This window comes from Pelagirhabdus alkalitolerans, from assembly GCF_900096905.1.
In the GTDB taxonomy this organism is placed as follows: Bacteria; Bacillota; Bacilli; order Bacillales; family Amphibacillaceae; genus Pelagirhabdus; species Pelagirhabdus alkalitolerans.
The window spans coordinates 173,014-230,684 of sequence record NZ_FMYI01000001.1; the positions used below are offsets into that span (position 1 = coordinate 173,014).

Annotated in this window: 53 protein-coding genes, 2 riboswitches and 2 other annotated features (1 of these 57 running past the window's edge); of the genes, 17 read left to right on the forward strand and 36 right to left on the reverse strand. The window is 37.6% G+C overall.

The genetic code is table 11. From position 1 onward, the window contains the following. On the reverse strand, positions 1-1,019 hold the 5' portion of the coding sequence (locus BLR62_RS00760; RefSeq protein WP_090791849.1) for a helix-turn-helix domain-containing protein. The gene continues 262 nt to the left of window position 1, outside the view; the window shows 1,019 of its 1,281 coding nt (coding positions 1-1,019); it begins with the start codon at positions 1,017-1,019; its stop codon lies off the left edge, out of view. A gap of 188 nt (positions 1,020-1,207) precedes the next feature. Between BLR62_RS00760 and BLR62_RS00765 the strand changes: the two genes are divergently transcribed. Beyond that, a complete protein-coding gene (locus tag BLR62_RS00765) occupies positions 1,208-2,014 on the forward strand; it encodes a MurR/RpiR family transcriptional regulator (RefSeq protein WP_090791851.1) in 807 nt (268 codons plus the stop codon). Positions 2,015-2,145: 131 nt separating this feature from the next. Here BLR62_RS00765 and BLR62_RS00770 read toward each other — a convergent pair whose 3' ends face one another. Both BLR62_RS00770 and BLR62_RS00775 read right to left on the reverse strand, forming a co-directional pair. Then, the gene (locus tag BLR62_RS00770) at positions 2,146-2,832 is read right to left on the reverse strand and encodes an N-acetylmannosamine-6-phosphate 2-epimerase (protein ID WP_090791855.1); all 687 of its coding nucleotides are present in this window, start codon (positions 2,830-2,832) and stop codon (positions 2,146-2,148) included. 1 nt (position 2,833) lies between these two features. Next, positions 2,834-4,375, reverse strand: coding sequence for a PTS transporter subunit EIIC (locus tag BLR62_RS00775; RefSeq protein WP_090791858.1), 1,542 nt, complete (start codon positions 4,373-4,375; stop codon positions 2,834-2,836). Between the two features lie 272 nt (positions 4,376-4,647). Here BLR62_RS00775 and BLR62_RS00780 point away from each other — a divergent pair, with 272 nt between their 5' ends. Then, positions 4,648-6,267, forward strand: coding sequence for an ABC-F family ATP-binding cassette domain-containing protein (locus tag BLR62_RS00780; protein WP_090791861.1), 1,620 nt, complete (start codon positions 4,648-4,650; stop codon positions 6,265-6,267). 231 nt (positions 6,268-6,498) lie between these two features. Here the strand turns inward: BLR62_RS00780 and trpA are convergent, their stop codons facing one another. The 8 genes from trpA to BLR62_RS00820 all read right to left on the reverse strand — a co-directional run bounded on the left by trpA (position 6,499) and on the right by BLR62_RS00820 (position 14,045). Next, positions 6,499-7,275 (reverse strand): tryptophan synthase subunit alpha, encoded by a 777-nt coding sequence (trpA, locus tag BLR62_RS00785; RefSeq protein WP_090791863.1) that lies wholly within the window; start codon positions 7,273-7,275, stop codon positions 6,499-6,501. Then, positions 7,268-8,473 (reverse strand): tryptophan synthase subunit beta, encoded by a 1,206-nt coding sequence (trpB, locus tag BLR62_RS00790; RefSeq protein ID WP_090792577.1) that lies wholly within the window; start codon positions 8,471-8,473, stop codon positions 7,268-7,270. The genes trpA and trpB overlap by 8 nt, the downstream gene beginning before the upstream one ends. A gap of 2 nt (positions 8,474-8,475) precedes the next feature. Continuing rightward, the gene (locus BLR62_RS00795) at positions 8,476-9,081 is read right to left on the reverse strand and encodes a phosphoribosylanthranilate isomerase (protein ID WP_090791865.1); all 606 of its coding nucleotides are present in this window, start codon (positions 9,079-9,081) and stop codon (positions 8,476-8,478) included. Further along, positions 9,078-9,857, reverse strand: coding sequence for an indole-3-glycerol phosphate synthase TrpC (gene trpC / locus BLR62_RS00800; RefSeq protein ID WP_090791868.1), 780 nt, complete (start codon positions 9,855-9,857; stop codon positions 9,078-9,080). The genes BLR62_RS00795 and trpC overlap by 4 nt, the downstream gene beginning before the upstream one ends. A 3-nt stretch (positions 9,858-9,860) precedes the next feature. Then, positions 9,861-10,886: an anthranilate phosphoribosyltransferase gene (trpD, locus tag BLR62_RS00805; protein ID WP_090791871.1), complete on the reverse strand. Its 1,026-nt coding sequence runs from the start codon at positions 10,884-10,886 to the stop codon at positions 9,861-9,863. Further along, on the reverse strand, positions 10,883-11,467 hold the full coding sequence (locus tag BLR62_RS00810; RefSeq protein WP_090791873.1) for an anthranilate synthase component II: 585 nt from the start codon (positions 11,465-11,467) through the stop codon (positions 10,883-10,885). The genes trpD and BLR62_RS00810 overlap by 4 nt, the downstream gene beginning before the upstream one ends. After that, positions 11,464-12,834, reverse strand: a complete 1,371-nt coding sequence (gene trpE, locus BLR62_RS00815) for an anthranilate synthase component I (protein WP_090791876.1) — start codon at positions 12,832-12,834, stop codon at positions 11,464-11,466. Before trpE ends, BLR62_RS00810 begins: the two co-directional genes overlap by 4 nt. 69 nt (positions 12,835-12,903) lie before the next feature. Then, positions 12,904-13,131, reverse strand: a binding site (T-box leader). A 38-nt stretch (positions 13,132-13,169) separates the two neighbouring features. Beyond that, positions 13,170-13,420, reverse strand: a binding site (T-box leader). 76 nt (positions 13,421-13,496) lie between these two features. Continuing rightward, positions 13,497-14,045, reverse strand: coding sequence for a 3-dehydroquinate synthase II domain-containing protein (locus tag BLR62_RS00820; protein ID WP_090791879.1), 549 nt, complete (start codon positions 14,043-14,045; stop codon positions 13,497-13,499). A 106-nt stretch (positions 14,046-14,151) separates the two neighbouring features. On the opposite strand from BLR62_RS00820, the gene BLR62_RS12635 reads away from it, so the two are divergent. Continuing rightward, entirely contained in the window at positions 14,152-14,283 is a 132-nt protein-coding gene (locus tag BLR62_RS12635; RefSeq protein ID WP_281241141.1) for a hypothetical protein, read from the forward strand. A 48-nt stretch (positions 14,284-14,331) separates the two neighbouring features. Here the strand turns inward: BLR62_RS12635 and BLR62_RS00825 are convergent, their stop codons facing one another. Beyond that, a complete protein-coding gene (locus tag BLR62_RS00825; RefSeq protein ID WP_245719363.1) occupies positions 14,332-15,084 on the reverse strand; it encodes a 3D domain-containing protein in 753 nt (250 codons plus the stop codon). Between the two features lie 238 nt (positions 15,085-15,322). Here BLR62_RS00825 and BLR62_RS00830 point away from each other — a divergent pair, with 238 nt between their 5' ends. Continuing rightward, positions 15,323-16,054 carry a MurR/RpiR family transcriptional regulator gene (locus BLR62_RS00830; protein ID WP_090791884.1) on the forward strand — a complete coding sequence of 244 codons (732 nt, stop codon included), beginning with the start codon at positions 15,323-15,325 and terminating at the stop codon, positions 16,052-16,054. A 46-nt stretch (positions 16,055-16,100) separates the two neighbouring features. On the opposite strand, the gene BLR62_RS00835 is transcribed toward BLR62_RS00830, so the two are convergent. The 3 genes from BLR62_RS00835 to BLR62_RS00845 form a co-directional block, all read right to left on the reverse strand. Continuing rightward, positions 16,101-17,534 carry a glycoside hydrolase family 1 protein gene (locus BLR62_RS00835; protein WP_090791886.1) on the reverse strand — a complete coding sequence of 478 codons (1,434 nt, stop codon included), beginning with the start codon at positions 17,532-17,534 and terminating at the stop codon, positions 16,101-16,103. 102 nt (positions 17,535-17,636) lie between these two features. Then, a complete protein-coding gene (locus BLR62_RS00840; protein ID WP_090791888.1) occupies positions 17,637-18,194 on the reverse strand; it encodes a nitroreductase family protein in 558 nt (185 codons plus the stop codon). 79 nt (positions 18,195-18,273) lie between these two features. Further along, positions 18,274-18,456 carry a hypothetical protein gene (locus BLR62_RS00845; RefSeq protein WP_090791890.1) on the reverse strand — a complete coding sequence of 61 codons (183 nt, stop codon included), beginning with the start codon at positions 18,454-18,456 and terminating at the stop codon, positions 18,274-18,276. A 212-nt stretch (positions 18,457-18,668) separates the two neighbouring features. Between BLR62_RS00845 and BLR62_RS00850 the strand changes: the two genes are divergently transcribed. The 6 genes from BLR62_RS00850 (at position 18,669) to BLR62_RS00875 (ending at position 24,401) form a co-directional block, all read left to right on the forward strand. Next, entirely contained in the window at positions 18,669-19,835 is a 1,167-nt protein-coding gene (locus BLR62_RS00850) for a galactokinase (RefSeq protein ID WP_090791893.1), read from the forward strand. Between the two features lie 14 nt (positions 19,836-19,849). After that, the gene (gene galE, locus BLR62_RS00855) at positions 19,850-20,842 is read left to right on the forward strand and encodes a UDP-glucose 4-epimerase GalE (RefSeq protein ID WP_090791896.1); all 993 of its coding nucleotides are present in this window, start codon (positions 19,850-19,852) and stop codon (positions 20,840-20,842) included. A 1-nt stretch (position 20,843) separates the two neighbouring features. Further along, complete coding sequence (gene galT / locus BLR62_RS00860) at positions 20,844-22,325, forward strand: UDP-glucose--hexose-1-phosphate uridylyltransferase (protein WP_090791899.1); 1,482 nt, start codon at positions 20,844-20,846, stop codon at positions 22,323-22,325. A gap of 28 nt (positions 22,326-22,353) precedes the next feature. Further along, positions 22,354-23,403 carry an aldose epimerase family protein gene (locus tag BLR62_RS00865; RefSeq protein WP_342706528.1) on the forward strand — a complete coding sequence of 350 codons (1,050 nt, stop codon included), beginning with the start codon at positions 22,354-22,356 and terminating at the stop codon, positions 23,401-23,403. Positions 23,404-23,739: 336 nt separating this feature from the next. After that, positions 23,740-24,111, forward strand: a complete 372-nt coding sequence (locus BLR62_RS00870; RefSeq protein ID WP_090791902.1) for an AbrB/MazE/SpoVT family DNA-binding domain-containing protein — start codon at positions 23,740-23,742, stop codon at positions 24,109-24,111. After that, positions 24,111-24,401, forward strand: a complete 291-nt coding sequence (locus tag BLR62_RS00875) for a type II toxin-antitoxin system RelE/ParE family toxin (RefSeq protein ID WP_090791906.1) — start codon at positions 24,111-24,113, stop codon at positions 24,399-24,401. Before BLR62_RS00870 ends, BLR62_RS00875 begins: the two co-directional genes overlap by 1 nt. A 93-nt stretch (positions 24,402-24,494) precedes the next feature. Here BLR62_RS00875 and BLR62_RS00880 read toward each other — a convergent pair whose 3' ends face one another. The 3 genes from BLR62_RS00880 to BLR62_RS00890 form a co-directional block, all read right to left on the reverse strand. Continuing rightward, positions 24,495-25,700 carry an ROK family transcriptional regulator gene (locus BLR62_RS00880; RefSeq protein ID WP_090791909.1) on the reverse strand — a complete coding sequence of 402 codons (1,206 nt, stop codon included), beginning with the start codon at positions 25,698-25,700 and terminating at the stop codon, positions 24,495-24,497. A gap of 362 nt (positions 25,701-26,062) precedes the next feature. Further along, entirely contained in the window at positions 26,063-26,917 is an 855-nt protein-coding gene (locus BLR62_RS00885) for an HAD family hydrolase (RefSeq protein ID WP_090791912.1), read from the reverse strand. Between the two features lie 91 nt (positions 26,918-27,008). Continuing rightward, complete coding sequence (locus tag BLR62_RS00890) at positions 27,009-27,980, reverse strand: ring-cleaving dioxygenase (protein WP_090791914.1); 972 nt, start codon at positions 27,978-27,980, stop codon at positions 27,009-27,011. Between the two features lie 120 nt (positions 27,981-28,100). Continuing rightward, a riboswitch (TPP riboswitch) is annotated at positions 28,101-28,217 on the forward strand. 66 nt (positions 28,218-28,283) lie between these two features. Between BLR62_RS00890 and thiW the strand changes: the two genes are divergently transcribed. The 4 genes from thiW to nagB all read left to right on the forward strand — a co-directional run bounded on the left by thiW (position 28,284) and on the right by nagB (position 31,650). Then, a complete protein-coding gene (gene thiW, locus BLR62_RS00895) occupies positions 28,284-28,778 on the forward strand; it encodes an energy coupling factor transporter S component ThiW (RefSeq protein WP_090791917.1) in 495 nt (164 codons plus the stop codon). A 145-nt stretch (positions 28,779-28,923) separates the two neighbouring features. Continuing rightward, the gene (locus BLR62_RS00900) at positions 28,924-29,766 is read left to right on the forward strand and encodes a MurR/RpiR family transcriptional regulator (protein WP_090791920.1); all 843 of its coding nucleotides are present in this window, start codon (positions 28,924-28,926) and stop codon (positions 29,764-29,766) included. 10 nt (positions 29,767-29,776) lie between these two features. Continuing rightward, positions 29,777-30,922 carry an N-acetylglucosamine-6-phosphate deacetylase gene (nagA, locus tag BLR62_RS00905; RefSeq protein ID WP_090791923.1) on the forward strand — a complete coding sequence of 382 codons (1,146 nt, stop codon included), beginning with the start codon at positions 29,777-29,779 and terminating at the stop codon, positions 30,920-30,922. Next, positions 30,922-31,650, forward strand: a complete 729-nt coding sequence (gene nagB, locus BLR62_RS00910; protein WP_090791925.1) for a glucosamine-6-phosphate deaminase — start codon at positions 30,922-30,924, stop codon at positions 31,648-31,650. The genes nagA and nagB overlap by 1 nt, the downstream gene beginning before the upstream one ends. 48 nt (positions 31,651-31,698) lie before the next feature. On the opposite strand, the gene BLR62_RS00915 is transcribed toward nagB, so the two are convergent. Continuing rightward, positions 31,699-32,538 (reverse strand): aldo/keto reductase, encoded by an 840-nt coding sequence (locus tag BLR62_RS00915; protein ID WP_090791928.1) that lies wholly within the window; start codon positions 32,536-32,538, stop codon positions 31,699-31,701. 142 nt (positions 32,539-32,680) lie between these two features. Here BLR62_RS00915 and zupT point away from each other — a divergent pair, with 142 nt between their 5' ends. Next, positions 32,681-33,490: a zinc transporter ZupT gene (zupT, locus tag BLR62_RS00920; RefSeq protein ID WP_090791931.1), complete on the forward strand. Its 810-nt coding sequence runs from the start codon at positions 32,681-32,683 to the stop codon at positions 33,488-33,490. A gap of 58 nt (positions 33,491-33,548) precedes the next feature. On the opposite strand, the gene helD is transcribed toward zupT, so the two are convergent. Next, positions 33,549-35,882 (reverse strand): RNA polymerase recycling motor HelD, encoded by a 2,334-nt coding sequence (gene helD / locus BLR62_RS00925; protein WP_090791933.1) that lies wholly within the window; start codon positions 35,880-35,882, stop codon positions 33,549-33,551. A gap of 220 nt (positions 35,883-36,102) precedes the next feature. On the opposite strand from helD, the gene BLR62_RS00930 reads away from it, so the two are divergent. Beyond that, the gene (locus BLR62_RS00930; RefSeq protein ID WP_090791936.1) at positions 36,103-37,281 is read left to right on the forward strand and encodes an MFS transporter; all 1,179 of its coding nucleotides are present in this window, start codon (positions 36,103-36,105) and stop codon (positions 37,279-37,281) included. A gap of 51 nt (positions 37,282-37,332) precedes the next feature. Here BLR62_RS00930 and BLR62_RS00935 read toward each other — a convergent pair whose 3' ends face one another. Continuing rightward, on the reverse strand, positions 37,333-37,719 hold the full coding sequence (locus BLR62_RS00935; RefSeq protein WP_090791938.1) for a RidA family protein: 387 nt from the start codon (positions 37,717-37,719) through the stop codon (positions 37,333-37,335). A gap of 99 nt (positions 37,720-37,818) precedes the next feature. On the opposite strand from BLR62_RS00935, the gene BLR62_RS00940 reads away from it, so the two are divergent. Beyond that, complete coding sequence (locus BLR62_RS00940; RefSeq protein WP_090791941.1) at positions 37,819-38,220, forward strand: secondary thiamine-phosphate synthase enzyme YjbQ; 402 nt, start codon at positions 37,819-37,821, stop codon at positions 38,218-38,220. Positions 38,221-38,263: 43 nt separating this feature from the next. Here BLR62_RS00940 and BLR62_RS00945 read toward each other — a convergent pair whose 3' ends face one another. The 15 genes from BLR62_RS00945 to BLR62_RS01015 form a co-directional block, all read right to left on the reverse strand. Beyond that, entirely contained in the window at positions 38,264-39,742 is a 1,479-nt protein-coding gene (locus tag BLR62_RS00945) for an alpha-N-arabinofuranosidase (RefSeq protein WP_090791944.1), read from the reverse strand. Between the two features lie 62 nt (positions 39,743-39,804). Continuing rightward, the gene (locus tag BLR62_RS00950) at positions 39,805-40,437 is read right to left on the reverse strand and encodes a YesL family protein (RefSeq protein ID WP_090791947.1); all 633 of its coding nucleotides are present in this window, start codon (positions 40,435-40,437) and stop codon (positions 39,805-39,807) included. Between the two features lie 147 nt (positions 40,438-40,584). Beyond that, positions 40,585-41,424: a carbohydrate ABC transporter permease gene (locus tag BLR62_RS00955; RefSeq protein WP_090791949.1), complete on the reverse strand. Its 840-nt coding sequence runs from the start codon at positions 41,422-41,424 to the stop codon at positions 40,585-40,587. Continuing rightward, on the reverse strand, positions 41,424-42,305 hold the full coding sequence (locus tag BLR62_RS00960; RefSeq protein ID WP_090792582.1) for a carbohydrate ABC transporter permease: 882 nt from the start codon (positions 42,303-42,305) through the stop codon (positions 41,424-41,426). The genes BLR62_RS00955 and BLR62_RS00960 overlap by 1 nt, the downstream gene beginning before the upstream one ends. 96 nt (positions 42,306-42,401) lie before the next feature. After that, entirely contained in the window at positions 42,402-43,748 is a 1,347-nt protein-coding gene (locus BLR62_RS00965; protein WP_090791952.1) for an ABC transporter substrate-binding protein, read from the reverse strand. 690 nt (positions 43,749-44,438) lie between these two features. Next, positions 44,439-45,560: a GntR family transcriptional regulator gene (locus tag BLR62_RS00970; RefSeq protein ID WP_090791955.1), complete on the reverse strand. Its 1,122-nt coding sequence runs from the start codon at positions 45,558-45,560 to the stop codon at positions 44,439-44,441. A gap of 142 nt (positions 45,561-45,702) precedes the next feature. Continuing rightward, entirely contained in the window at positions 45,703-47,193 is a 1,491-nt protein-coding gene (araA, locus tag BLR62_RS00975) for an L-arabinose isomerase (RefSeq protein WP_090791957.1), read from the reverse strand. Positions 47,194-47,207: 14 nt separating this feature from the next. Beyond that, a complete protein-coding gene (araD, locus tag BLR62_RS00980; protein WP_090791961.1) occupies positions 47,208-47,894 on the reverse strand; it encodes an L-ribulose-5-phosphate 4-epimerase in 687 nt (228 codons plus the stop codon). A 290-nt stretch (positions 47,895-48,184) separates the two neighbouring features. Beyond that, complete coding sequence (locus BLR62_RS00985) at positions 48,185-49,195, reverse strand: oxidoreductase (protein WP_090791964.1); 1,011 nt, start codon at positions 49,193-49,195, stop codon at positions 48,185-48,187. A gap of 270 nt (positions 49,196-49,465) precedes the next feature. Next, positions 49,466-50,629 (reverse strand): multiple monosaccharide ABC transporter permease, encoded by a 1,164-nt coding sequence (gene mmsB, locus BLR62_RS00990; protein ID WP_090791967.1) that lies wholly within the window; start codon positions 50,627-50,629, stop codon positions 49,466-49,468. A 1-nt stretch (position 50,630) separates the two neighbouring features. Continuing rightward, positions 50,631-52,157: a multiple monosaccharide ABC transporter ATP-binding protein gene (mmsA, locus tag BLR62_RS00995; RefSeq protein ID WP_090791969.1), complete on the reverse strand. Its 1,527-nt coding sequence runs from the start codon at positions 52,155-52,157 to the stop codon at positions 50,631-50,633. Positions 52,158-52,176: 19 nt separating this feature from the next. Beyond that, entirely contained in the window at positions 52,177-53,247 is a 1,071-nt protein-coding gene (chvE, locus tag BLR62_RS01000) for a multiple monosaccharide ABC transporter substrate-binding protein (RefSeq protein ID WP_090791972.1), read from the reverse strand. Positions 53,248-53,698: 451 nt separating this feature from the next. Beyond that, entirely contained in the window at positions 53,699-54,337 is a 639-nt protein-coding gene (locus BLR62_RS01005; protein ID WP_090791975.1) for a queuosine precursor transporter, read from the reverse strand. 49 nt (positions 54,338-54,386) lie between these two features. Then, the gene (queF, locus tag BLR62_RS01010; protein ID WP_090791977.1) at positions 54,387-54,881 is read right to left on the reverse strand and encodes a preQ(1) synthase; all 495 of its coding nucleotides are present in this window, start codon (positions 54,879-54,881) and stop codon (positions 54,387-54,389) included. A gap of 70 nt (positions 54,882-54,951) precedes the next feature. After that, positions 54,952-54,998, reverse strand: a riboswitch (PreQ1 riboswitch). A gap of 463 nt (positions 54,999-55,461) precedes the next feature. Further along, the gene (locus BLR62_RS01015) at positions 55,462-57,231 is read right to left on the reverse strand and encodes a flavocytochrome c (protein WP_218119739.1); all 1,770 of its coding nucleotides are present in this window, start codon (positions 57,229-57,231) and stop codon (positions 55,462-55,464) included. Positions 57,232-57,671 lie beyond the last annotated feature (440 nt).

Genomic DNA, 57,671 nt, shown 5'->3' on the forward strand with positions numbered 1-57,671 from the left:
CCGGTTTGAATTAATTGCTGAGCGACCTCACACCAATAGGCGGCCGAATCATTATCTCCTTTTTGAGCATATGAACGACAAAGTCCCATAATCGCTTGTAATTCTCGCTCTGAATAATGATGCTTCGTTAATTCGTAAGTTCGTTTATAGTATTCGATCGCTTCATCATTCAACTGCATGTCTCTATACACATCACCCATCGCACGGTGATAATCAATTAAAAGATGGTCATCTTTAATCGTTTCGGATAATTTTTTTGCCAGACGAAAATGCTCTATTGCTTCATTTATTTCGTTCATCCGTTTTGCCGTGATGCCTACAATTAAGTGCGATTCCCCACATCGTCTCAATCGGTACGTATTTTTATAAAACGTTAGAGCACGATTAATATAGACACGTGCATGATACGTATAATAAAGATTTGTTGAGACTTTTGCAATTTGAAAATATAAGTCATGGATTTCTAATTCATCTTGAAAATGCTCTTTAGGATACATTTTCTCAGCACGCATTAAGGATTGAAACGCATCATAATACTCGTAGCGATCAGCGAAATAAAGACCTGAAAATTTTAACCAGTAATAATGTTCAATCTCATTAAATTTATCGATATCTTGTTGTAAAAATATATATTTTCGCTCGGCCAATTCCTCACGATCTGTTAACACGAAATAGTAAAGTGTATGTAATTCAACTAACCAATATAGACCTGCATCAATAATGGATTCAATTTCAGCTTCTATCATTTGATACGATTCATATGCTCGAATCAACTCACCATTTAATAGTTGATTGAACCATTGATGAACTTCTTTTTGAATGTGATTATCTTGAGTGCGTTCGGGCTTTATGCCTAAACGTTCACAGATTTGCTTTACAACTTGTGGATTTGCATCCGCTGCATTCCGTTCTATTTTTGACAAATATGAAACCGACACAATATCTTTTGCAAGTTCTTCTTGAGTCATATCGGATTTAATTCTGAAATACTTTATTTTGCGACCGATCCCCTTGTTCATACGATCACCCCTTTCTTCCTATTCTACACAAACTATCCTACTTTTTCATCAGTTGGATACTAATGTATCCTTAATTAAGTTTAGATTTACAAATTATCTCTTTCTTTATCTATTTAATGATTCACGATATAATACCTATATATATAGTCTTTCGTTGATATATAAAGGAAATACTAAAGGAGGAGCGAATGTCTTCTATACTAAATCAAATTCAACTATATTACCAAACACTCAGTAAGCTTGAAAAAAAAGTTGCAGATTATGTTTTGAAAAACCATACAAAAATTGCAAATATGCATATAAAAGACTTAGCTTATGAATCCGGGGTCTCTGTAGCAACTATAACTCGTTTTAGTCGTAAAATTGGTGCTGATAGTTTTGTGGAGTTTAAAATTTCATTAAGGGATGCTATTGATATAGAAACTGAGTCTAATGATGTGATTCAAACTGTTAATAATATGTATAAATCTGTTGTTGAAGCCACTTCATCACTTTCCACACTTGATATTTATTTTGAAGCTATTCAACATCTAAAGGCTGCAAAACGAATTCACATTTTTGGATTAGGAAGTTCCGGGTTATCCGGAGAAGAATTAAAACTACGTCTCCAACGTATGGGATATATGGTTAATACGTATCATGATTCTCATAGTATGATTTTATCTAGTTCAATTATGGACCATGATGACTGTATCCTAGCTATCTCTTCTTCAGGTGAAACAAAAGAAATCATAGATAGTCTTAAGTTAGCGAAAAGTAATAATGCATCAATTCTTATAATGACAAACTATGTTCATACTCAAATGACAAAGTATGCAGATACAACTTTATTCACATATAGCATGCAAAACTATAAGACTAAAAACTTATTGAATAGCCAACTCTCAATACTTTATGTAATTGATGTGCTCACAATGTTATTAATGCAAGACGGTGACAATCGTAAAAACTATGATAAAACACTTAATGCTCTAAAATCTTACAAACATAAATAAATCGTTTGCTTTATAAAACTTTTTCGATAAATTATTTTAACGTTACAAATTAGGTTAAAAAAGCATCCAAGTGATGAAAATCACCTAGATGCTTTTTCTATAATATATTTTTTCAATAACTTTACCATATTTTATTCAGAAATCGATTTTTTAAATCTAGCAGTTATTAACTGCGGCCTAGTAATAGCGCTCCCTACAACAACATAATCGGCTCCATAATTCAAAGCACTTTTTGCAAGTTCAGGACTATTTAATTTACCCTCCGCAACAATTGGAACAGACAATTTTTCTTTCATTTTCTTCAAAATGTCGAATTCATCGTCAAAAACGGCTTTACCTACAGTCTCGTCAGTATAACCAATAAGTGTTGTTGATACACAATCAAAACCTATTTGCTCTGCTCGAACTCCCTCCTCTATTGTTGATATATCTGCCATCAATTCAATTTCAGGTTTATGTTTCTTAACATACTCAACCATTTCCTCTAAAGATTCTCCTCTAGGCCTTTTTCTCATAGTTGCATCTAAGGCAATCATATCTACAGGAGCCGAGAAAAGTTCATCTAATTCCCTCTTTGTTGCTGTTATAAAAATATTTGAGTCACTATAATCTCTTTTTATAATCCCAATTATAGGCAAGTCTATCTCTTGCTTTATTGCTTTGATATCTTTTACTGAATTTGCTCTTATAGCATCAGCTCCACCCTCTTGTGCTGCCTTTGCCATTTTGGACATAATTTCAGATGAATGAAGAGGTTCATTTTCTAACGCTTGACACGAAACGATAAAAGTTCCTCTGATTTTATTAAAAAAACTCATTTCACTTTTCCTCCATTGCTTCTTCTACTTCACTTTTAATATTCGTAACATGAGGACCATAGATTACTTGGACACCACTTCCCTTTACAACAACGCCATGTGCCCCAGTCTTTTTAAGGTCTTCTTTATCTACTTTCTCACCGTTATTCACACTAACTCGTAATCTTGTTGCACAGTTGTCAACATCTTTAATATTTGATTGACCACCTAGACCCTGAATGATCTTAATTGCACGTTCTGTTTTCGTATATTCAACTGTTTCTTCTGACTCATCTTCACGTCCAGGAGTTTTGAAATTGAATTTTCGAATTAAAACTTTGAAGGTAAAGTAATATAAAAAGAACCAAGGAACCCCAACAATCGGTACATATATCCAATTTGTTTTCTCAGCTCCCTGCAACACACCAAATAACATAAAATCAATGAAACCGCCAGAAAAAGTTTGTCCAATTGTAACTTCAAATATGTGAGCCATCATAAATGCTAAACCATCATAAAATGCATGTACTACATAAAGAACGGGTGCAACGAATAAAAATGAAAATTCAATTGGCTCAGTAATACCTGTTAAAAATGATGTTAATCCAGCAGAGAGTACTAAGCCTAACACTTTCTTTTTATTTTGGGGTTTTGCAGTATGATAAAGTGCCAAACAAGCTCCCAACAAACCAAACATCATTGTGATGTGACGACCTGACATAAACCGAGCTGTTCCCATGAAAAATTGTTCAACACTATCGGCATTTGCTAGTTGTGCAAAAAAGATATTCTGTGTACCTTCTATTAATGAACCATCAATAACCATTGACCCACCTAAAGATGTTTGCCAAAAAGGTAGATAGAAAATATGATGCAATCCAAAAGGTCCTAAAAGTCTTAAAATAAAACCATAAATCAACGTACCGATATAACCTGTCGCTTCAACAATAGATCCAAGCTCAAAAATACCTGATTGTACTATGGGCCAAACGTAGAATAAAATAACACCTAAAATTATAGCTGTAAATGAAGTAATAATAGGAATAAATCTTGATCCACCAAAGAATCCTAAAAATCTAGGTAATTCAATTTTATTAAACTTCTGATGCAAAAGATATGTCATGATACCTACAAGAACTCCGCCAAACACACCTGTTTCCAAAGATTGAATCCCTAATACTTCTCCTTGCCCAACACTTGCGATATTAGACTCTGCTAATTGGTCATTGATAATTAATACCGCATTGATCGTAGCATGCATTACTAAAAAACCTAATACTGCTGCTAATCCCGCTGTACCTTTATCATTACGAGGAAGACCAATTGCAATACCTACAGCGAAAATTATAGGTAAATTCGCAAAAATTACATCACCAGCTGAACTCATAATAGTAAAGATCGCTTGTAACCATACAACATCAAGAAAAGAATAAGCTTCAAGTGTTGCCTGATTACTGAAAGCGCCACCAATCCCTAACAACAAACCAGCTGCTGGTAAAACAGCAATAGGTAACATAAATGTTTTACCAAACTGTTGCGCTTTTTCAAAAAATGAATTTTTCATTTATTTCACTCCAATCAGTAAATTTGATTATAGTTTACAATTTTATTTTATTTTTGTAAACCATTTTTATTAATTTTGATTAACTTTTCTGAAAATTAAAACTTAATTATTCTCCTATGTAATAATTTTCTTGCACTAAATTAATAATAAATACATTATTTAACAAAATATACGGTGGAATATTCAGCCCCAACCAATAATGTTTGACTTCACGCGCTTTTTAGCTTAAGCTAGGCTTTAATTATGTCTATTTTTTGGAGGAAAGCAATCTTATGTTACAAGCAACAAATGTTAGTTTACGCTTCGGCGACAAAAAATTGTTCGAAGATGTCAATATTAAGTTCACTGCCGGCAACTGTTACGGCTTAATCGGTGCCAATGGTGCTGGTAAGTCAACGTTTTTAAAAGTTTTATCTGGTGAAGTCGAGCCACAATCAGGTCATGTTTCTCTTGGGAAAGATGAGCGTTTAGCTGTATTAAAGCAAGATCACTTCGCTTATGAAGAGTTCCCTGTTTTAGATACCGTTATTCGTGGTCACGAACGCCTATACCAAATCATGCAAGAGAAAGATGAAATTTATGCGAAGGGTGAGTTCACTGAAGAGGACGGCATGCGTGCTGCTGAATTAGAAGGTGAATTTGCTGAGCTAAATGGTTGGGAAGCAGAGTCAGATGCGAGTGTCTTACTAAAAGGGCTTGGTGTCACAGAAGATCTTCATGATAAAAAAATGGAAGAAATCAGTGGTGGCGATAAAGTAAAAGTATTGCTTGCACAAGCTTTATTCGGTTCGCCTGATATCTTATTATTAGATGAGCCAACGAACCACTTAGATATCCAAGCAATTCAATGGTTAGAAGAGTTCCTTATTAATTTTGAAAATACCGTTATTGTCGTATCTCACGACCGTCACTTTTTAAATAAAGTGTGTACACATATCGCTGATGTTGATTACGGCAAGATCGAGTTATATGTCGGAAATTATGATTTCTGGTATGAGTCAAGTCAATTGGCGCTAAAAATGGCTCAAGATCAAAATAAGAAAAAAGAAGAAAAAATTAAAGAGCTACAAAACTTTATTGCGCGATTTAGTGCGAACGCCTCTAAATCAAAGCAGGCCACATCGCGTAAAAAGATGCTAGATAACATTACCTTAGATGATATTAAACCTTCATCTAGACGTTATCCATATGTAGCGTTTAAACCAGCGCGTGAAATCGGTAATGATCTATTACGTGTTGAAGGGCTCACGAAAACGATTGATGGTGAAAAAGTATTAGACAATGTTAGTTTTACATTGAAGCCAAATGATAAAGTAGCTTTTGTTGGACCAAATGACATTGCGAAGACTGTTCTTTTTGATATTTTAATGGGTGAGACTGAGCCGGACGCCGGATCATTCACGTGGGGTGTCACAACATCTCAGTCTTATTTCCCGAAAGATAACAGTAAGTTCTTCGAAGGAAATGATAAGACACTTGTCGAGTGGTTGCGTCAGTATTCTCCAGAAGATGAAACAGAAACATTCTTGCGCGGATTTTTAGGTCGTATGTTATTTAGCGGTGAAGAAGCGTTGAAAAAAGCAAGTGTCCTTTCTGGTGGGGAAAAAGTGCGATGTATGCTATCGAAAATGATGCTTTCAAGTGCGAACGTTCTCGTTATGGACGAGCCAACGAACCACTTGGACTTAGAGTCGATTACATCTGTTAACAATGGTTTAATCAACTTTAAAGGATCGATCTTGTTTACGTCACATGACCATCAATTTATCAACAGTATTGCGAATCGCTTGATTGAAATCACGCCGAACGGATTAGTTGATAAAGAAATTAGCTATGATGAATACGTGAGCGATCAAAAACTACAAAAACAAATTGAAGCGATGTATCAATAAATGATAAAAAGACAAGGCAGCGGACGCCTTGTCTTTTTTGTGTTCGATTTTTTGGATTTGTGTGCATTTTTCGCGATTTGTGTGCATTTTTTTAGATTTGTGTGCAAAAATTAAAATTTGTGTTCGAAAACTTCAATTTGTGTGCAATTCTTAATTTTGCGCGCGACTTTCAATAATTTGCGCGCGAATTTTTGATTTTACGCGCGATAATTATCATTTTATGCGCGAATCTCAATTTTTAGCGGCTTGAATCATTGAGTAAATCGGTTGATGGTCGTTTTCATGCAAACTTTTAACAATTTTACTTCCAACGACAACCCCGTCACACGCTTTTGATAGTTGTTTGACTTGATCAGGAGTCGAGACCCCAAATCCAGCTAAGACTGGGCAATCACTCATTTCTTTAAGCGCATCTAAATAAGTTGAGACGTTTTCTTTAATATCTTTACGCTCACCTGTTGTGCCTGTTACGGTGACTGCGTATAAGAAACCTTCTGTTCGTTTGGCACTTTCAATTTGGCGGTCTTTCGGACTTGTGAGTGCAACAAGGCGAATGAGCGCAATATCTTGTTCAGCCAATGCATCTGCAACTAAACTCTCCTCCTCCAATGGAATATCTGGGATAATTAATCCATCTACACCCGCTTCACTGCATTTAGCACTGAATGGTTTTACACCAAAGCGATAAATCGGATTGATATACGTCATTAAAATAACAGGGATTTTGCGATCATCTTTTGTCTTTATTAACACATCGAGAATGTCATTCAGCCCAACACCTTCTTCTAGTGCGCGGATTCCTGCTTCTTGTATGGTTGGTCCGTCTGCTACTGGATCAGAAAATGGAATGCCTAGTTCAATCGCTGACGCGCCGGCGTCTTCCAATAGTTTAATCTGTTTCGGTAATTGATCGAGTCCACCGTCACCAGCCATGATGTACGGGACGAAAATTTTATCTCCATTTGTTAGAACATTTTGAAATGCTTGATCTAAATATGCTTTACCCATCAACTTGACCTCCTAATGCATCCTTTACTGCTTCAACATCTTTATCACCACGACCTGATAAACAAACAACGATCGATTGATCTTTATCCATCTTAGGTGCTAGCTTAGTTAAATATTGAATCGCATGTGCAGATTCTAGCGCAGGGATAATACCCTCTGTTTGAGACAGTAACTTCAATCCTTCTAACGCTTCTTGGTCGGTGATTGAGTCGTATTGAACACGCTTGGTTTCTTTAAGGTGGCTATGTTCAGGGCCAACACCTGGATAGTCGAGTCCAGCTGAGATTGAATGCGCCTCTTGAATTTGACCATTTTGATCTTGAAGCAAGTAGGTCATCGTCCCGTGCAGAACACCCATTTCACCTTTAGAGAGTGTGGCGGCGTGTTTACCTGTTTCAATACCTGAACCGCCTGCTTCAACACCATATAACTTAACGGACTGATCATTCACAAATGGGTAAAACATCCCCATTGCATTACTACCGCCACCGATACAAGCGACAACAGCATCAGGAAGTGTGGAATCAACAGCGTCAAACTGCTCTTTTGTTTCTTGACCGATCACCGATTGAAAATCACGAACGATTTGTGGGAATGGATGCGGTCCAACAACAGATCCAATGATGTAATGTGTATCTTCAACATTCGCTACCCAATAGCGAAGCGCTTCGTTGACAGCATCTTTTAACGTACCACTACCGTGAGTGACAGATTCTACTTTAGCACCGAGTAGTTCCATTCGAAACACATTTAATCGTTGGCGTTTAATATCTTCCTCGCCCATGAAAACAATGCATTCAAGTCCGAGCAGCGCACATACGGTTGCAGTTGCGACACCGTGCTGTCCGGCGCCTGTTTCGGCGACAACTTTTTTCTTGCCCATACGTACTGTTAACAAGGCTTGACCGAGTGCATTGTTAATTTTATGAGCACCTGTGTGGTTTAAATCTTCACGTTTTAAATAAACTTTAGCGCCACCTAATTTTTCCGTTAAACGTTGAGCATAATAAAGCGGTGTTTCGCGTCCTACATAGTCTTTCAGATAAGCATCTAATTCTGCTTGAAAATTCGGATCGTTTTTCGCGTCATTATACGCTTCTTCTAATTCTAAAACAGCTGGCATTAACGTCTCGGGGACAAAGCGTCCACCAAATTCACCGTAATGCCCATTTTTATTGGGTTGTTCATAATTTGTCATTGTCATCTCGATCCTTCCTTTGCTGATTGTATAAAGGCGTGTATTTTATCTTCATCTTTTTTACCTTCTGTCTCGACACCACTGCTGACATCGACTCCGCCAACACCTGTTTTCTCAATTGCATGATTTACATTGTCTGGATTTAATCCACCTGCTAAAATTAAGCGATCTTTCCCATGATTAATCCTTTCAAGCAATCGCCAATCAAATGGTTGACCGCTTCCAGGTGTCGCACCATCAATCAAGACATACTCACAAACCTCAAGATAGGCGTCGATCTTATCAAGATCCGCTTCAGTTGAAACGGACACCGCTTTAATAACGGGCACAAGACAATTCCTGCAATCGGCAACCGTTTCTTGACCGTGAAGCTGAACGTAATCTAGACCCGTCTTTTGAACGATTTTATTAATTTCATCAATCGACTGATTAACAAATACACCTACAGCTTTTGCATCGCCCACTATATGAGGGATCCACGTCTTCACGTCTTCTGCTGTTACTTGACGTTTGCTTTTAGCAAAAACAAAACCGATTAAATCTGCTCCGAGTCGTGTTGCAGCATGAACTTGCGAGGCATCTGTTAAGCCACAGATTTTCACAATCACAACCGGTCACCTTCTCCACTTAAAAGTTCAAATGTATCGGTTAAATTATCCGATCGCATCATCGTCTCCCCGACTAAAATTGCTTCTGCTCCTGCTTTTTTAACACGTAACACATCTTCTGTTGTCTTCATACCACTTTCACTAATGATCAGATGATCCTCGGGATTTAACATTTTCGCAAGGTCTTCAGTCGTTTTTAAATCAACTTCAAATGTATCTAAATTACGATTGTTAATTCCGATCAATGTAGCATCAATATCAAGTGCTGCTTGTAGCTCTTGTTCATCATGAACTTCAACGAGCACTTCTAAACCAAGACGTTTAGCATGTTGATAAAGTGAAGCGAGTTGTTCAGTTGATAAAGCCCTAACAATTAATAAAATCACATCGGCGCCATGTTGGTAGGCACGATCAATTTGCACTGGATCAATGATAAAATCTTTATTTAAAATCGGTATATTAACCGTTTCTCTCACAGCAATTAAATCATCCATATCACCTTTAAAAAAGGGTGTATCAGTTAAAACGGATATCATGGATGCGCCTGCTTTTTCATAAGTTGAGGCTTGAACTTTAGGGTCCAGGTCAGCATTGATCACTCCTTTAGAAGGTGATGCTCTTTTAAATTCGGCAATAATCGATAATTTATTATTTGAACGAGCCATTTTGAAAAAGGAGCGAACGGGATACTGACGTTTACTGGTATTAATAGTTGAATCTTGCTTTAGACGTGCGACTTCTTTTTTCTTTTCTTTAATAATGTCATCAAGTATCATACCTTATCTCCCTTTCACATCTTGGTCGTACTTGAAATCAACCAACCCGTCTAATTTGGCTAAAGCTTTTTTCGAGTCGATACTTTCTTTAGCTAACTGAACACCTTCTTGAACCGTTTGTGCCTTTCCATTTGCAAAGAGACCTAATCCTGCATTTAACAAGACGACATCACGATGCGGGCCTTCCTTGCCTTCTATCACATCGCGCAGAATACGCGCATTTTCTTCTGCATCCCCGCCTTTGATCGTGTCATTGCTCGCACTCATCAATCCGACTTCTTCAGGTTTAATTGTAAATTGCATGAGTTCACCACGATCTAAAAGCACACAAAAATTTTCACCAGCAAGCGATGCTTCATCCATATAGTCAGCGCCATTGATCACAAGGGCGCGCTTTCTGCCTAGTTGGTGCAGCGTATTGGCCATTTGTTCAAGTAGATCTCTTCTATAAATACCGACCATTTGTGTCGTTAGCTTGACTGGATTGGTCAATGGTCCGATTAAATTAAAGATTGTCGGCACACCGAGTGATTTACGAATCCCCATTACTTGTTTCATCGCTGGGTGTACGTGTTGAGCAAATAAAAAGGCAATGCCATGTGTTGATAAAAGATGCGCCATCTCATCTTTTGTTGCGGTTAATTTAACTCCAAGTGCTTCTAACACATCCGCGCTTCCCGTTTTACTTGAAATACTTCTATTACCATGTTTAGCAACCGTCATACCAGCACCAGCCATGACAAATGCACTGGTCGTACTAATATTAAAACTTTGCGAACCATCACCACCTGTTCCGCAATTGTCCATAGCCCCAGGGAAATCAATCGGAAGCTGAATCGCCTTATCCCGTATAACTTCGACTAAACCAGCGATTTCACCAACTGATTCACCTTTTGTTTTTAATGCCGATAAAAATCCAGCGACTTGCACCGGTGATGTCTCGGGTTCAAACATTAAACGGGACGCTTCATTCATTTCTTCAAACGTTAAGTCTTGTTGATCCATCACTTTTTTTAAATAATGTTTCACTTTGAATGCCCCCTTATTGTTTTGAAAAAATTCGCTAGTAATGTTTTGCCATCATTTGTTCCAATTGATTCTGGGTGAAACTGCATCCCGTAAATTGGTAGCGTTCTATGTTTTAGTGCCATAATTTCACCGTCATCAAGAGCCGTTGCTGTTAACTCAAGTTCATCTGGCATTGTATCTGGCTTTACGACAAGTGAATGGTAGCGCATCACTTCAACTGGATTTGGTAATTGATCAAAAATGTCTTGCTCATGGTGTTTAACGGGCGATTGCTTTCCGTGCTTTACTTCCTTTGCATGTGTGATTGTTGCCCCGTATGCCTCTGCAATCGCTTGATGTCCGAGACAAATACCTAATATCGGGAATCTCTCTTCAAATGTTTGAACGAGTTCAATACAGATGCCCGCTTCAGATGGTGTTCCAGGTCCAGGTGAAATGACAATCGCTTCAGGTGATTTTGCTTTGATTTCTTCTAATGATACTTTGTCATTTCGAATGACTTCGACATCTTCACCTAACTCTTCCATATATTGAAATAAATTGTACGTAAATGAATCGTAGTTATCGATTAAAAGAATCATGATTTTGCTACCTCCAATAAGGATTTGGCTTTATTTAATGTTTCTTCGTATTCACTTTCAGGATCTGAATCATAGACAATGCCTGCCCCTGCTCTTACATAAGCATGTTGGTCTTTTATAACCATCGTTCTGATTGCAAGTGCCAAATCAAGGTCGCCATTTAAATTAATATAACCGGCTGATCCTGAATAGGCACCGCGTTTTCGATCTTCTAAATCGTTAATGATCTGCATCGCTCTGATTTTCGGTGCACCTGAGACTGTTCCAGCTGGTAATGTGGCGACTAACGCATCTAAACTATGCATATCATCATGCAACTGGCCTGTGACAACAGAGACAATGTGCATCACATGTTGATACCGTTCGATCGTCATAAATGTTGGTAACTGGATGGACCCGACTTCACATACACGGCCTAAATCATTTCGACTCAGGTCAACCAACATTTTGTGCTCAGCCCGTTCCTTTTCATCTGACAACAGTTCCTCAGCCAATGCTTCGTCTTCTGAAATCGTTTTGCCCCTCGGTCTTGTACCGGCAATTGGATTGGTCACAATCTCTTTTCCTGTTACTTTTATTAAACTCTCAGGTGAAGCACCTAGCAGACAGTATTCAGAAAAATCGATGTAAAACATATAAGGTGATGGATTTGAAACTCTTAATCGTCTGTAAAATTGAAATGGATCGGTATCAAACTGAGCAATTAATGTTTGAGATAAGACGACTTGAAAAATATCCCCATCAATAATATGTTGTTTAGCTTTATTCACCATCTCTTTAAAGGTCTGCTTTTCAATCGTTTTTGAAAAGTCGAGTGTTAGTGGTTGATCCGGCTGATAATCAACAGCTTTTGCGATTTGAGCTTCCATCTCATCTAATCGCTCACTTAAATCCGCTTGTGTCCTTTCACCTGAATAATTTAGCGCAATCAGCGTGACCGTTTGCTTTTGATGATCAAAAACAATCGTATCTTGATAAAACATCATATGCACATCTGGCATATCAATCGGATCATCCAGTACATTTCCAATGTCCTCGTATCCGCGAATCATATCATATCCGATATAACCGACTGCACCGCCGTAATAAGCATACGGAAGATTCAAATCTACGTTTGGAATATGTCGTTTTAATACTTCAATCGGCTGTGCATCAATTTGTTCAATTCCTGATGCAGTCTTGACTGTCGTCTCATTTAACGTGCCAATCACTTCTTTGAACGGATTGGCGCCTATAAATGAATAGCGCCCTTTATCCCCGTGATGGCTCGAACTTTCTAATATGAATTTCTTCTCACCTTTTATACGATTGTAAACCGCAATCGGTGTTAGTGTATCCCCATTTAATTGTCGTGTTTGATAATGCATCACATCTTCACCCCTTTTGTTCTTATTTCCCCCTAAAAAACAAAAACCTCCAAATAACAGCTGCTATTTAGAGGGGACGGTTTTCTATGCAACCGCGGTGCCACCACCATTTTAGAGTCTTTTCACTCTACTTCTTTAAACCTGTTAACGAAGGTTAGCCGTCTTTTCCTACTAAAAACTGTTCAGAAAAGCTCTCATGAGGCCATTCAATTAACACATTTTCACTAACCTCTCACCACCGTTAGTTCGCTTTAAAAAATGTCTGTTAATCTACTAATCTCACTTAAACAATTGTATTTATTAAAAAAGAATAAAAAAAACGAGCCGATCATCCGATTAAGGACGAGTCAGACCCGTGGTACCACCTTAGTTAGCTCTAAGCGAGCTCACTTTAAGAAAGTCCGTTTTGCGAACTTTTGTTTATGGATAACGGCTAAACAACACCCGTCAAAGCCTACTACGCAAAGTATGCGATTCGGTTTGAATGCTCAAAAGTCCATTCACTTCACACTATCGCTAGTTCACACCAACCACTAGCTCTCTTTAGATTAGACATGAAGCTACTCCTCTTTATCAACGCATCACGTTTATAAGTTGTTTTCTATCTTATGCGAATTCGATTCGAATGTCAACATAAATATAAGAATTTTCTAATAACTTTTTTAATATTCCTCGATCTCTTCTGTAATTTTTTCACCTAAATGACGCCCAGCTTGATCAGGACGACAAGCTAATTCATCGCCTACCACTAACTCAATCGCTTGCTTAGGTTCACCATCTGCGCCTAATAAGTGCACACTATCGGCATCTTGTACAGTGACAGAGATTTGTTTATCTTCATTTTTTAGTTGGCAAACAACCCGAATAAAAGGACGTTTCTCGCGTTTAATACGACCAATAGGAATTTGTCGGTATTGATCATGATGCCAAACGAATACGTCATCGCCTGGATTCATTTCAGCGACATAGCCCGTTTTCTCTTCGTCACGCAATAAATAATGATGATATGCACCCGCATTTACGCGAAATGGACGTGGCGGATACGTATCCGTTGACCTGTTTTCAGAAAGCGCCATTAAATAACCATTTCCCGTGTTACCAATCCATATGCCTTCATCTGGTTTGAGCTCATCAATGAAATCTAAACACACTCTTGTGCCTTCCCCTAGCTTCTTCACTTCAGTTACCGTTGCTGTTTGATAGGATGACATAAAATCCCCTCACTTTTTTGAAATATATGTAACTTTATACTTTTCTACTCGTCTACAATGATATACAATAAACAATAGGTTTACAAATGAGTAGGGGGAAAGACTGATGCGGAAAGGATTAATTGTATTATTTCTGCTATTGGTATTAGCTTTTGGTGTCATTGGGTTTGTTCAAGATAACCCTGACCAAGGCGTTATCGTGGATGACCAACAGACGAGTACAAATGTCTCGTACTAAGATAGAGAGAAGGCACTATTTGTGACTTCTCTCTATTCTTTTTTATGGTCACTCTAGTAACTCAACTGTCACCTGTCGAACGCCCCAAGCGAGTGCTTCTTCGGTCGTTGGTACATGAATATCGATTTTGTGCCCCTTAATGGCACCGCCAACATCTCCTGCGATCGCTTCTCCGTATCCTTCAACATAGACACGTGACCCTAGTGGTATCACATTTGGATCAACAGCAACTACTTTTTTTGATCGGTCTTGATTAAGATCGATCCCTGTCGCGGTAATTCCATTACACCCATCACATTCTGCTGTGTAGGCTGTTGCTGTCATCGTCCATTCCTGACTAGATGCAACCACTTCTGCTGCAGGTTCTTCTGATGATGTTTCAGAATCCACATGTTCTTCTTTTTGCTCATTCACGACGTTACGCGTTTTTTCCACGTGACGTTCTCTTTCGATTAAGGTTAATGTCTCACCGACAAGAATTAAGTCACTCGTTAACTGATTAAATTGTTTTAAATCCTCTACTGTTAAATCATTTGCCTTTGCTATCTGATAGAGTGTATCGCCTTTTACGACTTCATGTATTGTTTCATCTTCTACTTGAATCTCTTGATCTGGAAAAATTAAATCCGTATTTAATTCATTAATTGTCTTTAATGTTCTGACAGATACATCATGATCTTGTGCAATATGCCATAATGTATCACCTCTTTGAACTTGATAAGTACTTTCTTCAGGTATTTCAGTAAAGCTTGTCGTAATAAGTGATAAAGTCATTAAACTGATGAAAAATGGTTTCATCATTATTTCCTCCTTTTATTTTCAAAAAACCACATACCGACATTTACAACGTTTCTAAATTAGGAATCTTTGATCTTTGATCGTTCATCAGTCATTGTGGGGCAAGCTGTTTCATTTTTATACATGATTTTTATAAAAAATTGGAAGAATGATGATTTTACAGTTTGACTTCGCTTGCGCTATTCACTTACACAAGCCTATAATATAAAGAGGAAATGGTAGAAAAGAGAGGTTGTTTACGATGTTTACCCATGAACAAATCGCTAGTTTTTCGGATTTAGAACACCGTCTCTACAATTATGTTATTAAACATATTGATCAAGTTATTTATATGCGTATTAGAGATTTAGCCAATGAAACACACGTCTCAACCACGACCATCTTACGTTTTTGCCAAAAGCTTGATTGTGATGGTTTTTCTGAATTTAAAGTAAAGTTAAAAATGTATAAAGAAAAACAGACCGATCAACAATCGATTATTTCAGGCGATACGAGTTTAACGGAGTTTCTGGAGCGAACATTGACACAAGACTTTCAGGAAAAAATCGAGACCATTGCATCTGTTTTAGCCGAAGCCAAGCGTGTTGTCTTTATTGGCATTGGGAGTTCTGGGATTTTAGCTGAATATGGCTCGCGTTATTTTTCCGGTTTAAAAAAGTTTGCTTTTTACATTAAAGACCCATTTATGCCAATACATGAGCAATATATTGAAGAAAGTGTGACCATCGTTTTGAGTGTTTCAGGCGAAACGGAATCAACTTTAAATCAAGTCAATCAATTTAAACAAGAAGGTAGTACGATTGTTAGTATTACAAACCATGCCGATAGCTCGCTTGCCAAATTATCTGATTACCACCTAGCCTACTATGTCAGTAATGAGTTTTTGAATCATACCAATTTAACGACACAAATTCCCGTCGTCTATTTGCTTGAACGTTTAGCTAAAGCGACTTATCAGCGTATGGACGTATAAAAAAGATCCACTCATTTCTTTGAGTGGATCTTTCTAATAAATCGGATTACTCTAGTCCATTGCGTTCAATGACGTCTTTATACCAGTAGTAGCTTTTCTTCTTAATACGTCTTAAATCTTTCGGACCGTCTTCATCTCGATTGATATAGACGAAACCGTAACGTTTCTGGTAACCATTTAACCAGCTCAATAAATCCGTAAATGACCATGTGCAATAACCGATCACATCGACACCATCAGTGATGGCTTTTTGGATCGCTTCCACATGCGTTTTTAAGAAATCGATGCGGTAATCATCATTGACAACGTCGCCTTCTTCTAATTTATCAAAGGCACCTAAGCCATTCTCTGTAATTAAAACAGGTAGTCCGTAACGGTTGGTCATACGTCTTAGGGCTACACGTAAACCGTCAGGGTCAATCACCCAATCCCAATCTGTCGTATCAAGATAAGGGTTTTTAACAACTTTAAACAAACCAGGTGTTCCAGATTCCTTTTGCGTTCCTTTCTTACCTGATGTATTGATTTTAGCATCACCAACACCGTCTAATGGATTCGCTTTCACAGTTGCCGTTTGATAATAATTCAAACCTAAAAAGTCTGGGGTTGCTTTTTTAAGTAGCTCTTCATCACCCGCTTCAAATTTAGGGGCTAACCCTTCACGCTCTAAATGATTCCAAATCGCTTTTGGATACGTTCCCCATACATACATGTCCATCCACCAATGTGAATTCATCGCTTCAGCATTTTCTGATGCTAAAACATGTTCTGGACTTGAATCATACGGATACGCTGGTGAATAAGCAAAGCTTGGTCCAATTTTTCCATCAGGAACGATCTCGCGGAACGCTTCAATCACTTTAGCGTTTGCGACATTTGCGATGTGATTGGCATGATACATCCGTTTAGGATCCTTAACACCTGGTGGGTGAACACCTTTTTGATAACCTAATCCGATAAATATATTTTGTTCATTTAACGTGACCCAATACTTCACACGGTCACCATAACGCTTAAATAGAGTCGCGCAATAGTTTGTGAAGTCATCAATAATTTTTCTGGATTCCCATGCACCATATTCATCCATCAATGCTTGAGGGACATCCCAGTGATAGACAGTCACAACGGGTTCGATATCGTTTTTAATCAATTCATTAATTAAGTCATCATAAAACTGTAGCCCTTTTTCGTTTACATCTCCACTCCCATTAGGGTAAATGCGTGTCCAAGCAATCGAAAATCGATACGCTTTAAGGCCTTGTTCTTTCATTAACTGTACATCTTCTTTAAAACGATTGTAGTGGTCAACCGCTACATCACCGTTTGTATCCTTGTACGTTGTATTCGGTTTTTTCGTGTAGACGTCCCACACAGATGGTCCTTTTCCATCTTGGTCATGCGCTCCTTCAATTTGATAGGCTGCAGATGCAGAGCCCCATAAAAAATCGTTTGGAAATGGCGCTAATGATTTATGCTCCATTTAATTGCCTCCTTTATTTAATCTCTCCTCCAGTATAACTCAATTTCTGAAATTAGAAAAAGGAAACCACCATGAGTTACTTGATGATTTCCTTTTGTTTAATTAGGTTAATTCAGTGATCTGTTTGTTTATATCAACACGTGGTAGTGGCTTTGGCACTTTTTTCGGATAGCCAATTTGAATCATGCCGACGAACTTCTCACCTTTTTCAATTTGAATTAACTCGCGAAATGCTTTTTCTTCTGTTAGTGGACCCGTTTTCCAAATCATCCCGAGTCCTTTTTCCCAACCAATTAAGCTCAGATTATGGATGACAAGACTCGTCGAGGCGTAGTCTTCTTGACGACGTTTAAGAACATGATTTTCATCCATCATAACCATGACATAAACAGGTACTTGCGCAAACATTTGATAGCCCGCTTGATAAGCACGATCTTTAGCGTCACCCGCCATGCCTCGTGATTTAAACTCTCCAGCTAGTTGAGCTAATCTTTCTTTTGTGTCGCCAGTGATGATCACGAAGCGCCACGGTTGTGTGTTTTTATGATTCGGAACCCAAACAGCGGTCTCAATCATTTTCTTTAATTCATCTATATCGACATCACGCTCTTCAAAAAGTGATACCGACCGGCGCTCTTTTATTAATTTTTCGATTTCCACTTCGCTTCATCCTCTCCCCATTTTATCGTGTTAGTATAGCATAATTTTTCTGAAAAATCAGTCCATTAGACTCTAATGACTAGAGATCAAAATCGTATTCTTCATCATTATGATACCATTCCCATTGTTCTTGGTTATTAGGATCAATGAATAGACGTCCACCTGTTCCTTCCTTCATAGGTGCCGGTTTAATGTTTAGCTTTTTCTGTAATTCATCTACTTGTTTAAGCAGTTCTTGAATCGTTTTTTCCTGACTTGTCATTTCACTCACCCTTCCATCATAAATCGATCTATAAATTGAAGTGTTTGGTTTCTATTATTTTAGCACATACAATTCCCTCCATAAACTATTGTTAATTATGCATTAAACCCCTTACATTTTTATTGCATCCATATTCGATTCATGGTATGCTCTACATAGTTAATAAATTAATTTAATTAAGTGGACATTACACTGTAGAAAGGTTTGATTTTATGGATACACAATTTTTAGTAGATGCGTTTAAAGACGTCTTCCAATCAGACGATAAGATCCGACAGTTTTTCGCACCGGGTAGAATTAATTTAATCGGGGAGCACACTGATTATAATGGCGGTTACGTCTTCCCCGCTTCGATCTCTTTTGGCACGTATGCACTTGCTAGAAAACGCGATGACCGGCAAATTCGTTTATTTTCTAAGAACTTTGAAGATTTCGGTGTCGTTTCTCTATCGTTAGATTCATTAAGTTACGACGGTGAACATGACTGGGCAAACTATCCTAAAGGGATGATTCAGGCCATGATTAATGAAGGTTTTGAAATTGAGCATGGATTTGACGTCTTGTTTTATGGAAATATTCCAAATGGTGCTGGATTATCTTCATCCGCTTCAATTGAACTTGCGACAGGCGTCTTGTTAGAAGGATTGTTCGATTTGGAGATTGATCGGATCCGCATGGTTCAACTTGGTCAACACGTTGAAAATGAGTATATTGGTGTGAATAGTGGTATTATGGATCAATTTGCGATTGGGATGGGAAAGAAAGATCATGCTATTCTTCTAGACTGTGATACACTCGATTATCATTATGCACCCATTCAACTAGGTGATTATATCATTATGATTATGAACACCAATAAACGACGAGAACTTGCTGACTCTAAGTATAATGAGAGAAGAAGTCAATGTGAACGTGCACTAGTTGACTTACAAACACAATTGGATATTTCAAGTTTAGGTGAACTGACCATTCCTCTATTTGAAGAATACCAAGGGCTCATTAAAAGCGACGAAGACCGTAAACGAGCAAAACATGCTGTCTATGAAAACCAACGAACGAAAGATGCCCGTAAAAAATTAGAAGCAAATGATTTAGTGGGTTTCGGTGATTTGTTAAATCAGTCTCACCTCTCACTCCAACACGATTATGAAGTCACCGGGATTGAACTTGATACCCTAGCAGAAGAATCGTGGAAACAAGAGGGTGTGCTTGGCGCACGAATGACAGGCGCTGGATTCGGTGGATGTGCGATTGCACTCGTTGAAAAAGCAAAAGTAGATGGATTTAAAGAACAAATTGAAAAAACATATACAGAAAAAATAGGCTATGCACCAAGTTTCTATGAAGCAACCATTGGTGATGGTGCGAAAGAATTATAAGGAGGAATCGGAAAATGAATGTACTCGTCTTAGGTGGTGCTGGATACATTGGCTCGCACGCTGTTTATCAACTAATTGAAAAAAATCATCACGTGATTGTGATCGATAATTTATCAACGGGTCACCGGGATGCTATTCATCCAGATGCGCAATTTTACCCTGGTGATATAAGGGATATTAATTTTTTACATGAAGTATTTGAAAACGAACAAATCGATGCTGTCATTCACTTTGCTGCCAATTCACTTGTCGGTGAATCAATGGAAGATCCTTTAAAATACTTTGATAATAACGTCTATGGTACACAAGTGCTCTTACAAGCGATGCATGCATTTGGTATTAAAAACATTGTCTTTTCATCAACGGCTGCAACTTACGGTGAACCTGAAGTGGTTCCGATTACTGAAGACATGCCAGCTGTTCCTACGAATACGTATGGTGAAACGAAACGCACAATGGAAAAAATGATGCACTGGTGTGAAAAGGCTTATGATATGCGATACGTGTCATTACGTTACTTCAATGTTGCAGGTGCACGCTCAGATGCTGTTATCGGCGAAGACCACCACCCAGAGACCCATCTTATTCCGATTGTCCTTCAAGTTGCATTAGGACAACGTGAACATATTAATATTTTCGGAGATGATTATCCGACAGAAGACGGCACGTGTATTCGTGATTATATTCATGTTGAAGACTTAATCGATGCGCATATTAAAGCTGTAGAATATTTAGCTGCTGGTGGAGAAAGTAATATCTTTAACCTTGGAAGTTCAAATGGTTTTTCCGTTAAAGAAATCATTGAAGCAGCAAGAAACGTTACCAATCACCCCATCCCTGAAGTCGTTGCCGAACGTCGAGCGGGTGATCCAAGTCAATTAATCGCCTCATCAGAAAAAGCGAAAAAGCAACTCGGTTGGCATCCAACCCGAACAGAGATTCATCGCATTTTAAGCGATGCATGGCGCTGGCATTCGAAGAACCCAAACGGTTATGAGGAGGGATAGAATGATTGAACAAACAATCGAACAACTCATTAAAAAAGCAACAGAAGCGAAATTAGTTACATTGCGTGATCACGTCTATTGTCGAAATCAAATTCTTGGACTTATTGGACTCGATACGTTTCGAGATACAGGAGTTGAATCAACAGATGAAGACATGCCACAACTTTTAAAGCGTCTCATTGATGATGCTGTGGAGCGTGGTGTGATTAAAGATGCACTTGATGAACGTGAACAATTGGATGCTCATATTATGAACGTCTTTTTACCTAAACCGAGTGAAGTGAATGATACGTTCAATATCCTTTATGAGCAAGACCCAATGCGGGCAACAGACTATTTCTATCACCTATCGCAAGTGAGTCACTATATCCAAACGGAACGGATTGCTAAAAATATTCAATTTGAAGCCCAAACCGACTACGGTAAAGTCGATATTACGATCAACTTATCCAAACCGGAAAAAGACCCTGAACAAATTAAACGTGAGCGTGCGATGAAGCCTACCGTTCAGTACCCGAAATGTTTACTCTGTTTTGAAAATGAAGGTTACGTTGGTCGAACAGGTCATCCGGCGCGATCGAATCACCGTGTCATCGATGTCAACTTACTTGATGAAAAATGGTACTTCCAATACTCACCCTATGTTTACTACCATGAGCACAGTATCGTGTTTAGTGAAGAACATCGACCAATGGTTATATCAAAAGATACGTTTGGTCGCTTACTGAAATTTGTAGAAAAGTTCCCGCACTATTTCATTGGATCAAACGCCGATCTTCCAATTGTAGGTGGGAGTATTTTAAGTCATGATCACTATCAAGCAGGCCATTATACATTCGGTATGACTGAAGCAAAAGATGCTTTTACGTTCACTCTTAACAACTATCCAACCATTGAAGCCAGTGTTGTGGAATGGCCGATGTCTGTCATTCGTTTACGTGACGATAACCAAGACACACTCGTTCAAGCAGCAGACCACATTTTAACAAAATGGCGCAGCTATTCAGATATAGAAGCTGATATTGTTGCCTATACCGATGACACGCCACATAACACAATCACACCGATTGCACGTATGCGTGACGGGTTATACGAACTCGATCTTGTATTACGTAATAACAGAACAACTGATGAGCACCCTGGTGGACTCTTCCACCCGCACGAAGATGTTCATCATATTAAAAAAGAAAATATCGGATTAATTGAAGTGATGGGACTTGCCGTATTACCTCCACGCTTAAAACCCGAACTCGACCAAATCAATGCGTATTTACGAGGAGAACAAACGAAAGTAGAAGCATACCATCAAGATTGGGCAAGTGAAATGAAAGAACATCTCGACAACAATCCAACTCAATCCGTTGATTCACTCGTTCAACAACATTTAGCTGAAAAATTTGTCCGTGTTTTAAAGGATTCTGGGGTATTTAAGTCGAATAATAGTGGAAGAGCGGCATTTAAACGCTTTATCTCGTCACTCTAATCGATCGACAACAGGAGGAGTATTTTTTATGATGCAAACACAACAAAAACCCATTACCGTAGAAGACCAAACATGGACAGAATATACATTAAAAAATGATCATGGTATGGAAGTGAACTTTTTAGATTTCGGTGGTATTATCACGTCACTCTATACCCCGAATCATGAAGGTGAGTTTGAAAATGTCGTGATTGGCTTTAATGATTATCGTGAGTATTTAAACAACAAAAACTTTTTCGGTGCATTAATTGGCCGTGTTGCAGGTCGAATTGAAAATTCCCAATTTACGGTTAACGGAGAAACTTACGAACTTCCGGCTAATGAAGGAGCCCATCATTTACATGGCGGGACAGTAGGCCTTCACAACGTCCGTTATCAAGTTGAACTCATTGAGGGCGCTGAAATGGCATCAGCTGTTCTTTATCATACAAGCATGGACGGTGAAGGTGGCTATCCAGGTACGGTCAAATTTAAAATCACATACACTCTAACAAACGATAATGATTTTTCAATTGAATATGAAGCATTTTCAGACAAAGATACGATCTTAACGTTAACAAACCATTCTTATTTCAACTTATCTGGCGACTTAAAAGATACGGTTTTAGCTCATGAAGTTGAAATCGATGCCGAGCAGTTCGTTGAATTAGATGAAGAGCTCATTCCAACCGGTAAATTGTTACCCGTTAGAAATACAGTCTTTGATTTTACAACTGCTCACCAAATCGCCGATGGTGTGAACTCGGGTGACCCTCAAAACAAAGTTGCAGGAGACGGCTATGATCATTACTTCGTTTTTGATCAAAAGAAACCGTACAACGTTAAAGTAAGTGAACCAAGAAGTGGTCGTGTGCTAACTGTTAAAACCGATCAACCAGGCATGGTCATGTATACATCCAATAATTTGGATCGTTCACTTACGCTTAAGGAACGCACATCAGCTAAGTACTTAGGGGTGTGCCTTGAAACACAAGCATCACCTGCTTCAGTCAGTCATGATGGCTTTCCTAGTATTTATTTAGATGCACACGATGTATATCGTAAAACAACAACATTTAACTTTTCTACTCAAGCCTAGATAGAAATTCATTTGTTCAATACATGTTGTTAGTAAAAAAATGATTGACCCTCAGCACCGTTAAGCAGAGAGCGGAAATAAAAATAGCAACTTAAATGGCTTTAGCTCTATCTACTAGATAGCTAAAGCCATTTAGCATTTCTTAGCTTCTTGCACGATTCTAAAAATAAATATAGCCCACAATTAATTTATACTTTTTTCTTTTCACTTATTACACACTTACATTTTTGAAGATAATTTATTTTTCTTTGTTTCTTTGTTATAATGATTTTAAAGATACAAAGATATAGGCATCTTTTTTGTGGTTTCGGTATATACTAAAAAGAGGTAAAAATGATGAATACCACTTATACGGAGCGTGATCAAATGGATCGTAAAATTATTAGTGTTTCAAAAAAGCGTCAAATTACGATACCTTTAAAATACTATAAATACCTTGGACTTGATAATGAAGTCGAATGCACGCTTGAAGATGGAGCTATTGTATTAAGGCCTCTAAGCAGAGATTCTGGTGAATTTTCAGTTGAAATTCTTAAAGATCTTATCGCTCAAGGCTATTCCGGCGATGAGCTAATACAACAATTTGAAGCCCAAAGTAAAAATGTTAAAAAAGCTGTCACTAATATGCTAGAAGAAGCAGATGCTATCGCCGATGGTGAAAAGGAATCTTCCAGCTTTGGTGATATCTTTGGTTCGGAGAATGAATGATGTATCAGATACAATTCAGTTCTGCTGCTGAACGCTATTTTAAGAAACTAAAAGAAAAGCCTCTGAAGCAGACTTATGAAAAAGCTCTCCTTGATTTAAAAAAAGACCCGTATATCGGAAAACCGAAGCACGGGGATCTTGCCGGCATTTATGGATATGACATTAAATACAAAGGTACCAATTATGAAGTTGCTTATACTATCCACGAAGTTAATGAAAATAAACTAATTGTTCTTTTGGCCGGAACACGGGAGAACTTTTATGAACAGCTGAAACGGTATATCAAATAGCTCTCACTTAAAGAGGGCTTTTTTATATATCAGCATTTTAAAGAGATATAAAAATCCCGTGAGCTATTATATTCACGGGATTTTGTCTATTTATTATGAACGATTCAATTCACCATTGGTTGCAAATAATTCATCTAATACTAAAGCTACCGCGCCGAGCGATGTGGATTCATCTCCTAGGTCAGACACATGTATAGGCGTTTCCTTAGCAGAATCTGTTAATGCTCTTTCACCAACTGTTTCACGTACTGTTGGTAATAGGTATTCTGCTGACTTTGATACACCACCATTTAAGATAATTTGGCCTGGATTGATCGTGTGAATAATATTGGTTAATCCAACACCTAAATAAAAACCAGTCCACTTCAACAAATCAATCGCTAGCAAGTCTTGGTTTTCTGCCGCTTCGTAAACGACTTGAGCCGTTATTTCTTTTTCATCTGCAAGAACAGACGATTGACCGCGATTAATTTCTCTTCTCGCTCGCCTTGCAATGGATGGTCCTGAAATAAGTGTTTGCAAGCAGCCACGATTGCCACATGAACAGACTTCACCATTCAAGTCGATCGTCATATGCCCCATTTCACCCGCAATGTGCGACTCACCACGGTACAACTCCCCTTCAATCACAACACCAGCACCGACACCCGTTCCTATATTAACAACGACCAATCGATCAGTGTCCTTCGCCTTACCGAACCATGTTTCTGCTAACGCAAGTGCACGTGCATCATTTTCGACTTTCACTAAATAAGAAAAATGATTTGACAGCGTCTCTTCAACTGGCATGTTGTGAAGGTCTAAGTTAGGAGCATATAATGCTGTACCTGAATCCGAATCAACAACACCATGCATCGCCACGCCAATTCCGATTATATCTTCTGATAGGTGGCTATAGTCACTAAGCATTGTTTCAATGGACTGAATTAGCGTTTGTAAAAAAGCTTCTTCTGTGATTGGTAATAAGAGATTCACCTGTTTAACATCGACAATGTGTCCTAATAAATCGGTTAAAATCACTTCAATTTTACGCGGTCCTGCATCAATTCCAATCATGTAATAAGCCTTGTGATCAATTACAAGCATGGTCGGTTTACGTCCACCTTTAGAGGTGCCTTGTGTGCTTTCTTTAACAATCTTTTGATCAATTAATTCCTTTACTAAGGAACCAACTGTTGGTGGCGTTAATTTTGTTTCTTTTGCAATTTGTGCTCTTGAAATCGGACCATCATTTAAAATTTTAGTTAAAATAATTGATTTATTTAATGACTTCATGCCTTGAAAACTGCCACGTTCCATATGCTTACCTCCGTCTCTACTAACTGCCTAAGCTCCATTCTATCACTTTAATAAATTAAATTAAACAAGTTAAGTTTAGAAGAAACATTAAAAAGTAAAAATGGATCTGAGACAATTTAAAATGAAACAATATAATAGCTTATAGCAACCTGAAATATTCTCGCTTTCTGCGGGCACGGCCTCAGCTAACTTTAGAAGCAAAAAGCGCTTCTAAAGTGGATCTTCGGACTCGTGCTTTCCCGTAGGAGTCTCGTATATTTCAATATGCTATAAGCTATTCAAACAAACAACCGAACAATTAAGATACTTTTTTGTTCGGCTAATATATTGACTGTTTTTCTTTTTTTACATACACATCTTACTTAATTCAATATGTGTTTTTCTAAGTAGTCTGCAACGCCTTCTTCTTCATTTGAAAGGTCTGTCACAGTATCCGCCAACGCTTTGATCGGTTCTGGTGCATTTTTCATCGCAACAGAATAGCCGATCATTTTTAACATTTCAACATCGTTATAGCTATCACCAATAGCTAAACTATCTTTGGCGTCAATTTTTAAGTGGCTTAAACAATCTTGAATACCGGTTGCTTTATTTTTGCCTTCAACCATCACTTCTACGTTGTGATCCGTTGATGATGACATTGAAAAAGGTAGTGCATCTTGTAATTCAGACAATTCCTTTTTCCATTTTTCCATCTCGTCTTGATCATTACTGAAAAAATAAAATTTAGAATAGCCTTCATTCGCTAATTTGTCGACCCATTCAATTGTACCATCTATCGCTTCTAAGCGCTCATTCCATTCGTTGATCCCGAGAGTCGTTGCCTTCTCACCTGCTATGTTCGCTTCAAGCATCGGTCGATCCTTTTGTTCAACCCGTCCACGACCTGATGTTGGAAAGACCTCATAATAAATGTTCGATACGCGCGCTTTTTCTACGAGTGTTTGAACAACGTTAAATGGTAACGTATGTTCAAACAAGCATTGATCGTTTAAATAGCCGATCATACCATTTGAACTAATAATCCCATCGACTTCAAACCCTTCCGGTGTTGCTGGGTAGATTTCATCTTTTCCTCTTCCCGTTGCAATAAACACATAAATGCCTTTTTCTCTCACACGATCAATCGCTTCTTTCGTACGCTTTGTAATACGATTTTGATAATTCAACAATGTGCCGTCCATGTCTAAAAAGATGGCTTTAGGTAATGATTTCATTGTATTAGCCCCCCACTATAAAAACAATTCAAACCATAGTATAGCAGAATTTCAGAGTAGAAAACACAATGAAACAAAACATGTAAGAGACTTATTTTCTCATCTTAATGGGTTTTAATTGTCGCTCAATCTGTTCACGTTTATCCTCTAGAAATGGCGGAAGGGCTAACTTTTCACCGAGTGTCGATTCATCTTCGTCGACTAAAAAGCCCGGGGCATCTGTTGCGAGTTCAAATAAAATACCGTTTAAGTCTCTAAAATAGAGCGACTGGAAATAATAACGATTCACAACACCTGAAGTTGGAAGCCTTAATGCTTTTACCTTCTGTTCAACTTCTCTTAATTCTTCAACAGACTTAACGCGTAAAGCAACATGGTGCACACTGCCTCGTCCTGGTTTTTCTTTCGTTAAGTTAGAACGTTCTTCAAGCTGAATTTCTGCTCCGGTTCCGCCTTCACCAGTTTGATACACTTCAATATCATGACCATTTTCTACTCTCGCAGGATATGATCCTACGTTTTCAAACGTTAAAACCGACCCTAATATTTGTCGTGTATGTTCAGCTTTCGGAACCGTTAAACGAACCGGGCCTAGACCTGTAATACCGAATTTCTTAGGAATATCAGGGTGTTCAAATGGCACACCTGCCTCTACCCCTTCATTATCCTCATCTGATACGAGTGCTAATCGTTGCGACTCGTGATCTTCAAAACGCAAAACGAGCCGACCAAATTCTGTTTTAATGGGTTCGTGTTTGATCCCAAGTTGTTCAAACCGTTTTTTCCAAAAGTGAATCGCTTCATCATCTTGAACACGTAAACCCGTCTCAGAAATACTGTTATTCCCTCTGTACGTGTGACCGACCCCTAACATTTCAAAAAAGGTTAGGTCTGTGCCAGGTCGTCCAATTTCATCGGCATAAAACAAGTGATACATTGATGGTGAATCTTGATTGACTGACTTCTTAACAAGTCGCATCCCTAATTGATCTGCATAAAAATCATAATTCTTCTGTGCGTTGGCTGTTAAAGCAGATACGTGGTGAATCCCTAATATTTGCATCGTACGTCCTCCTTTATGTTACTTTTAGTATAACGATTTATTATCTTGAATTCAAGATATTTGCTTTTCTACTTTTTATCTATTTTAGACTATGTTATGATAGATTCAAATTATAATAGCTTTGACTACTAGGGGTGCCTATTACTTGCATAGGCTGAGAGAAAAGTGCCCAAACTTTTTAACCCTTAAGGACCTGATCTAGTTTATACTAGCGGAGGGAAGTAGATAATAGATACCCTTCAGGTCCCGTCTTTAGCTGTTACCCAATATGTATTGGGATACACTTAAAGGAGGGCTTTTTTTATGAGAAACACACGAAAACTAACATTGATGGCTGCACTGATTGCACTTGGTGTTTTAGGTGCAACCTTCATCTGGTTCCCAACAGGGGTTGCTAGAGCGTACCCTGTTCAACATGCCTTAAACGTCATAACGGCTGTCATTTTAGGACCTGGACCTGCTGTTATTGTCGCATTTGGTGTTGGACTGTTGCGCAATCTATTAGGACTTGGGACGCTACTTGCCTTTCCAGGTGGTATCATGGGTGCACTACTTGCAGGTTTATTCTACAAATATTCGAAAAAACATCGCACCGCAGTTATTGGAGAAGTGATTGGGACTAGCATATTCGGTTCCCTTCTATCCATTCCAATCGCACGACTGTTTATGGGTGATACGGCTGGTGTATTCGCCTTTGTGCCTGGCTTTTTCATCAGCAGTTTAACCGGTGCTCTACTTGCTTGGTTACTTTTAGCTCGACTGAAGCATATCGACTTTACACGTTATCTAAATGATTAATAATTCATTGACTTAAACGCCCACAAATCGCGTTTGAGTCTTTTTTTTTGCGCTAAAATGAAAGTTAACTTTCATTTTTTATTATAAAATTGACTTATAGTTATCAAAATGATACATTAAAGCTATAGATAGGAGTGGTTTTTATATGCAAAACGGACAAGATCTGACGTTAAAACCTTCACTTCAACTGGAACAATTTAAACATCAATTAACAAAATCAGAGCAAAAGATCTTTCAATACATTCAATCTCACCCTCAGTCCATTATTTATGATTCATTAACCGAATTCGCTGAAAAAAGTCGCGTTGCTGAGGCAACGGCACTACGGTTTTTCCGAAAGCTCGGCTATAGTGGGTTTCAAGCATTTAAGCTCGCTTATGCTCACGAGCAATCAGCAGATCGTGACGAAAAGAGTGAGCATGAACGGTTTTCAGCCCAAATTAAACATAGTATGGCGACAACAATTGAAGAGTCCTTTGAATTACTCGATGAATCCACACTAAGTAAAGTAATCGATCGAATTGACGATAGTGATGATGTTGTTGTATTTGGCATTGGCGCATCAGGTATTGCAGGTTTAGATATGCAAAACCGTCTGATGCGGATTGGGAAAAATATAACTGTTGTCACAGACACCCATACTCAAATTATGCGAGCGACTTCAGCGACAAAAAAGACGGTTTTAATTGCGATTAGTCTATCTGGAAGTACGAAAGAAATTATTGATCACGTTCAGATCGCAAAAGACAAAGGTGCAACAATTATAGCGTTAACCAACTATGCCAAATCACCTTTAAGCTCTTTAGCTGATCATGTTTTGTTATCATCTTATAAAGAAAATCCACTCGATCGTGGATCCTTAATCGCAAAAGTATCTCAACTTTACTTAATTGATTGTATTTGTACGGGGCTATCAATCAAAAACAGCGAACACGCTCAAAGAATTAAACATGAAATAACCCAACATACGACACCGAAAATTTATTAGGAGGGATATTGTGCTCATTTATAACGCAACCATTCACCAAAATAATGAGACATTTACCGGTTCAGTATTAATTGAAAATGGCACGATCACACAAATAAATAAGAATATTGAGCGCCCAAATGATGAAAGAGCGATCGACGCAAATGGGTTGCACTTAATCCCTGGCTTTATTGATACACATATTCACGGGGCAAATGGACAAGATGTTATGGATGCAAGTGAAGAAGCGCTTGATAAAATGGCATCTTACCTTGTCAAAGAAGGTACGACAAGTTTTCTTGCAACAACGATCACACAATCAAATGAACAAATTGAAAATGCTCTTAAGAACACAGCCAACTATAGGTCAAAACCCAAATCTTCTGAACTCCTCGGCGTGCATTTAGAAGGGCCGTTCGTGGAACAAAGTAAGGCAGGTGCTCAACCCGCTCAGTTTATTAAAAAGCCAGATCTATCTCTTTTCAATACATGGCAGCAAATGGCTGGTGGGCTCATTAAAACCATTACGATGGCACCCGAACATGATCAAGATCAATTTATTGAAAAATTGCGACATGACGGGGTTAACGTCTCAGCCGGTCATACGGATGTGAATTTCAAGGAGCTAAAATCAGCTGAAGAAAAAGGATTAAATCAACTGACACACCTCTGTAATGCGATGAACGGCATTCACCACCGTGATATCGGTGCTGTTGGTGGTGCGTTTATGCTTGATTCATTAAAGGCTGAAATTATTGCAGATGGTATTCACGTCTCACCTGAGATGCTCGAACTAATTGTTCAGAATATAGGAAGTGATCGCTTGCTATTGATTACAGATGCAATGCGCGCAAAGGGCTTACCTGCGGGTGATTATGAACTAGGAAACCAGCCTGTTACGGTAACAAAAGACCGTGCAACACTAAAAGATGGTACATTAGCTGGAAGTATTTTGAACATGATTGATGGTGTGAAGATGCTCTACCAGTTGCCTAATGTAGATATGGGCGATGTGATCAAAATGGCATCATCAAATCCAGCGAAGCAGCTAAACATTGATCACCAAAAAGGTTCGATCGATATTGGAAAAGACGCTGATTTATTACTTGTTGATGATGAATTTAATTTAAAACTAACGATGACTAAAGGCGAAATTGCTCACCAGGAGGGTTTATAATGCATATTATTAAAGTAAAAGATTATACAGAAATGAGTCGATACGCAGCACAACATGTGATCAAAACGATTGAAGACCATGATGAACCAGTTTTAGGATTGGCGACTGGTTCAACACCTGAAGGAATGTACAACTATTTGATTGAAGCCTATCAAAAACAGAAAGTATCCTTTGAAAATGTGACGACCTTTAATTTAGATGAATACATCGGCGTGCCAGCAACTGATGAAAATAGCTATCATTATTTTATGGAGCACCAGTTGTTTAAACACATTGATGTTGATCCAAATCACACTCATTTACCAGATGGAAATACCGATGATCCCCAGAAAGAATGCCTTGACTATGAAAAAGCACTTGAAGATGCTGGAAACATTGATCTTCAAGTACTTGGACTCGGCTTAAACGGACATATCGGTTTTAATGAACCAGGTACACCCTTCTCATCTCGAACACATGTAATCGAATTAGATGAATCCACTCGTAAAGCAAATGCACGCTTTTTCGATCGAAAAGAAGACGTCCCTACCCACGCTATAACGATGGGTATTGATTCCATTATGGACAGTAAAGAAATTATTTTAATGGTTTCAGGTGAGAAGAAAAAAGAAGCAGTCAAACAGTTGGTGGATGGTGATATCTCAGAGTCATTTCCAGCATCTGTATTGAAAAAACATCCTAATGTGACGCTAATCGTTGATCACCCAGCAGCAGAGCTTATTGATTAATCGTAAAAAACCGGCACCTCTTAAGTAGAGGCGCCGGTTTTTAATCGTTTATCGTTTATCGAATTCATCTGGGTCTGGACCTGAACGGTCGTCTTGGTTCAATTGATTAATCGCTCGCATCTCTTCATCAGACAACTCAAAATCAAACACATCTGCATTTTGTTTAATACGGTGTGCTTTCACCGATTTTGGTATGGTGATGACATCGCTTTGTAAATCCCAACGAATGATCACCTGTGCTGTTGTCTTCCCATGTTTTTCAGCAATTTCTTTAAGTGTTGGATTATCTAAAAGCGCACCTTGTTTAAGAGGTGACCAAGCTTCTAGTTGAATATTGTGTTCATCACAGTATGCACGAAGCGGTTCTTGTGTGAGGTGCGGATGGAATTCGACTTGATTGACCATTGGAACAATTTCACTATCTTTAATTAAATCCGCTAGGTGATGTTCCTTAAAGTTACTCACACCAATCGCTCTCACTTTACCTTCATGATATAATTTTTCAAAAGCTCGCCACGTTTCCTTATATTTACCTAACTTCGGTAAAGGCCAATGAATCAAATAAAGATCTAAATAATCCAAGCCTAACCGATCTAACGTATCGTTAAATGCTTCTAACGTTGATTCATAACCTTGATCACTGTTCCATAACTTCGAGGTGATGAATAAAGATTCACGATCGATTCCTGACTCTTCGATCGCTTGACCGACCCCTTTTTCATTTCCATAGATCGCAGCTGTATCAATGCTTCTGTAGCCATGTTCAAGGGCTGATTTAACTGAATGTACAACCTCTTCCCCATCTTCTACCTGGAACACACCCAGGCCTAACATAGGCATCTTAACACCATTATGAAGTGTCGTCGTTGATGTTAAATCTTTTAACATAAAAAGCATCCTCCTTCAGTTTAACTGTTTGCTACTTATTTCTATTCCCGAATTAGCTTTTCCTCTAACCTAAAAATATTGCATCTTTCTTATTAAATACGTAAACTATAGCATGCAAGTACTTATGAAGGGACGAAACGTAATGGAAGGAAATCTATTGCTTGCTTTTAGCTTAACATTAGTCGCTGGTCTCGCAACTGGTATTGGTAGTTTACTCGCATTTTTCACATCGACGACGAATACAAAATTTTTATCATTTTCACTAGGGTTTTCTGCTGGGGTAATGATCTATGTCTCCATGGTTGAAATTTTCCCAGAAGCTAAAAATACATTAACACAGGCTCAAGGTGAAGTAAGAGGAATATGGTTAACAGTCATCGCTTTTTTTACCGGTATGATTTTGATTGCTCTTATCGACCGATTTATCCCTGAACAAGGAAACCCTCATGATGTAAAAAAAGTTGAAGACATGAACGTATCACCTGAAGACGTTCAAAATCAGGAGTTACTAAAAATGGGGACTTTTACTGCACTTGCAATTGCGATTCACAATTTCCCTGAAGGGATTGCAACATTTACAGCTACCTTGCAAGACCCTGCGCTCGGAATCGCCATAGCAATCGCGATTGCTATACACAATATTCCTGAGGGAATTGCTATATCGGTGCCAATATATTACGCAACAGGGAGCAAGAAAAAAGCTTTTAAACTGTCCTTTTTATCAGGGTTAGCAGAGCCAGCAGGTGCCGTGCTTGCTTATTTTCTCCTTATGCCCTTCTTAACAGATACAGTATTCGGTATGGTTTTCAGTGGGGTTGCAGGGATTATGATGTTTATTTCACTTGATGAATTACTGCCTGCGGCTAAGCGTTACGATGAAGCCCACAGCTCAATATACGGGTTAATGGCCGGTATGATGGTGATGGCACTTAGCCTTTTATTAATGCTATAGCATGCATCTAAAAAAGCATTCACTTGAAAAATTTCAAGTGAATGCTTTTTTATTACAATTAATTCTCTACGTGGTGAATTTTACTAAATCGATACGTATTGGTTGGTACTTCTTTAATAATTGGTGACACACCCCCGACAGCAATTAAGCTAAGCGAATGCATAGCACGCGTACATGCTGTATACAATAAGTGTCTCTCTAAATCATTTAAGTATTCATGTGCACTCGCATCATAAACAATCACTGCATCAAATTCAATTCCTTTTGCTAAATAAGCCGGAATCACATGGATCCCCTCTTCATACGAGTGACTTGTTGGATCGATTTGGTGAATCGTTTCATAAGTTGAACGTAATAAACGTGCAACGCGATCGGCTTGCTTACGATTCTTCGTCACAACAGCAATCGTTTGATGATTCGCTTTCTCGTAACGATCAATCAATTGATAGAGCTTATATTCAGCAATCGTATCATGATCTACTTCAATCACTTCGGGTAATTCCCCCGCACGGTTAAATGGTTCAATTTGATCTCCACCCGGAATGAGTGATCGAGTGAAATCAACAATTTCTTTTGTTGAGCGGTAACTACGCATCAGTTGAATCCGGTGATGATCATCCCGTTCTTCTTTCATAATTGAATCCTCAAGCAACGCATGATAATAGATGGATTGGTTATAGTCACCTAACAATGTCATATAACTGCTTGGATAGATACGTTTTAAATAGCGAATTTGAAATGGTGAATAGTCTTGCGCTTCATCGATAAAGACGTGCTTAATCTCACGATTTTCATTAAACCCTGTTAACATTTTTTCAAAATAAAGGAACGGTGTGGCATCTTCCCAAGCTAAAAAGTTTTCATTTAAATATTGTTTTGAAAATTTAGCTATTTTCTGCCACTCCTCTTCGGTCATCTCATCACTATTAGCTGGTTGATCATACAATTTCTCGTATGTCTTTTTAACGTTAATAAAATTAAATCGCTTCACCTTCTCTTGTAGTGGTAACAAGGCACGTTTGACGATTTTTTGTTTTAAATACTGTGTTTCTGCATCAATTTCATGATGGTGATCAATTGTTTCTTGATCTAAATGAGAGAACGCCTCTTGTAAGTCCGCTTTATCCAATAACTGCAGTTCATCTTCAACCCAGTCTTGATCAATTAATGTCGTTTCGATTTCTTTTAGGTGACGTAAAATGTAACGCATTAGTTTTTCAACACGTTGTTGAAGTGGTAAGTCTCTCAGTTGTTTATAAAAATATTGGCTAAGCTGATTTTTAGATAAAATCACATCTCCACGAAAACGAATCGTTCGAAATTCAACGCCACTATAATGTAATTGATCAATAAAACGATCGACCTGTTCTTGAAAAGCTTTCGTTGCTTTATGACGCATACCGAGCATTCGCTCTGTTTGATCCTCATGGTTTCTCGAAAGAGACAACTCTAATTGTTCAAATGGTGATTCGACCACAAACCGATCACCTAGTTGCCCTTCAATATACTCATAAAATGTCGTCTGTTTTATATTGTCTTCACCAAGTTCAGGTAATACACGGGACACATAACCATTAAACAATGGATTAGGTGAAAAGAGAATCATTTGATCAGCCTTCATTTGCTGACGATAGCGATACAGTAAGTAGGCTACACGTTGCATCGCGGCTGATGTTTTTCCACTGCCCGCGACACCTTGAACAACGAGGTACCGGTGGGTTTCATTACGGATGATTCGGTTTTGTTCGCGCTGAATCGTTGCTACAATGCTTTTCATCGTTGTATCTGCTGATTGACCTAAAACAGATTGCAATAAACCATCACCAATCGTAATACCTGTGTCAAACATTCCTGTTAATTCACCTTGTTTGGTCACATATTGACGTTTTAATGTTAATTCACCATGAATCGTTTCATCCACCGCTTCATAATGGGCATCACCTGGCGGGAAATCGTAGTACATGCTGGAGATTGGTGCACGCCAGTCATAAATTAAAAAGTCTTCTTCGTTTTCATCCATTAAAGATGATGTTCCGATATAAATCTTCTCTGCTTCATTTGTTCCATCTTCCCGAAAGTCAATTCGACCAAAATAAGGTTTATGTTGTAACTTCTGTAATTTAGACAATTGCCATGCCAGTTGTCCGTGTGTACGCTCGCGTTCAGATAAAAATTCTGCCTGTTGTTTTAAACTCGCTTGTGTTTCAAGTGCATCATCTAACTCGGTTAAATTAACCGTGACATCATCCCAAAAGTCTTTTTTAATATCGATGACGCGATCTTTAATCGCTCTCATATATTGACTGAATCGTTTTATTTTCTTATCAATCAAATGACCCACTTGTTGCATGCGTTTGTATTCTTCTTCCCACTCTTGATTTTGCTTTGGCATTTGATCACTCCTTTAAAAAACCGCTTACTTATATTTTTATCTAATCTACATTTACCCTATACCTTAAGTGATTATCCATCAAAAGTCGATAAAGCACAACTAATTTGCAGATCTCTTTCTTATTTTTGAAAGATGCGTTATTCTATGTAGTTGAAACGTTTTTTAGAAAGAAGGGATTGCAATCGAAACCGATCAACTAGTTAAACGTAATGTACGCATTATGTGGTTTGCTAACTTTTTTATAGCAGGTAGTATTACGATGGTGCAACCATTTTTGTCTTTATATATAGATTCACTCGGAAATTATTCTGATCAGTACGTTCAAACAGCTTCTGGTGTCATCTTTAGTATTACTTTTGTTGCTGCTTTTATCTTCTCACCTATATGGGGGAAAGTCGGTGACCGGATCGGGCGCAAACCGATTCTTGTTGCATTTGCAATTGGACTCGGACTGTCGCTCTTTTTAATGGGGTTTGTCACGAATGTCATCCAGTTATTTTTCCTTCGCTTATTCATGGGTGTTTTTACTGGCTTTATATCGATGTCGGAAGCCTTAATTTCAACCCAAACATCAAAACGTGTTGCAGGACAAGTGCTCGGGACTTTACAGACAGGAACCATTACAGGTACATTGATCGGCCCTTTAATTGGCGGTACATTAGCTGACTTATTCGGTTACGCTGCTACATTTAAATGGCTAGCACTTATTCTGTTCTTCAGCGGATTTCTCGTGCATTTCGGGGTGAAAGAATTTAGAGTTGATAAGAGCACAAGTCATGACCGTGTTTACACAAGTCGTCAAGTCATTAAACACATGCTGAGACAACCCCTTCTACTGTTCGTGATGTTTATGTCGATGATTGTTCAAGTATCGAACTTTAGTATTCAACCGATTTTATCTTTATTCGTCGCTGAATTAAGTGGCGCAAGCAGTGTGGCATTCTTATCAGGTCTTGCCTTTTCGGCTGCTGGTTTAGGGAAATTATTAATGGCTAAAAAGTGGGGGTTTATTGGCGATAAATTTGGCTACATTCATATTATGACACTCTTGTTGTTTGCCTCAGGTCTCGTTTATTTACCTGGTGGATTTGTCACAAGTTTATGGCAACTCGTTTTAATCCGCTTTTTATTAGGGATTACACTCGGTGGTATTATTCCACTACGCGTTGCCTACATTAGACACGTTGCACCGATTGAGATGCAAGGTGAAGTGCTCGGTTATAACACAAGCTTAAAATTTTTCGGTAATATGATTGGTCCTATGATCGGCGGAACCATTAGTGCATCCTTCGGTTACTCAGCCGTATTTGTTTTCACTGGTTTATTACTCATCTCTAGTGGTGTTGTCATGGTCATCGGACAAAAAAGACACCCAGAGCTACTCACACAAAATGCGTAAAAAAAGATCATCCTCACTAAAACGTTTTTTAGGAAGGATGATCTTTTTCTATTATGATGAGCGTTTTGCTATAACATCCATTTCAACTTCTGCCCCTTTAGGCAATTGACTCACTTCAACAGTCGCTCGAGCTGGATAAGGCTCTTTTAAAAATTCTGCATATGTTTCATTTAATATACTGAAATTGTTCATATCCGTTAGATAAATTGTAAATTTAATGACGTCGTCGAACGTTAAATCCGCTTCTTTTAAAACAGCACGTAAGTTATTCATCACTTGTAATGTCTGTTCTTTAATATCGCCGTCTACGAGCTTCATCGTTTCAGGGATCAAAGGAATTTGTCCTGATACAAACACTAAATCGCCCGTATCAATAGCTTGCGAATAGGGCCCAATCGCTTCAGGTGCTTGATTTGTCTGTACTTTTTTCATCGTCATCTCACTCATCCTTTTCCGTTTAAATTTGTTAAAAGCTTATCATATGTTCAGTTGTTTAGTAAACTGGAGTTAACCGATACAACAAAAGGAGGTCAAACTTTGCTTAAAACATTTCCAATTCAAACACATCATCACAGTGACATGATTGATGTGACCGATTCGATTCAAGAATGGATTCTAGATCAAGGCATTAAAGACGGTACACTCTTTATTCAATCCATGCATACAACGGCTGGGATTACCGTTAATGAAAATGCTGATCCAGATGTTAAAACAGATTTTTTAAGACGCCTAGATGAAGTCTATCCTTGGCATCACAAAAAGGATCGACATATGGAAGGCAACACGGCAGCTCACCTTAAGACGAGTACAGTCGGTCATATCCAAACACTTCTCGTCGAAAACGGAAAGCTTGTACTTGGCACGTGGCAAGGTGTTTACTTCTGTGAATTTGACGGACCGAGACATCGAAAATTTGTTGTGAAATATGTTTCGGCATAATATGTAAAAGAAGCTCGAGCAAGGGCTCGAGCTTCTTTTAGATTTATTTGATAGACAACACGGCAACGGACATGGGGGGTAATGTCACGTTTAGACCGTTTGCTGTCTTCTCAAAATTAGTCAATGTTTCTGGTTTTACTTTGTCTGGTTGATCAAATGTATTATGATCATTCATTTTACCTGATGTTATAAATTCACCTGTAACGTCTGATGTTTCAATGCCTCTTATATTTAGATCAATCGTCGTCTCACTATCCTTATCAGCATTCGTTAAGCTCACATTTAATGTGCCATCTGATTGTTTGGAAGCAGATCCATTTACTTTCGGATACTCAACACCAGCTTCTTCTAACATGTCTGATTCAATATCAAGATCAACACGCTCTGCATCTTGGTGAACGTTATACATTCTAAACACATGATAAGTTGGTGTTAAAAGCATCTTATCGTCTTCTGTTAACACCATTGATTGAATCACATTAACCATTTGAGCAATGTTGGCCATCTTGATTCGATCGTTATGGTTATTGAAAATGTTTAGTGAGATACCTGCGATCACAGCATCTCGCACTGTGTTCTGTTGGAATAAGAATCCTGGGTTTGTGCCAGGTTCAACATCATACCAAGCGCCCCATTCATCAACAATTAAATCCACACTTTTTTCTGGATCATATTTATCCATAATTGTTGAGTGTTTATCAATTAATGTTTCGATATGGTATGCTTTTTGCATCGATACGTGCCAATCGTCTGAATCAAATCTTACAGCATCGCCTTTATTCCAAAAGCCTCCTGGGTGCACATAATAATGAAGGCTTAAACCGTCCATATGCTCTTTTGCTTCACGCATCAAAACTTCTGTCCAATTATAATCATCAATATTTGGACCACCAGCAATTTTATAAATTTCATTGCCGCTATAATTTCTCACATATGTTTGATAACGTCTATAAAGGTCTGCATAATATTCAGGGCGCATGTTACCACCACAACCCCAGTTTTCATTTCCTACACCGAAATACTTCAATTTCCAAGGTTCTTCTTGTCCATTTTCTTTTCGCCAGTTCGCCATAGGTGATTCGCCATCAAATGTCATATACTCGACCCAATCAGCCATTTCTTGAACCGTACCACTACCAACATTTCCATTCACATAAGGCTCTGTCTCTAACATTTCACATAGTTTCATAAACTCATGTGTCCCGAAGTGATTGTTCTCAACAACACCACCCCAGTGCGTATTCACCATGCGTTTACGTTCAGTCTTAGGGCCGACACCATCTTTCCAATGGTACTCATCTGCAAAGCAACCACCTGGCCAGCGTAGAACGGGAATATTTAAATCTTTTAACGCGCCTAAAACATCATTACGTATACCATTTGTGTTCGGAATAGAGGAATCTTCACCGACCCATAATCCTTCATAGATGCATCGACCGAGGTGCTCAGCGAACTGTCCATAGATGGCTTTATCGATTTTACCTCGACTTAAATCTGCGTTTAATACGGCTTTTGTACTCATAAAATTCACCTCTTATAATTTTTAAAAGCTAGTTAATATTTTATACATATTGTTAATAAAATTTATTCATGTCTTACTGTATGTGTATCTATTTTTTGAAACACATGTAACGAAATCCATGTTTGGAAAATGGCAATTGCACTTACCGTGAAAAAGAGTAACAAACTCGGGAACTCTAATGATAAAAAAACAAGTGAAAACGCAAATACCAGCATCATGAAGGTATAATGTAGCTTACCAATCCCGATAATGACAGCATATTTAATGTAACGGAACCATTTTAATTCATAATGCACATATAGATTAAAAACCCAAATTAATATAGTGGCATACAGTACAACTATGAAATAAAAAGCAAATGGAACATAAAACGGTGTATAAATGCTTGGGTCATGCATCAAGGTGTAATTAAAGTATAGAACAGCCCCTACTAATCCAAGACCTAATCCGAGCATATTTGAGTGGAGAAACTCCCTCTTATATGTACGTGTGAAGTGTTTCCAAATTGAAAAATCAACATCACCTTCTAGCACCATTTTTCTCATCGTACTAAGTGCTGCAACAGTGGCAGGGAACACACCAAATATGAACACCCCTAATAGACTGAATAGTAACCACAATATATTTACGAATGCTAAAGTCCATATTAATTTAAATAAATTATCGAGTACATTCATCGTATTATTTTTGCTCATATTAATCCCCTCACTGAATCATAGAAATTATGTTTCTATCATGCTGTACATTCACATATGGCATTCGACTAATTACAACTAAGAATAATAATCGTATATGAAGCATTTATTATTCTTAGTTGTTCAGTCTAAAACCACTGTTATTCATTAACCTTTTACTCCACCTACTGTTAAACCAGAAACGAAATACTTCTGGAAGGCGATAAATAGTAGAATAATAGGTAATATGGTAATAACCGAGCCGGAAATCAAAATATCGTAGTTGTTACCGTAAGGTGTTAATAACGACGCTAAACCGACCGGTAACGTAAACATGTCATTTGATCTGATAATAAGTAATGGCCATAAGAAATTATTCCAACTACTTAACCCTTGTAGGATTGCCATTGCTGCAAATGACGGAAGCATCAACGGCATCATTATTTTGAAGAAAATACCATATTCTGTTGATCCATCAATTCGAGCAGCATCCATTAACTCTGTAGGTAGCCCTAACGCATATTGTCTAAAGAAGAACACAGCAATTGGCGCTACAATTAACGGTAGCATAATCCCAAAGTACGTATCGATTAAATTTAAATCTATAAATAATTGATACAAAGGTAACATTAAGATCTCAAATGGAATCATCAAAATCATGATGACCATTAAGAAAATAACATTTCTTCCTTTAAAATCATACACAGCAAGCGCATAGCCAACCATTGAAGAGAAAAATAGTGATAATACAATTGTTAAACCTGTAATGATTAAACTATTCATATACCACTGCCAATATTCCGGTGCTTGTGTGAAAATAAATTCATAGTTATCAAGGTTCATTCCAGCCCAATTAATGTCTAAACTAATACCCTGACGCATTAATTCAGATGACGGTCTAAAAGAGGAAACGAGTAGACTGATAATTGGAAGCAACGCCAAGAATGAAATAATCACAAATAAGATATTTATAAATAGTTTTTTAAAAAACGATCGCTGCTTTTCCATTATTCATCACCTCTTTTAAATGCACCTGTAAATTTAAGTTGAATGATGCTCACAATAAAGATAATAATGAGGACGATAACACCTATAGCTGCACCGAATCCCATATCATTTCTTTGAACACCTTGGTCGTACATATAACCAACCATTGATAAACCTATATTACCTGGAGAGTTCGCTTCCCAGAACACATAACTTTCTTCAAACATTCTAAATCCGTTAATAATTGTAATAGTTGTTACAAACGTAATAATCGGTTTTAAGTGTGGGATTGTGACATAAAAGAATTTTTGAACGGTACTTGCACCATCAATATCTGCTGATTCATATAATTCAGGTGGCACATTTTGTAGCGCCGCTAAGTAATACATGACATTTACACCCATCCAACGCCAACTACTCAATATAACCATTAAGAACATAGCTGACCATGATTGGTACTGCCATTGGATCGGTTCTCCACCGAACCAAGTAATCACCTGATTAGCTAATGCTGTATCTGTTTCACCAAAAATCAACCTAAAAACAGTACCTGCAACAATGATAGAGGCTAGTGAAGGAATAAATAAAGAAGCTCTATAAAATGTTGAATACTTTGTTGCTTTTGAGTTAAGCAAAGCAGCCAGTAAAATCGGAACGGTTACAAGTATAAGGGTTGTTAAAATAACATATATGGTCGTATTCTGAAAAGCCGTATAAAATGTTGGGCTTAGGACTCGACGATAATTACTTAAACCTATAAACTCAGTTTGTCCAGGTAATATCCTTTGGAAACTCATAATAAAAGCTTGAATAGCTGGATACAATGTCAATACGATAAAGGTTACAATAAATGGGCTAACCAAAATATAAGGAACAACTTTTTTACTATTTAAAAATTTCATCACTCTATTATTCTGAGCATTTGATTGATTCGCCAATTTCACGCTACCTCCAATCTATATGGAGGGCAGTTTAAACTGCCCTCTTTAAAATTAAGTTTACTGCATACCTGCTCTGATACTTTCAGCTGCTTGTTCAAGTGCCTCACGAGGCGTTTGGCTTTCTTGTCTAATCACATTAAACATGACATTTGAATCAATCTCATCTAAAACGTCCGGCGTGTACTGATTCATATGAACACCTACCACATCATCACGAATATCAAGTAAGATATCGAAAATATCATCGTGGAAGAAGTCATAGATCTCGTTATCTGCACGAATTTCTTCTGATTCCCAAACATCCCAACGTGGTGGATCAAATCCTAGCTGGTTCCATAATTCGATATTACCTTCTTCAGATAATTTAGCGAAAGCTAGAAACTCTTTCGTTAAATCAACATCCTCAGCTTGATTTGTTACAGTTGTACCTGTTCCACCCATAGCAACTGATCTCGTATCAGAACCTGGCCACTCTGGTAATGGACGGATCTCTAATTTTCCACTTAAGTCTTCCATATTATTCATTAACTCATTCATATAAAAAGTTGGTGCAATTAATGATGCTTGACCACCATCATTCATAAAGCCAAAGAACTCTTCTGCGTGATAATGACCACCTGGTGTTACTTCAGCAATATCATGTTCTGATACCATGCTTGATACAAATTCTAGAATTTCAACGTTTTCATCATTATCCATAATCAAGTTAAGATCATCGTCAAAGAATGATGAGCCCGCTTGACGAATAAATGGCCAAATGCCATACCAGTTTTCTGGAATCGTCGTCATTGGAACATCAGTATTTTCTGTCACTTGTTGACCTGCCTCGATATAGTCATCCCAAGTTTCAATCGATTCTATATCAACACCTGCTTCATCCATAATTTCTGTATTATAATAAACCATTGTAGCACCTAAGTGAGTTGGAGCACCGTAATAGTCCCCGTTCTCGTCACTATACATATCGACACGTTCTTCAATAAAATTATCAATCTCTGGTTCAAATATGTCATTCAATGGTTCTAATTGAATGTCACCTTGTAGGAAGTTAGGGAAACGAGCGATCTCAATATCAGCCATGTCCGGTGCACCTTCACCTGATTGCAATGCCAATGTTAAGTTATTGTGCATTTGATCAAATGGGTATGTTTCAGCTGTGAACTGAATCGGATTGTCCGGATACTCTTCGTTCCATCTAACTGCAGCATCTTCAAAAAATTCAGCGTGACTTCCTGCGAATGTCCAGAGGTTAATTTCCGTTGCATCTTCTAAATCTTCACCAACTGTCACAATTTCTTCTGCATCGCCTTCTGCAGCATCATCTCCATTGTCACCGTTTCCGTCACCACAACCAACAAGGAATAGTGTCAATGCTAAGGTCAATACGCCAAACCACTTTTTCATTTTTATTTCCTCCCTTAGAACATAGTTAATACCTGGTCAATACATACTCATTTTTATGTCTGAGTCGTATCCCTCCCCCGTTATTCATTTATTAACTTGACTGAATAACTTAAACTACAACACTCGTAACTTTTTGATACTGAACAAATCAATTAAAACCAATCGATCTAAATGTTTCAACACAACGATGGATGCGTTTACATTTCTCTTTAAAAAATAACGTATATACGTACGAGATTGTTTTTCTAATTAATTTGTTCATATAAGTTATTCTAAGATAGAAGTACTTATCTTTCAAGTGTATGTTTTAAAAAATATGTATATTTTTGGCGATGTCGATCTGCATTCAAAACTAAATGACAAATAAACATTGATATATCAACGTTGTGGTGGCTATATATAAATACATAACCGTTTCAATTAATTTTAAACTTACTATCTTGCTCAAGTGCGTCGCCCTCCCAAATACGTACATACATGTTCAGATTTCAACAAATAAACCCATACAACTTTTGAATATTAACTAAATCAAATGATGAGCATTATCACTTATATCTCTCCAGAGACTTAGAAAAAGAATGACTTCACTTATAAGAAATGAAGTCCTGTGTAAATTGATATTAAAATGCCAAACCATCTATTTTGAATGGTTTGGCATTTTAAAAATATATGTGAATTTCTTGAATAGCGTTATTTATTCTTCGGTAAGCCAGTTGAACTTCGAACGACAAGTTCCGGGTCAAAAACAACCGATGTTAAATCATTTTTGTTCGATTTACCGTTGCTGTGTTTATTTGAAACCATGCTTAACATCTTCTGTGCTGCAACTTCTCCCATTTCACTTTGTGGGTGCTTAATACTTGTTAACTTCACTTCAGAAACGTTTGTTAAAAAAGAATTATCAAAACCAATAATGGATATGTCTTTTGGTATATTTAATTCCCTCTCACGAATAACATCCAAGAGCGCAATCGTTAATTCATCATTATAACAAGCAATTGCCGTTGGCCTTTTGCCTTCTGGACCGTCTAATATAGCTGCCAAATCAGAAACAGGCTTATCGTATTTATCCTCCGTTTTGTAAGTTACGATATTGCTTGGATTGATATCTATCCCGTGAGCTCGATGCGCTTTTAAATAACCCTTCATACGCTTTGGACCTTGACTATCATCGTTCTTAAAAAATCCTAAAATATCTTTATGACCCAATTCAATTAAGTGTTCTGTTTGTAAAAAGCCACCCTTCTCATCATCCAGTGTAATACTCAATGGTTCAAGTTCATCGTAATAAGCATTTATCATAATATAAGGAATGTTTTGACGTTCCAAATTCAGATAGTAGTTGATGTTAGGATTGCTAATTGCACTTTTTGTCGGTTCAATAATGACACCATCAAAGTGCTGAGTTAAGATTTTTTCTAAAAATCTTCTTTCGTTATCATGATCATTATTCGTACTAAATAAACTGACATGATAACCTTGCTGACTCAAGTATGTTTCTGCACCTCTAATGATTGAAGGGAAAATATAATCTGATATATAAGTAGTAATAATTGCTATATTTTTCTGATTACCAACACTAGTATTGTTATTTTCCTGCGTTCGATCAGCACAAAAAGTACCTGCTCCTTGCTCTCTGTATAACCATCCATTATTAACTAAATCACCTACAGCAAGGCGCACAGTATGTCTACTTACACCAAACTGCTTCATCAATTCACTTTCCGAGCTTATTTTTTGATGGGGTTGAAATGTACCGTCTAGTATCTTTGATTTAATTGCTTGTTTTACAATATTGTATTTTGTCTGCATAGGTTGCACCTCATCAATCTTGTCAACTTATTAATTCTCTAACAATCATGATATCATTTTTTCGTTAAATACACGAATCGATTGCTTGGGAATAAAAGTAAATAAGAAAGGGAGAGGTGAATAACCCTCTCCGCTTTATTGATTACTTACGGAATACAGCTTCATTCCATTTCAATTCATTTCTAAATTGTCTTAAGTTTAGGTCACGATCAATGACAACACATTCAATATCCGTCATTTCCGCAAAATCTTCCAGTTGTTCAGATGTAACAGAGAATGATAGAACAGTGTGGTGTGCACCACCCGCATAGATCCACGCCTCTGTTGCTTCACTTAAAGACGGTTCAGGCTTCCACAATACTTTTGCTACAGGAAGATGAGGCGTTTCTTTTTCTGGTTTGAATGCACTAACTTCATTAATAACAAGTCGATAACGTCCTCCAAGCTCAACTAATGAAGCATTGATCGCATCGCCACCTTGACCATCAAACACAAGTCTAGCCGGATCATCCTTACCACCGATACCTAATGGGTTGACCACAATTTCTGGTTTGTTAGCGGATACAGTTGGGCAAATTTCTAACATATGCGAACCGAGTACCATCTCATTGCCTGGCTCTAGATGATACGTGTAGTCTTCCATAAATGTTGTACGGTCATTATCTGACATGATCTTCATAAGGCGTGTCATGGCTGCTGTACGCCAATCACCTTCACCAGCAAAGCCATAACCTTGTGCCATTAGACGCTGAGCCGCTAAGCCTGGCAATTGTTTCATCCCATGTAAGTCTTCAAAGTTTGTCGTGAAAGCATTGTAATTTCCTTTAGCTAAAAATGCCTTTAATGCTAGCTCTATTTTCGCTTGATACATGATGGAATCACGAACAGGGCTATCTTTCAATGCTTCTTCTGGTAATGTATACAGTTTTTGATACTCTTGGAATAATTCATCTACTTGTTCGGTTGTCACTTGATCGATCTCTTCGACTAAGTCACCAATCCCGTAGTAATCCACTGTCCAGCCAAATTTGATTTGTGCTTCAATTTTATCACCATCAGTCACAGCCACGTTTCGCATGTTATCACCGAAACGTGCAACACGAATATTCGTCCCTTCTGTAACGCCAATCGCTGTTTTCATCCATCCAGCGATGCGATTTTGGACCGATTCTGTTGACCAATGGCCTACGATCACTTTTCGGCCGAGTCCGAGTCTAGTACCGATAAATCCATACTCACGGTCTCCGTGTGCCGCTTGATTCGTATTCATAAAGTCCATATCAATTGTTTCCCAAGGGATATCACGATTATGTTGCGTGTGTAAATGAAGAAGCGGTTTTTGTAGTGCTTTCAATCCTGCAATCCAAGATTTTGCTGGCGAGAATGTGTGCATCCACGTAATCACACCAGCACAATCTTCAGTTCTATTTGCTTCTAGTACTAAATCATGTATGCTCTCTGATGTTGTGACAACAGCTTTAAATTCAATTTCATGAGGCAAATTGCCGGATTGATTAAGCCCTTGTACCACTTCTTTTGAATTTCCTTCTACTTCCCTAATTGTTTCTTCACCATATAAAGGTTGACTACCGGTCACAAACCAAAATTTATAATTTGCTTTTGTCTTTAACATATTGACGCCTCCTTTTATTGTCCGTAGTAAGCATTTTTTCCATGCTTACGTAAATAATGCTTATCTAATAGAGTTTGTTGCATGTTCAACGTGTCCGGATTGATTTGATACGTATGTAGCGCCATTTTCGCCACTTCTTCTAAAACTACGGCATTATGTACCGCTTCTTTAGGGTCTTCCCCCCAATTAAATGGAGCGTGCGAGTGAACGAGCACACTTGGGATCATTAACGGATCACGGTATTTAAATGTCTCTACTATCACTTCACCGGTTTCCTTCTCATACACACCATTTATTTCTTCTTCAGTCATTTTGCGGGTACAAGGAATGTCACCGTAGAAATAATCACCATGTGTTGTACCTAATGCTGGTATTGGTCGCCCAGCTTGCGCCCAACTTGTTGCCCATGGAGAATGCGTATGAACGACACCTCCTATATCAGGAAATGCTTTATATAATACAAGATGAGTCGCTGTGTCAGATGAAGGTTTCTTATCACCTTCTACAACACGACCTTCCAAATCTACGACAACTAAATCATCAACTGTCATCTCTTCATAACTCACACCACTCGGTTTGATGACGACAAGTCCATCTTCTTTTGAGTAACCGCTTACATTGCCCCACGTAAAAGTGACGAGTTTATGCTTAGGTAAATCTAGATTCGCTTTTAATACATCTTCCTTTAAAGTTTCTAACACCTTTTCATCTCCTCTCATCCTATTATACGGATAAATTTAACCTTACTAATATCATAATATAATTTGTACGTACATTCAATGTGTTGTTAAACTTTTTTAATGAATTACTATACTTTTTTATGAAACATCCGCTATGTACGTTTGTATATAACGCTATAAATAAGGGCATTACAACTTCAGAGACATACCATACAAGTGAGTTTTTGTTTCTCGAAACATGTATGGCTAACTCTTTTCAAGCCAAAAACAAAAGAGATAAACCCAATTTAAGTTTATCTCTTTTGTTTCGTTTACGATTCATTTGTTAAATCAACAATAATACGACCTAAATATTGATTTTGAATTAAGCTTGGTAAAATATTAGTTAGATCATCGAGCGTCACTTCTTGGTTTAAGATTTTTTCAAATTGATCATTTGATAACTTAAGATCATTCGCCATGCGTGACCAAATTTGTTTTCGATCCACCATCGGCGCATTAACAGAGTCAATACCTATCAAATGAATACCTCGTAATATAAAAGGATGAACACTGGTCGGCACATCAATTCCTGCTGTTAAACCGCTCACTGCTACAGCTCCGTTATACTGTAGTTTGCTTAAAATAGAAGCTAAAACCTCACCACCAACAGGATCAACAGCTCCAGCCCATGTTTCTTTATCAACGCGGCGTAGTTTCTCACCTCTAACAGCTTGTCTGTCTACAATAGAGTCAGCTCCTAAAGCTTCAAGTAATGGGTGGGCATCTTCTTTACCTGTGCTTGCGACAACGTTATACCCTAAGTTTGATAGCATGGCTACTGCAATACTCCCAACACCACCGGAGGCACCGGTCACTAAAATAGATCCCTTGTCTTTTGTAACACCTTGCCTTTGAAGTTTATCAATTGACATAGCGGCTGTTAAACCTGCTGTGCCTAGAAGCATGGCTTGTTTTAGCGATAGAGTGTCTGGTAAAGGTAACACCCACTCCGATTTAACACGAGCATACTCACTATAACCACCTTCATGATTAACACCAATATCATAGCTTGTTGCGATTACCTTTTCTCCGACCTCGAAACGATCGTCATTAGATTCTACAACTTCCCCAGCAAGGTCAATCCCTGGAATCATTGGGTAATTTCGTATAATCGGGTTCTTAGGAAGGTTTGCCATTGCATCCTTGTAGTTTACACTTGAATAATGAACGCGAATTAAAACATCACCTTCAGGTAAGTCATCTGTTGTTAAGGTTTCAACATTTGAAACAGCTTCACCATCTTCTAATTGGAGACGATAAGCACGAAATGTTTTTGTCATAGATATCCACCTCTTCTAATCAATTTGTTTACAGTTTCACTTTACCAAACCTTCCTTGAAACGGCAAAGCAAAAGAGATAGTTTCCATCTATCCTAAGTAATAATTATATCTGATCATTTCTAGGGTGCTTAATCACTTATATTTTAATAAAAAACGTTAATGAAGCTCTAATGGGCTTTCAGAAATTTTGAAGTCCATTTAGAGTTCATTAACGTTAGTGATAAGCACATCTAATGATATGTAGATGCATCATTTACATTTTCTAAATTTTACTTTTTCTTATTTTTGTTTATAATATCAAAGGCAACTGCACCTAATAAAACTAAGGCTTTAATAGCTTGCTGCCAGTCAATTCCGACACCCATGATAGACATTCCGTTATCTAATAAACCCATTATAAGCGCACCAATTAGCGCACCGACAACAGTACCAGCTCCACCTGTCAAGGAAGCTCCACCAATAACAGCTGCAGCGATTGCATCTAATTCAAAAAGCTGTCCTGCTTGTGGGGTTGCCGCATTTAATCTTCCGGCGAACATTAAACCAGATACAGCTGATAATACACCCATGTTAACAAAGACCCAAAATTTAACTTTTTGACTTTTCACACCAGACAATTGCGCTGCCTTCTCGTTACCTCCGACAGCATATACGTGTCTACCACTTACTGTCTTATTCGTAAAGAATGTATACCCTAAAACTAAAGCAAGTAGTAAGAAGAAAATGTATGGAAGACCCGCGTAAGACGCCATTCTTTCTGTGAAGGCTACCATAACCAATGCGATAAAGACTAACTTGGCAATAAACAACCCATTGCTCTCAACTGAAATATTAAGTTCAATATTTTTTCTTCTTCTCATAACCTCATAAACTACATAACTTAAAATTGCAACCGCAGCAATAACTATAGTTAACAAATGATATTCATTACCATTAAACCAATCATCTATAAATTGAGAACTAATTGTTCTGAATTCAGCAGGAAAGGGAGCTAACGTACGGCCACCTAAAGTTACCATTGTTAAACCTCTAAATAACAACATCCCTGCTAACGTAACGATAAATGCTGGTATTTTCATATATGCAATCCAAAAACCGTGCCAAGCACCGATCAAAGCCCCAGTTAACAACGCAAGTGGAATAGCGATATAAACAGACAGTTCTAGATTAATTAATAGTACACCGGCTACCGCTCCAACAAATGCGGCAACTGAACCTACTGATAAATCAATTTCACCCGTTATAATAACCAACACCATACCAATGGCTAGTATAATAATGTAACTATTCTGCATGATTAAATTGGTGATATTTAATGGGGATAAAATTGTACCACCAGTTAGTACAGAAAAGATTAGAATAAGTCCAGCTAAAGCTATGACCATACCAAACTTTTCTATATTATTTTTCATCAATTTTTTTAATTCATTCAATTCAATTACCCCCGTTCAAAGTCATATATGTCATTAATTTCTCTTGTTCTGCCTCTTCTATTGGAAATTCTCCAGTTATTTCTCCGAATGACAATGTGTAAATCCTATCACAAACACCCAATAGTTCAGGCAATTCTGAGGAAACAACTAATACACTCTTCCCTTGGGCTGCCAATTCATTAATTAATTTATAGATCTCACTTTTAGCCCCGACATCTATACCTCTAGTTGGTTCATCTAATATTAAGATATCCGGATCAGTGTACATCCACTTACCCAATACCACCTTTTGCTGATTACCACCACTCAAATTACTAACTTTTTGCTCAATTGAAGGTGTTTTAATATTTAACTTCTGTCGATATTCTTCACCAACATCTTTCTCCTTGTAGCTATTAACTGTCATACCATCCTTAAGGGCGTGTAAATTAGCTAAAGATATATTCTGTTTGATTGACTCATCAAGTATCAAACCATATTCTTTTCTATCCTCGGACACATAAGCAATCCCATGATCGATCGCTTCTTTTACATTTGTGATATTCACTTCTTTGCCATCAATTTTTATTTTTCCGTCTAAGTATTTACCATACGATCGACCGAACACACTCATCATGAACTCTGTACGCCCAGCTCCCATTAATCCGGCGATCCCTACTACTTCACCGCTTCTAACATTCAAGCTAGCGTTAGTTATTATTTGCTTTTTAGCAGATGATATATTGTCAAGTGACCAATTTTCAATTTCAAATTTTACATCACCTACAGTATTATTTCTGGAGGGGTATAGGTCGGACAATTCGCGTCCGACCATCCCTTTAATAATCCTGTTTTCTGAAATATTATCATTTTTTATTGTTTCAATTGTTTTTCCATCTCGTAAAATAGTGATATTGTCAGCTACACTCAATACCTCTTTGAGTTTATGAGAAATAATAATTGATGTTATTCCCTGAGCCTTAAACTCTTCTATTAAGTTAAGTAAATTTTCTGATTCCTGTTCATTGAGAGCTGCAGTCGGTTCATCAAGTATTAATAACTTTACATCTTTTGATAATGCTTTAGCTATTTCAACTAATTGTTGTTGACCTACACCTATTTGATTAATCAAATCAGCAACATCGGCTTTAAGCCCCACTCTTTTAGTCAGTTCTCTTGCCTTGTTATTTGTTTTTCGCCAATCAAGAAAACGATGTGTTAACTGTTCATTTCCTAAGAAAATATTTTCTGCAACACTGAGTTCGGGAATCAATGCCAATTCTTGATGTATAATAACTATTCCTTGCTCTTCACTGTCATTGATTGTTTCAAATGCTGTTTCTTCCCCTCCATAAATAATATCACCTTTATAAGTCCCTTTAGGGTGAACACCACTCAATACTTTCATTAGAGTTGACTTACCCGCACCATTCTCCCCTACAAGAGCATGAATTTCACCCTCAGCGACTTCAAAATTAACATCATCTAGCGCTTTAACTCCGGGAAACTCCTTTGTAATATTTTTCATTCTTAAAATTGAGTTGCTCATTATATCATCTCCACCGAGTTTATTCTACTTCATCTCGTTCAATGTAACCTGATTCAAAGAGCTCTTCTTCAATATTATCAATATCCACTGAAACAGGTTGCTCTAAATATGAAGGTACAACTTTAGAATTGTTGTCATATGACTCAGTATCATTCAACTCTGGTTCTTCTCCTTCTACTATAGCCTCAACCATATTGATTGCTCTATCAGCTAAATCACGAGTGTCTTTAAATACTGTTTGAGTCTGCTCACCCTCTAAAATAGATTGGGCTGTTGCAACATACGCATCTTGACCAGTAATAATTGGTAAAGGACGATCATCAGATCCATAACCTGCACTTTCTAAAGATGATATACTCGCTAAACTTATACCGTCATATGGAGAAAGAATCGCGTCTAGTGACTCGTCTGAGTAATATGAACTTAGTATATTATCTAAACGAGATTGCGCTTCTGAACCATCCCATCTTAAAGTTGCCGCTTGACTAAAGTCTGTTTGACCACTTTGTACAACTAAATCTTCACTTTCTATATAAGGTTCTAAGATTGACATCGCACCATCCCAGAAGAAGTAAGCATTATTATCATCCGGTGATCCACCGAATAATTCAATATTATATGGCCCACCATCACCATCTTCTAAATCTAAGGCATCAACAATGTATTGACCTTGCAGTTCGCCTACACCAAAGTTATCAAACGTTGCATAATAATCTACATGTTCATGATTCATAATTAATCTATCATATGCGATTACAGGAATATCCATATTTTGCGCTTGATCTAATACATCTGTTAATGCTTCTCCATCAACAGAGGCAATAATTAAAATGTCCACTCCTTGAGAAATCATATTTTCAATTTGAGATAATTGATTTTCCACTACATCTTCTGCATATTGTAAATCAGTATCATACCCTCTGTCTTCTAATAATGAAACTATGTTATTTCCATCTTCTATCCATCTTTCAGATCCTTGCGTAGGCATCGAAATACCTATTGTTGGATTTTCAATAGCATCTCCATCATCCCCGTTACCACAAGCAGCTAACACAAGCATTACCACTGTAATCAATAACAATTTTTTCATATTTACCCCTCCAAAATGTAATGTAATAAATTTTACTAAAACCTTGAATCCCTTCCTGAACAAAATGTACGTATGAGTTTAACTTTTTAAAAACTTGTTTTTCACATAATATATTTAAGCGCTTACAATCTATAAGTAGTACGTACATTTGGTATGGGATTAATATAACATTTAATAGACATACGTGCAAGCGTTTTATTTTAATTTATTTTTTCATTTTATAATGATTCCATAAAGTCGTATGTGATAGGCAGTAAACTATTCAGTTTTACACATAACGTAACAAAGACAAAACATATACACCTATGGCTTCAAAATTATAAATAGTACATTTAATGAACAGAATAACAGTCAAGTCTAATAGTTTCGAAAATGCAGGTTCTATAATAAGTATAACTCATACCAATATGTAACTTATTAAAAAAAGCGCCCTGTTTAAGGACGCCATTTGTTAGCTTGCTTTTACTTCGGTATGAAAAAGTGGATTTGGCTTTTCTTTGCGAGCGATTTTCACTAACAAGTACGTAAACGGTGTATCAACAATTGCGACGACAAACTTGAATACATACTGTGTGATAATCATTGAAAATAGTACACCTGTTGGTACGGTACCAACAAACGCTACCGCAATAAAAATCGCTGTATCTATCAACTGACTTGATGCTGTTGATAGATTGTTACGTAACCATAGTTTTTGCGTTCCATGTTTCATTTTCAATCGATGGAATACATTAACGTCAATGTGTTGACTAATAATGTAAGCTAAGAGACTCGCAAACATGACTCTGAAACTTCCACCTAATATTGCTTCAAATTCACTCTGCATACCAAACGCTTCAGCTGCTGGTAGATGAATCGCAGCTAAAATAAAGAGTAAGGCAACAATCTGAGTGACTAAACCTGCTTTAACCGTTCGCATCGCAGCATCTTTCCCGTAAACTTCACCAATAACATCTGTGATTAAATACGTGACAACATAAACAATAGCTGCTGCTGGTAGGATAAAGTCTCCTACACTAAACAACTTAACAGAAATAATATTCGATAAAATAAGCAACCCGACAAATAAACCATTTAAATAAATATACATATTCATGCTCCTCTCAAGTAATTAAGGAGAATGGTATAGCTAACCCTCATTAGCGATTATCAACTTTTTCTGGATATAGATCGTGATTTAGCATACGGTGTTCAGCCATTTTCTCATACTTCGTACCTGGACGACCATAATTTGTGTATGGATCAATTGAAATACCACCACGAGGCGTAAATTTGCCCCACACTTCGATATATTTAGGATCCATAAGGTCAATTAAATCATTCATAATGATGTTCATACTATCCTCATGAAAATCACCATGATTACGAAAGCTAAATAAATACAATTTAAACGATTTACTTTCGACCATTTTCTCATCTGGTATATAACTTAAATAGACCGTACCAAAATCCGGTTGATTGGTCTTCGGACATAGAGTCGTAAATTCAGGACAGTTAAATTTAACAAAATAATCCCGGTTCGGGTGTTTGTTATCAAATGTTTCAAGCACCTCAGGGGTGTAATTGAAGTCGTACGTTGTTTCTTGATTACCTAATAAAGATAGATCTGTTAAATCTTGATCGTTACGTCCCATTCTCGATCAGCCTCCTTTTTCTACATTAAAAAAACCATACCCGCTAAGGATATGGCTGTGATCACGTCATATGTCCTTAGTTTTTTATAGAGGGTTTAAGCTAAGAACCTCTCCCGTAAAATCGGAAAGTATTTGATTCATTACTTGGCTATTATACTCAGTTGAAGACGTAATGTCAATTCAATTAATTTAAATGACTGACCTATATTAGAAAAGCTAGTAGCTTGTCCCGCCTCATAGTGAAATCAGACATCACTCACACCTTAATAAACGTTCAAGAGTGCTGTTTTACATATCGAAATAGACAACTAGAACTCTCTTAGTTAACTTTCATTCTAGAGAAAAAATTACTTGTTTGTTATAAATAAAAAGAAAGACGCTAGCGAACATCCGACTCATGTCACATTCTTAGGAAATGAGAAGTTTGTTTCACTGACGCCTTTAATATACAAGACTTAAAACAGCTTAAATCATTGTAAAAGTTACCTAAAAAATCATTAACAATAGAACCTTCCGATTTGTCTCTAAAATTAAGAGCACTTACTTTATATAATTTGGTGAAAATTAATTCTATTATACTCTATTTTTGTTTTGCTGCACTTTCTCCTGCGATTCTACCGAATGTATTAACATCAGCAAGTGCATTTCCACCAAGTCTGTTACTTCCGTGAATGCCTCCAGTTACCTCTCCAGCAGCATACAACCCTTTTATAACTTCGCCTTCTTCATTGATCACTTGTGCATCTACGTTAATTTCGACACCACCCATTGTATGATGAACGGTCGGCACTCTACCACCTGCATAATATGGAGGAGAATCAAGTTTTTGATCAAATAACGTTCTTCCTAATTCATCCTCTCCTTCTTCGACACCTTCGTTGAATTCTTCAACTGCTTGGACAAAATTGTCTGGATCTACGTCTATCTTTTCAGCAAGACCCTCTAATGTATCTGCTTTATACGCTCTGCCCGCTTCAACTAAATCATCAATCGATTCATTAAAATTATTAACCGTATCTCCAGTAGGATAAGAAGTCTCATCGACAATAATCCACATGAATGAGTCCGGTTGTTCGAACAATGCATTTGTCATTACATCTCTTCTTGCGCCCTCGTCTACAAATCTATTTCCTTCTTTATTCACGAAAATTCTATTTTCCACCCCTTGTTCTATATTACCACTTAGACTTCCTGTCTCAGGGTCACCCATTGGCAGCAATTGAATGTCGTCCATTCCTATCAAATTAGCACCAACATCCTTTACCATTTCAATCCCTTCACCTGTTGCACCTGTATGATTTGTTGTTGGAATATCAGAAAGGTCTGGCCATTCCGTGTTATACTCATTTCTCATGTCAACATCAGCACCAAAACCACCACTAGCTAAGACAACACTTTCTGCTTTCACTGTGACTTTTCCATTTTCACCTTCTGCTTCTACACCTACTACCTTGTCACCATCCATAATCATTTCTTTCACTTCTGTATTAACTAGAACTTGAACTTCATCATTCGTCCCTTCGATATAATTCATATACGTATTAATGTATCCCGTTCCTAGGGGCTCAACTGGCTTATGCGCTCTTGGCCATAATCCTCCCAAAACAGTAAATACTTCATCTTCAAATTCCATTCCTAACTCTTCTAACCATTGAAGTGTTGGATAAGCATTCTCCACTAACTCTCTAACAAGTTCGGGATCACCTTCTTCATCTCCACCTTCATACGTTTGCTCGAAATGTTTATCAACCGAATCTTCAATTCCTTGTTGCTCTTGGCGTTCTGGATCTACTGCATTATAAGCCGAACCAGAAATAAGGGTATTTCCACCGACTTGTGGCATTTTTTCTAATACCATAACTTCTGCACCATTTTCATATGCTGAAACAGCTGATGCGAGTCCTGCACCACCAGCACCTACAACAACAACATCCGTTTCATATTCCACATCTTCAGTAGCTGTTTCTTGTTCTGCTCTACCGTTTCTCAAGCGATCAATATCGCCACCAGCCTCTTCTAAAGCTTCTGTAATAGCAGCTATTAAACCTTCAGAAGAACTTGTTGCCCCCGACACTGTATCGACATCAATTGTTTGATCATTAACGACCTCATCAGGAATGTTATCAAAAACATCATCAGTTAAACCTTCTGTTTCATTATGTTCAAGAACTTCTATAGACTGAATTGATTCGCTATCTACTTCTACTTCAACTTCAATATCTCCATTATAGCCTTCACCAACTCCTGTATAAGTCCCTGCTTCAAACATGTCTTCTGTTTCTCCAGTTGCTTCATCCGCATCACTGGTTGTATCATCACCACAACCTACTGCCAAAAACAAAAGCGACATAATAAATACGAAACTCAAAATCAACTTCAACTGTTTTTTTCTCATTTTCTCACTTTCCTTTCTGCAAAGTTTAAGAGACTATTCTTTTTTGAAGCTCTCATTACTATCTTTCTAAGACGATTTGTGAATTGTTGAACATTATCATTCAATTGACATTTTACACCAACAAAACCAATGTTTCAACATCAAGTTCAATATTTCACAAATGAAATCATTAGACAAGTTTTTCCTATATTTCTTGTCTTATAGGCCCAGTTATAGCTAGAGTCATTGAAGTTAAGTTGAGTGGTAATCCTAATATATGTATATGAAACAAAACTATTATCTATCTGAGGATGTTTTACATGATTCAGCCTCTTTATTATTCCATTAAAATAACAGCCGATAACCTATTATCTTTAGGAATTTACGGCTGTTTTTCTCTTTATTTAATTACAAAA

Bases quoted from the DNA above. Each gene is read 5' to 3' on its own strand.
- BLR62_RS00930 (WP_090791936.1), top strand. From the start codon at position 36,103: ATGTGGTTTGCTAACTTTTTTATAGCAGGTAGTATTACGATGGTGCAA.
- BLR62_RS00875 (WP_090791906.1), top strand. From the start codon at position 24,111: ATGTATCAGATACAATTCAGTTCTGCTGCTGAACGCTATTTTAAGAAA.
- BLR62_RS00955 (WP_090791949.1), bottom strand. From the start codon at position 41,424: ATGGAAAAGCAGCGATCGTTTTTTAAAAAACTATTTATAAATATCTTA.
- BLR62_RS00945 (WP_090791944.1), bottom strand. From the start codon at position 39,742: ATGAGTACAAAAGCCGTATTAAACGCAGATTTAAGTCGAGGTAAAATC.
- BLR62_RS00965 (WP_090791952.1), bottom strand. From the start codon at position 43,748: ATGAAAAAGTGGTTTGGCGTATTGACCTTAGCATTGACACTATTCCTT.
- BLR62_RS00810 (WP_090791873.1), bottom strand. From the start codon at position 11,467: ATGATTCTTTTAATCGATAACTACGATTCATTTACGTACAATTTATTT.
- thiW (WP_090791917.1), top strand. From the start codon at position 28,284: ATGAGAAACACACGAAAACTAACATTGATGGCTGCACTGATTGCACTT.
- BLR62_RS00835 (WP_090791886.1), bottom strand. From the start codon at position 17,534: ATGGAGCATAAATCATTAGCGCCATTTCCAAACGATTTTTTATGGGGC.
- trpE (WP_090791876.1), bottom strand. From the start codon at position 12,834: ATGCATTATCAAACACGACAATTAAATGGGGATACACTAACACCGATT.
- BLR62_RS00770 (WP_090791855.1), bottom strand. From the start codon at position 2,832: ATGAGTTTTTTTAATAAAATCAGAGGAACTTTTATCGTTTCGTGTCAA.
- BLR62_RS00775 (WP_090791858.1), bottom strand. From the start codon at position 4,375: ATGAAAAATTCATTTTTTGAAAAAGCGCAACAGTTTGGTAAAACATTT.
- mmsA (WP_090791969.1), bottom strand. From the start codon at position 52,157: ATGAGCAACTCAATTTTAAGAATGAAAAATATTACAAAGGAGTTTCCC.
- trpA (WP_090791863.1), bottom strand. From the start codon at position 7,275: ATGGGTAAAGCATATTTAGATCAAGCATTTCAAAATGTTCTAACAAAT.
- galT (WP_090791899.1), top strand. From the start codon at position 20,844: ATGATTGAACAAACAATCGAACAACTCATTAAAAAAGCAACAGAAGCG.
- BLR62_RS00850 (WP_090791893.1), top strand. From the start codon at position 18,669: ATGGATACACAATTTTTAGTAGATGCGTTTAAAGACGTCTTCCAATCA.
- BLR62_RS00970 (WP_090791955.1), bottom strand. From the start codon at position 45,560: ATGCAGACAAAATACAATATTGTAAAACAAGCAATTAAATCAAAGATA.
- BLR62_RS00780 (WP_090791861.1), top strand. From the start codon at position 4,648: ATGTTACAAGCAACAAATGTTAGTTTACGCTTCGGCGACAAAAAATTG.
- chvE (WP_090791972.1), bottom strand. From the start codon at position 53,247: ATGAAAAAATTGTTATTGATTACAGTGGTAATGCTTGTGTTAGCTGCT.
- BLR62_RS00985 (WP_090791964.1), bottom strand. From the start codon at position 49,195: ATGACAAAAACATTTCGTGCTTATCGTCTCCAATTAGAAGATGGTGAA.
- BLR62_RS00845 (WP_090791890.1), bottom strand. From the start codon at position 18,456: ATGACAAGTCAGGAAAAAACGATTCAAGAACTGCTTAAACAAGTAGAT.
- BLR62_RS00765 (WP_090791851.1), top strand. From the start codon at position 1,208: ATGTCTTCTATACTAAATCAAATTCAACTATATTACCAAACACTCAGT.
- BLR62_RS00960 (WP_090792582.1), bottom strand. From the start codon at position 42,305: ATGAAATTTTTAAATAGTAAAAAAGTTGTTCCTTATATTTTGGTTAGC.
- BLR62_RS00830 (WP_090791884.1), top strand. From the start codon at position 15,323: ATGTTTACCCATGAACAAATCGCTAGTTTTTCGGATTTAGAACACCGT.
- BLR62_RS00825 (WP_245719363.1), bottom strand. From the start codon at position 15,084: ATGATGAAACCATTTTTCATCAGTTTAATGACTTTATCACTTATTACG.
- BLR62_RS00915 (WP_090791928.1), bottom strand. From the start codon at position 32,538: ATGTTAAAAGATTTAACATCAACGACGACACTTCATAATGGTGTTAAG.
- BLR62_RS00870 (WP_090791902.1), top strand. From the start codon at position 23,740: ATGAATACCACTTATACGGAGCGTGATCAAATGGATCGTAAAATTATT.
- BLR62_RS01015 (WP_218119739.1), bottom strand. From the start codon at position 57,231: ATGTCGCTTTTGTTTTTGGCAGTAGGTTGTGGTGATGATACAACCAGT.
- galE (WP_090791896.1), top strand. From the start codon at position 19,850: ATGAATGTACTCGTCTTAGGTGGTGCTGGATACATTGGCTCGCACGCT.
- BLR62_RS00900 (WP_090791920.1), top strand. From the start codon at position 28,924: ATGCAAAACGGACAAGATCTGACGTTAAAACCTTCACTTCAACTGGAA.
- zupT (WP_090791931.1), top strand. From the start codon at position 32,681: ATGGAAGGAAATCTATTGCTTGCTTTTAGCTTAACATTAGTCGCTGGT.
- BLR62_RS00935 (WP_090791938.1), bottom strand. From the start codon at position 37,719: ATGACGATGAAAAAAGTACAGACAAATCAAGCACCTGAAGCGATTGGG.
- trpC (WP_090791868.1), bottom strand. From the start codon at position 9,857: ATGATACTTGATGACATTATTAAAGAAAAGAAAAAAGAAGTCGCACGT.
- nagB (WP_090791925.1), top strand. From the start codon at position 30,922: ATGCATATTATTAAAGTAAAAGATTATACAGAAATGAGTCGATACGCA.
- BLR62_RS00890 (WP_090791914.1), bottom strand. From the start codon at position 27,980: ATGCAAATATTAGGGATTCACCACGTATCTGCTTTAACAGCCAACGCA.
- BLR62_RS00950 (WP_090791947.1), bottom strand. From the start codon at position 40,437: ATGAGCAAAAATAATACGATGAATGTACTCGATAATTTATTTAAATTA.
- BLR62_RS12635 (WP_281241141.1), top strand. From the start codon at position 14,152: ATGCGGAAAGGATTAATTGTATTATTTCTGCTATTGGTATTAGCTTTT.
- trpB (WP_090792577.1), bottom strand. From the start codon at position 8,473: ATGACAAATTATGAACAACCCAATAAAAATGGGCATTACGGTGAATTT.
- helD (WP_090791933.1), bottom strand. From the start codon at position 35,882: ATGCCAAAGCAAAATCAAGAGTGGGAAGAAGAATACAAACGCATGCAA.
- araA (WP_090791957.1), bottom strand. From the start codon at position 47,193: ATGTTAAAGACAAAAGCAAATTATAAATTTTGGTTTGTGACCGGTAGT.
- BLR62_RS00865 (WP_342706528.1), top strand. From the start codon at position 22,354: ATGATGCAAACACAACAAAAACCCATTACCGTAGAAGACCAAACATGG.
- BLR62_RS00820 (WP_090791879.1), bottom strand. From the start codon at position 14,045: ATGTCATCCTATCAAACAGCAACGGTAACTGAAGTGAAGAAGCTAGGG.
- queF (WP_090791977.1), bottom strand. From the start codon at position 54,881: ATGGGACGTAACGATCAAGATTTAACAGATCTATCTTTATTAGGTAAT.
- BLR62_RS00880 (WP_090791909.1), bottom strand. From the start codon at position 25,700: ATGGAACGTGGCAGTTTTCAAGGCATGAAGTCATTAAATAAATCAATT.
- BLR62_RS01005 (WP_090791975.1), bottom strand. From the start codon at position 54,337: ATGTATATTTATTTAAATGGTTTATTTGTCGGGTTGCTTATTTTATCG.
- BLR62_RS00885 (WP_090791912.1), bottom strand. From the start codon at position 26,917: ATGAAATCATTACCTAAAGCCATCTTTTTAGACATGGACGGCACATTG.